The organism is Pseudomonas sp. MCal1 (genome assembly GCF_026341415.1).
In the GTDB taxonomy this organism is placed as follows: domain Bacteria; phylum Pseudomonadota; class Gammaproteobacteria; order Pseudomonadales; family Pseudomonadaceae; genus Aquipseudomonas.
On the sequence record NZ_JAKUMP010000018.1, the window covers coordinates 1 to 55527 of the forward strand.

The 55527-nt window shown below is 61.6% G+C and carries 54 protein-coding genes; 34 read left to right on the top strand and 20 right to left on the bottom strand.

The window, feature by feature from the left end; genetic code table 11:
• Positions 1 to 135: 135 nt before the first annotated feature.
• Positions 136 to 1611 (bottom strand): inorganic phosphate transporter, encoded by a 1476-nt coding sequence (locus MKZ87_RS25570; RefSeq protein ID WP_085697448.1) that lies wholly within the window; start codon positions 1609 to 1611, stop codon positions 136 to 138.
• Positions 1612 to 1987: 376 nt separating this feature from the next.
• Positions 1988 to 2188, bottom strand: coding sequence for a hypothetical protein (locus tag MKZ87_RS25575; RefSeq protein ID WP_007957826.1), 201 nt, complete (start codon positions 2186 to 2188; stop codon positions 1988 to 1990).
• Between the two features lie 46 nt (positions 2189 to 2234).
• Here MKZ87_RS25575 and MKZ87_RS25580 point away from each other — a divergent pair, with 46 nt between their 5' ends.
• The 12 genes from MKZ87_RS25580 (at position 2235) to pcaC (ending at position 13868) form a co-directional block, all read left to right on the top strand.
• Entirely contained in the window at positions 2235 to 2402 is a 168-nt protein-coding gene (locus MKZ87_RS25580; protein WP_170929711.1) for a hypothetical protein, read from the top strand.
• A gap of 434 nt (positions 2403 to 2836) precedes the next feature.
• Positions 2837 to 3679: a pca regulon transcriptional regulator PcaR gene (gene pcaR / locus MKZ87_RS25585; protein ID WP_007917109.1), complete on the top strand. Its 843-nt coding sequence runs from the start codon at positions 2837 to 2839 to the stop codon at positions 3677 to 3679.
• 294 nt (positions 3680 to 3973) lie between these two features.
• Positions 3974 to 5320, top strand: a complete 1347-nt coding sequence (locus MKZ87_RS25590) for an MFS transporter (RefSeq protein WP_085697449.1) — start codon at positions 3974 to 3976, stop codon at positions 5318 to 5320.
• Positions 5321 to 5602: 282 nt separating this feature from the next.
• A complete protein-coding gene (locus tag MKZ87_RS25595) occupies positions 5603 to 6460 on the top strand; it encodes a CoA transferase subunit A (protein ID WP_003222404.1) in 858 nt (285 codons plus the stop codon).
• The gene (locus MKZ87_RS25600) at positions 6460 to 7239 is read left to right on the top strand and encodes a CoA-transferase subunit beta (RefSeq protein WP_227234666.1); all 780 of its coding nucleotides are present in this window, start codon (positions 6460 to 6462) and stop codon (positions 7237 to 7239) included. The genes MKZ87_RS25595 and MKZ87_RS25600 overlap by 1 nt, the downstream gene beginning before the upstream one ends.
• The gene (pcaF, locus tag MKZ87_RS25605; RefSeq protein ID WP_227234668.1) at positions 7236 to 8441 is read left to right on the top strand and encodes a 3-oxoadipyl-CoA thiolase; all 1206 of its coding nucleotides are present in this window, start codon (positions 7236 to 7238) and stop codon (positions 8439 to 8441) included. The genes MKZ87_RS25600 and pcaF overlap by 4 nt, the downstream gene beginning before the upstream one ends.
• A gap of 36 nt (positions 8442 to 8477) precedes the next feature.
• On the top strand, positions 8478 to 9182 hold the full coding sequence (gene pcaH, locus MKZ87_RS25610; RefSeq protein ID WP_227234670.1) for a protocatechuate 3,4-dioxygenase subunit beta: 705 nt from the start codon (positions 8478 to 8480) through the stop codon (positions 9180 to 9182).
• A gap of 1 nt (position 9183) precedes the next feature.
• Positions 9184 to 9750, top strand: coding sequence for a protocatechuate 3,4-dioxygenase subunit alpha (gene pcaG, locus MKZ87_RS25615; RefSeq protein WP_227234672.1), 567 nt, complete (start codon positions 9184 to 9186; stop codon positions 9748 to 9750).
• A gap of 203 nt (positions 9751 to 9953) precedes the next feature.
• Positions 9954 to 11249, top strand: coding sequence for an MFS family transporter (locus tag MKZ87_RS25620; protein ID WP_227234674.1), 1296 nt, complete (start codon positions 9954 to 9956; stop codon positions 11247 to 11249).
• A gap of 47 nt (positions 11250 to 11296) precedes the next feature.
• On the top strand, positions 11297 to 12661 hold the full coding sequence (locus tag MKZ87_RS25625; protein ID WP_085697478.1) for a 3-carboxy-cis,cis-muconate cycloisomerase: 1365 nt from the start codon (positions 11297 to 11299) through the stop codon (positions 12659 to 12661).
• Positions 12662 to 12673: 12 nt separating this feature from the next.
• On the top strand, positions 12674 to 13465 hold the full coding sequence (gene pcaD, locus MKZ87_RS25630; protein ID WP_085697455.1) for a 3-oxoadipate enol-lactonase: 792 nt from the start codon (positions 12674 to 12676) through the stop codon (positions 13463 to 13465).
• A 10-nt stretch (positions 13466 to 13475) separates the two neighbouring features.
• On the top strand, positions 13476 to 13868 hold the full coding sequence (gene pcaC, locus MKZ87_RS25635; RefSeq protein ID WP_011332825.1) for a 4-carboxymuconolactone decarboxylase: 393 nt from the start codon (positions 13476 to 13478) through the stop codon (positions 13866 to 13868).
• A 51-nt stretch (positions 13869 to 13919) separates the two neighbouring features.
• Here pcaC and MKZ87_RS25640 read toward each other — a convergent pair whose 3' ends face one another.
• Together MKZ87_RS25640 and MKZ87_RS25645 are read right to left on the bottom strand one after the other, a co-directional pair.
• A complete protein-coding gene (locus MKZ87_RS25640) occupies positions 13920 to 14735 on the bottom strand; it encodes a methyltransferase domain-containing protein (protein WP_085697456.1) in 816 nt (271 codons plus the stop codon).
• 168 nt (positions 14736 to 14903) lie between these two features.
• Positions 14904 to 16163: an OprD family porin gene (locus tag MKZ87_RS25645; protein ID WP_227234678.1), complete on the bottom strand. Its 1260-nt coding sequence runs from the start codon at positions 16161 to 16163 to the stop codon at positions 14904 to 14906.
• Between the two features lie 392 nt (positions 16164 to 16555).
• Here MKZ87_RS25645 and MKZ87_RS25650 point away from each other — a divergent pair, with 392 nt between their 5' ends.
• Complete coding sequence (locus tag MKZ87_RS25650; protein WP_139832571.1) at positions 16556 to 16984, top strand: hypothetical protein; 429 nt, start codon at positions 16556 to 16558, stop codon at positions 16982 to 16984.
• Between the two features lie 57 nt (positions 16985 to 17041).
• Here the strand turns inward: MKZ87_RS25650 and emhC are convergent, their stop codons facing one another.
• Genes emhC through emhA form a run of 3 tightly spaced genes read right to left on the bottom strand, consistent with a single transcriptional unit; the run spans position 17042 to position 22806 of the window.
• Positions 17042 to 18502, bottom strand: a complete 1461-nt coding sequence (gene emhC / locus MKZ87_RS25655; RefSeq protein WP_227234679.1) for an efflux RND transporter outer membrane subunit EmhC — start codon at positions 18500 to 18502, stop codon at positions 17042 to 17044.
• Positions 18499 to 21648 carry an efflux RND transporter permease subunit EmhB gene (gene emhB, locus MKZ87_RS25660; protein WP_227234681.1) on the bottom strand — a complete coding sequence of 1050 codons (3150 nt, stop codon included), beginning with the start codon at positions 21646 to 21648 and terminating at the stop codon, positions 18499 to 18501. The genes emhC and emhB overlap by 4 nt, the downstream gene beginning before the upstream one ends.
• A gap of 3 nt (positions 21649 to 21651) precedes the next feature.
• Positions 21652 to 22806, bottom strand: a complete 1155-nt coding sequence (gene emhA, locus MKZ87_RS25665; RefSeq protein WP_227234683.1) for an efflux RND transporter periplasmic adaptor subunit EmhA — start codon at positions 22804 to 22806, stop codon at positions 21652 to 21654.
• A 266-nt stretch (positions 22807 to 23072) separates the two neighbouring features.
• Between emhA and emhR the strand changes: the two genes are divergently transcribed.
• A complete protein-coding gene (emhR, locus tag MKZ87_RS25670) occupies positions 23073 to 23705 on the top strand; it encodes an efflux system transcriptional repressor EmhR (RefSeq protein ID WP_085697460.1) in 633 nt (210 codons plus the stop codon).
• 248 nt (positions 23706 to 23953) lie between these two features.
• On the opposite strand, the gene MKZ87_RS25675 is transcribed toward emhR, so the two are convergent.
• Genes MKZ87_RS25675 through MKZ87_RS25685 form a run of 3 tightly spaced genes read right to left on the bottom strand, consistent with a single transcriptional unit; the run spans position 23954 to position 26535 of the window.
• Positions 23954 to 25003 (bottom strand): alkene reductase, encoded by a 1050-nt coding sequence (locus MKZ87_RS25675; RefSeq protein ID WP_234204619.1) that lies wholly within the window; start codon positions 25001 to 25003, stop codon positions 23954 to 23956.
• Between the two features lie 32 nt (positions 25004 to 25035).
• Complete coding sequence (locus MKZ87_RS25680; protein WP_085697462.1) at positions 25036 to 26199, bottom strand: MFS transporter; 1164 nt, start codon at positions 26197 to 26199, stop codon at positions 25036 to 25038.
• Between the two features lie 33 nt (positions 26200 to 26232).
• Positions 26233 to 26535 carry an ArsR/SmtB family transcription factor gene (locus MKZ87_RS25685; protein ID WP_065257584.1) on the bottom strand — a complete coding sequence of 101 codons (303 nt, stop codon included), beginning with the start codon at positions 26533 to 26535 and terminating at the stop codon, positions 26233 to 26235.
• Positions 26536 to 26706: 171 nt separating this feature from the next.
• Between MKZ87_RS25685 and MKZ87_RS25690 the strand changes: the two genes are divergently transcribed.
• Entirely contained in the window at positions 26707 to 27279 is a 573-nt protein-coding gene (locus MKZ87_RS25690) for an ACP phosphodiesterase (RefSeq protein ID WP_085697463.1), read from the top strand.
• 14 nt (positions 27280 to 27293) lie between these two features.
• Here the strand turns inward: MKZ87_RS25690 and MKZ87_RS25695 are convergent, their stop codons facing one another.
• Together MKZ87_RS25695 and olsB are read right to left on the bottom strand one after the other, a co-directional pair.
• The gene (locus MKZ87_RS25695) at positions 27294 to 28088 is read right to left on the bottom strand and encodes a lysophospholipid acyltransferase family protein (protein WP_234204622.1); all 795 of its coding nucleotides are present in this window, start codon (positions 28086 to 28088) and stop codon (positions 27294 to 27296) included.
• Complete coding sequence (gene olsB, locus MKZ87_RS25700) at positions 28088 to 28843, bottom strand: L-ornithine N(alpha)-acyltransferase (protein ID WP_085697465.1); 756 nt, start codon at positions 28841 to 28843, stop codon at positions 28088 to 28090. Before olsB ends, MKZ87_RS25695 begins: the two co-directional genes overlap by 1 nt.
• Before the next feature lie 153 nt (positions 28844 to 28996).
• Between olsB and MKZ87_RS25705 the strand changes: the two genes are divergently transcribed.
• The 5 genes from MKZ87_RS25705 (at position 28997) to MKZ87_RS25725 (ending at position 33265) form a co-directional block, all read left to right on the top strand.
• A complete protein-coding gene (locus MKZ87_RS25705) occupies positions 28997 to 29875 on the top strand; it encodes an acyl-CoA dehydrogenase family protein (protein ID WP_234204624.1) in 879 nt (292 codons plus the stop codon).
• 180 nt (positions 29876 to 30055) lie between these two features.
• The gene (locus MKZ87_RS25710) at positions 30056 to 31135 is read left to right on the top strand and encodes a serine hydrolase domain-containing protein (RefSeq protein WP_234204626.1); all 1080 of its coding nucleotides are present in this window, start codon (positions 30056 to 30058) and stop codon (positions 31133 to 31135) included.
• Positions 31132 to 31434, top strand: a complete 303-nt coding sequence (locus MKZ87_RS25715) for an amidase (protein WP_234204628.1) — start codon at positions 31132 to 31134, stop codon at positions 31432 to 31434. The genes MKZ87_RS25710 and MKZ87_RS25715 overlap by 4 nt, the downstream gene beginning before the upstream one ends.
• Before the next feature lie 81 nt (positions 31435 to 31515).
• A complete protein-coding gene (locus tag MKZ87_RS25720) occupies positions 31516 to 32106 on the top strand; it encodes a YceI family protein (RefSeq protein WP_227234692.1) in 591 nt (196 codons plus the stop codon).
• Position 32107: 1 nt separating this feature from the next.
• Entirely contained in the window at positions 32108 to 33265 is a 1158-nt protein-coding gene (locus tag MKZ87_RS25725) for a phospholipase D-like domain-containing protein (protein ID WP_085697470.1), read from the top strand.
• Positions 33266 to 33399: 134 nt separating this feature from the next.
• Here MKZ87_RS25725 and bglX read toward each other — a convergent pair whose 3' ends face one another.
• Positions 33400 to 35691, bottom strand: coding sequence for a beta-glucosidase BglX (gene bglX, locus MKZ87_RS25730; protein WP_085697471.1), 2292 nt, complete (start codon positions 35689 to 35691; stop codon positions 33400 to 33402).
• A gap of 260 nt (positions 35692 to 35951) precedes the next feature.
• Between bglX and MKZ87_RS25735 the strand changes: the two genes are divergently transcribed.
• The 4 genes from MKZ87_RS25735 (at position 35952) to MKZ87_RS25750 (ending at position 39298) form a co-directional block, all read left to right on the top strand.
• Positions 35952 to 36560, top strand: a complete 609-nt coding sequence (locus MKZ87_RS25735; RefSeq protein ID WP_085702668.1) for a LemA family protein — start codon at positions 35952 to 35954, stop codon at positions 36558 to 36560.
• Between the two features lie 13 nt (positions 36561 to 36573).
• Entirely contained in the window at positions 36574 to 37329 is a 756-nt protein-coding gene (locus tag MKZ87_RS25740; protein ID WP_266202129.1) for a TPM domain-containing protein, read from the top strand.
• Between the two features lie 28 nt (positions 37330 to 37357).
• On the top strand, positions 37358 to 37975 hold the full coding sequence (locus MKZ87_RS25745) for a TPM domain-containing protein (protein ID WP_085700545.1): 618 nt from the start codon (positions 37358 to 37360) through the stop codon (positions 37973 to 37975).
• Between the two features lie 90 nt (positions 37976 to 38065).
• On the top strand, positions 38066 to 39298 hold the full coding sequence (locus MKZ87_RS25750) for a class I SAM-dependent methyltransferase (RefSeq protein ID WP_227234697.1): 1233 nt from the start codon (positions 38066 to 38068) through the stop codon (positions 39296 to 39298).
• Here MKZ87_RS25750 and MKZ87_RS25755 read toward each other — a convergent pair.
• A complete protein-coding gene (locus tag MKZ87_RS25755; protein ID WP_266202130.1) occupies positions 39288 to 40202 on the bottom strand; it encodes a DMT family transporter in 915 nt (304 codons plus the stop codon). The two genes, MKZ87_RS25750 and MKZ87_RS25755, sit on opposite strands and share 11 nt — an antisense overlap.
• 169 nt (positions 40203 to 40371) lie before the next feature.
• On the opposite strand from MKZ87_RS25755, the gene MKZ87_RS25760 reads away from it, so the two are divergent.
• The gene (locus MKZ87_RS25760) at positions 40372 to 40953 is read left to right on the top strand and encodes a DJ-1/PfpI family protein (RefSeq protein ID WP_007957909.1); all 582 of its coding nucleotides are present in this window, start codon (positions 40372 to 40374) and stop codon (positions 40951 to 40953) included.
• A gap of 22 nt (positions 40954 to 40975) precedes the next feature.
• Positions 40976 to 41320, top strand: coding sequence for a YegP family protein (locus MKZ87_RS25765; protein WP_234204637.1), 345 nt, complete (start codon positions 40976 to 40978; stop codon positions 41318 to 41320).
• 57 nt (positions 41321 to 41377) lie between these two features.
• Here MKZ87_RS25765 and MKZ87_RS25770 read toward each other — a convergent pair whose 3' ends face one another.
• A complete protein-coding gene (locus tag MKZ87_RS25770; RefSeq protein ID WP_266202131.1) occupies positions 41378 to 42259 on the bottom strand; it encodes a dihydrodipicolinate synthase family protein in 882 nt (293 codons plus the stop codon).
• A gap of 26 nt (positions 42260 to 42285) precedes the next feature.
• Entirely contained in the window at positions 42286 to 43068 is a 783-nt protein-coding gene (locus MKZ87_RS25775; protein ID WP_227234703.1) for an aldolase, read from the bottom strand.
• Positions 43069 to 43176: 108 nt separating this feature from the next.
• Here MKZ87_RS25775 and MKZ87_RS25780 point away from each other — a divergent pair, with 108 nt between their 5' ends.
• Positions 43177 to 43719, top strand: coding sequence for a helix-turn-helix domain-containing protein (locus tag MKZ87_RS25780; RefSeq protein WP_085700550.1), 543 nt, complete (start codon positions 43177 to 43179; stop codon positions 43717 to 43719).
• Here MKZ87_RS25780 and MKZ87_RS25785 read toward each other — a convergent pair whose 3' ends face one another.
• A complete protein-coding gene (locus MKZ87_RS25785; protein WP_234204641.1) occupies positions 43720 to 44739 on the bottom strand; it encodes a DUF4917 family protein in 1020 nt (339 codons plus the stop codon).
• A 155-nt stretch (positions 44740 to 44894) separates the two neighbouring features.
• Here MKZ87_RS25785 and yiaY point away from each other — a divergent pair, with 155 nt between their 5' ends.
• Positions 44895 to 46043, top strand: a complete 1149-nt coding sequence (gene yiaY, locus MKZ87_RS25790; RefSeq protein WP_266202132.1) for an L-threonine dehydrogenase — start codon at positions 44895 to 44897, stop codon at positions 46041 to 46043.
• Here yiaY and MKZ87_RS25795 read toward each other — a convergent pair.
• Together MKZ87_RS25795 and MKZ87_RS25800 are read right to left on the bottom strand one after the other, a co-directional pair.
• Positions 46040 to 47206: an MFS transporter gene (locus tag MKZ87_RS25795; RefSeq protein WP_266202133.1), complete on the bottom strand. Its 1167-nt coding sequence runs from the start codon at positions 47204 to 47206 to the stop codon at positions 46040 to 46042. The two genes, yiaY and MKZ87_RS25795, sit on opposite strands and share 4 nt — an antisense overlap.
• A gap of 17 nt (positions 47207 to 47223) precedes the next feature.
• Positions 47224 to 48459: an aminotransferase class I/II-fold pyridoxal phosphate-dependent enzyme gene (locus tag MKZ87_RS25800; protein ID WP_266202134.1), complete on the bottom strand. Its 1236-nt coding sequence runs from the start codon at positions 48457 to 48459 to the stop codon at positions 47224 to 47226.
• A gap of 232 nt (positions 48460 to 48691) precedes the next feature.
• Between MKZ87_RS25800 and MKZ87_RS25805 the strand changes: the two genes are divergently transcribed.
• From MKZ87_RS25805 to MKZ87_RS25820, 4 genes are all read left to right on the top strand, one after another.
• Positions 48692 to 49600: a LysR family transcriptional regulator gene (locus MKZ87_RS25805; protein ID WP_085700555.1), complete on the top strand. Its 909-nt coding sequence runs from the start codon at positions 48692 to 48694 to the stop codon at positions 49598 to 49600.
• Positions 49601 to 49703: 103 nt separating this feature from the next.
• Positions 49704 to 50897, top strand: coding sequence for a CaiB/BaiF CoA transferase family protein (locus tag MKZ87_RS25810; RefSeq protein ID WP_085700556.1), 1194 nt, complete (start codon positions 49704 to 49706; stop codon positions 50895 to 50897).
• Entirely contained in the window at positions 50894 to 51820 is a 927-nt protein-coding gene (locus tag MKZ87_RS25815; protein ID WP_266202135.1) for a hydroxymethylglutaryl-CoA lyase, read from the top strand. The genes MKZ87_RS25810 and MKZ87_RS25815 overlap by 4 nt, the downstream gene beginning before the upstream one ends.
• Before the next feature lie 81 nt (positions 51821 to 51901).
• Positions 51902 to 53233, top strand: a complete 1332-nt coding sequence (locus MKZ87_RS25820; protein ID WP_085700558.1) for an MFS transporter — start codon at positions 51902 to 51904, stop codon at positions 53231 to 53233.
• A gap of 34 nt (positions 53234 to 53267) precedes the next feature.
• Here the strand turns inward: MKZ87_RS25820 and MKZ87_RS25825 are convergent, their stop codons facing one another.
• Positions 53268 to 53756 (bottom strand): DMT family transporter, encoded by a 489-nt coding sequence (locus MKZ87_RS25825; protein ID WP_085700559.1) that lies wholly within the window; start codon positions 53754 to 53756, stop codon positions 53268 to 53270.
• A 78-nt stretch (positions 53757 to 53834) separates the two neighbouring features.
• Here MKZ87_RS25825 and MKZ87_RS25830 point away from each other — a divergent pair, with 78 nt between their 5' ends.
• Together MKZ87_RS25830 and MKZ87_RS25835 are read left to right on the top strand one after the other, a co-directional pair.
• On the top strand, positions 53835 to 54746 hold the full coding sequence (locus tag MKZ87_RS25830) for a LysR family transcriptional regulator (RefSeq protein ID WP_234204648.1): 912 nt from the start codon (positions 53835 to 53837) through the stop codon (positions 54744 to 54746).
• 20 nt (positions 54747 to 54766) lie between these two features.
• Positions 54767 to 55501, top strand: coding sequence for a hypothetical protein (locus MKZ87_RS25835; protein WP_085703838.1), 735 nt, complete (start codon positions 54767 to 54769; stop codon positions 55499 to 55501).
• The last annotated feature ends 26 nt before the right edge of the window (positions 55502 to 55527 follow it).

The window sequence follows — 55527 nt, forward strand, 5'->3', positions numbered from 1 at the left end:
ACTGCGCCTTTTTCCTGTATTCATTACTCCCTCCTGAGAATGGGTCAGAAGGTGTAAACCTTATTCAGGACGAGACAGAAGCAATAAAAAAGGCGTGATCCTTGCGAATCACGCCTTTTTCATTACAGCTGTCTATCAGCTACCCAGCGCTTTCGACGCCAGCCAGAACAGGCCGGCCGACAGGGCGACGGTGGCCGGCAGGGTCAGGACCCAGGCCAGCAGGATGGTTTTCACCGTGCCGCCTTGCAGGCCGCTTTTGTTGGCGACCATGGTGCCGGCCACGCCCGAGGAAAGGACGTGGGTGGTGGAAACCGGCAGGCTGAAGATGTTGGCCAGGCCGATCAGGCTGGCGGTGGTGATCTGGGCCGACATGCCTTGCGAGTAGGTCATGCCTTGCTTGCCGATCTTCTCGCCGATGGTCAGTACCACGCGTTTCCAGCCGACCATGGTGCCCAGGCCCAAGGCCAGGGCGACCGCCAGAATCACCCAGAACGGGGCGTATTCGGTGGTGGTGGTCAGGTCTTTGCGCAGCTTGTCCAGGTCGGATTTCTCACGCGGGGCCAGGCCTGGCAGTTTGCTGACCTTCTTCGCAGTGTCGTCCAGGCAGAGCAGGTAACGACGCACTTCGATGCGGCTTTCCGAGGACAGCGAGTGGTAGTCCGCTACACCTTTAAGGGTGTCGAGCAGGGCGGCGATGGTCGGTTCGGTCTGTTGCGGGTTGCAACGGAATTTCTCCGGCAGGTCGCCTTCCACGCTTTTGCCCAGCGCCAGGAACTCGCCCAGGGTGTCGGCGTTGCGCTTGTAGAACTGGCTCAGATGCAGGGTCGCGTCACGAGTACGCTCGATCTGGTAGGTGGTGCTGTTCAGGTCGAGGACGAACTGCGCAGGCACGATACCGATCAGTACCAGCATGATCAGGCCGATACCTTTCTGACCGTCGTTGGAACCGTGCACGAAGCTTACGGCCATGGCCGAGATCACCAGGACCAGACGGTTCCAGAACGGCGGGTGCTTCTTGTCGTCGATCTTGCGGCGCTGTTCCGGCGTCTTGTGCATCTTCGACAGCGGGCGCCACCATTTCAGGCCGATCAGCACCAGCGCGGCGATGAGGAAGCCCGCCATCGGCGAGAACACCAGCGAGGCGCCGATATCGATCGCTTTCTGCCAGTTGACGCCGTCGGCCAGTGGAATTTCGTTGATCAGGGCGTTGGCCAGGCCGACACCGAGGATCGAACCGATCAGCGTGTGCGAACTGGAGGCCGGGATACCGAAGTACCAGGTGCCCAGGTTCCAGGCGATCGCGGCGGCGAGCAGCGAGAACACCATTGCCAGACCATGGCCGGTGTTTACGTTGATCAACAGTTCTACGGGCAGCAGGTGCACGATGGCATACGCCACGCCAACGCCGCCCAGCAATACGCCGAGGAAGTTGAACACGCCCGAGAAGAACACCGCCAGGTGAGGCGGCATCGCTTTGGTGTAGATAACAGTGGCTACCGCGTTAGCGGTGTCATGAAATCCATTGATGAACTCGAAGGCGAGGACAAATGTCAGGGCGAGCAGGAGGCTCACAAGCACCCAGGCATCCAGTCCGCTGAATAAATCGATCATGAAGGTTTTCTGACCCGGTCATAAGGGGGCGCGATTATGCCAGAAAAGACTGGAAATCGATCCCCTACCTGCTCATCGGTTACCGACTTCGCCAAATTATTTTGTATCAAGGTGCATTACCCCAGTTTTCTGCAGGGTTTTGCAAGCCATTGATTCAATTGATAAAAATGCGAGGCGTAGGCGAATTGGCCGGTTGTCGGGAGGAGGCTGAAACTTGTATGAAATATCTGAGAAACGCGTCTGACACACTCCAGACCTGCGCAATACAGGGGGAATTGGCCGCTGCCCGCGGGTAGCGGGCGCGCAAGGCATCGTCAGTCCACCGTGCTTGTAACCCGGTGAGTACGCTTACCCTCGAAAGATGCAAAGAACGGTTTCAAGGCTCTTCGGCTTTGAGTTCCTCTTCCATTTTTTTCAGTTCTTGCTGGAAGACCTGATCCTGAACGGTAGGGCGTTTACGCCAGGCTTTGCGTTCCGGTTCGGGCTGGGCGGCGTAGGTGGTGACTTCCCCGCCGTAAACTTCCTTGTAACGTTGTTCCTGGCGCTCAAGTTCCGCGCGCAGTTCGTCTTTCGTCACAGTGCTACCTGTATGAGTTGAGATAAATATCCGGTGAACGCACTGCATGAAGCATTTAACCGGTTCGTCGACCAACGCTTGCCTGGACAGGCAGCGGTGTTATCGGGAAGACGGCCGGGACTTCCATGTTGCAGGCGGCTACGGCACCAGATTAAAACTGACGCAGCATCAGTTTCCTGTTTCAGCGAGCGCGCTGGCGGTGCATGAGCAATGAGCAATGAGCATCAGGCGCTGGCCGGGGCTGGCGGCGATGGACATCGCGCCAGCGGGTGGCACCGTCGGCAAATAAAAAGCGCGGTGTCACTGAGGTGCATTATAGCGGCCGATTCGGGATTGACTATCTTTGCCAAGTTAAAAACGTTTGCGCATGTGTGATTGTTTTGTGACGTGCAACTTCCGGCAATAGTTGCATCTTTGTTGCGCAGTGTTTGATTTCTGGCGCCATTTAGTCGGACAACTAAGGCTCGTTAACTATGCAGGCGTTCCAGGTTCAAAACTGCTCGGAGCAGCCCGCCGGAGGAGGTCAGGGCGATTGCGATTATCGGTCGACGGTTCGATAATCGCCCGATGTTGGCGGTCTGTCGCTTGTGTATCTGCCGGCGAGCCGCTTGTATAGCCGTTGATCCGAACAAGAAAAAAAGGAACCACATGAACGATCAAATGCGCAATTCCTTCACCTCGGTAGCGCCGCCGATCGTCGCTTCGCCGGCCAAGCGTATCCAGGCCCTGACCGGCGATCCGGATTTCATGACCTCACTGGCCCGTGGCCTGGCGGTGGTGCAGGCGTTTCAGGAGCGCAAGCGCCACCTGACCATCGCCCAGATCAGCCACCGCACGGAAATTCCCCGCGCCGCCGTGCGCCGTTGCCTGCACACACTGATCAAACTCGGCTACGCCACCACCGACGGGCGCACTTATTCACTTCTGCCCAAAGTGCTGACCCTCGGACACGCCTATCTGTCCTCGACACCGCTGGCGGTCTCGGCCCAGCCGTACCTTGATCGCATGAGCGAGCAACTGCACGAAGCCTGCAACATGGCCACACTGGAGGGCGACGACATCCTCTACATCGCCCGTTCGGCAACCACTCAGCGTCTGATTTCGGTTGACCTCTCGGTGGGCGGGCGTTTGCCGGCGTATTGCACGTCCATGGGACGGATTCTGCTGGCAGCGCTGGACGACACCTCGCTGCGCGAATACCTCGACCACGCCGAACTGGTGGCCAAGACCAGCCGCACGATTCACACCCCCGACGCCTTGCTCGAATGTTTGCAGGAAGTCCGGCAGCAGGGCTGGTGCATCGTCGATCAGGAACTGGAGCAAGGCCTGCGTTCGATTGCCGTGCCGGTCTACGATGCTTCCGGCCAGGTGGTGGCCGCGCTCAATGTCAGCACCCACGCCGGTCGCGTCAGCCGCACCGAACTTGAGCAGCGCTTTCTGCCCGGCCTGTTGAGCGCCAGTCGTGACCTCAGTGCGCAGTTGTTCGCCTGATGAACCTGTTCGATAAACGCACAGAGTTGCGTTTATCGAATTGACGCTAAAACCCTCGGATCATTAATGTCGCGGCAGCGTCATCCGGCGCGAATGTGAATGAGCTCGCCGGATTGTCGACTCCCATAATAATGACAAGAGGCAACTTCCCATGCGCACGTTCCCCGACTGTCGCCGCTCCTGTTCCTGTTGCCGGCATTAGCGCAACGCCCGATTTCTTCCTTATATAGTTGTGACCGTGCCGCTCTCTGGCCGGCCGCCGTTCGACTGCGTTTTTTGCGTGGAATAAAAATAATGAACCAGCCTCAGTCCGCTGTAGGTCACTGCCTCGATGTGCAGTCCTTCATCAATGCCCAACCGATCTCGCGCTATCAGTGGCGCGTCGTGATCCTGTGTTTCCTGATTGTGTTCCTCGATGGCCTCGACACCGCGGCCATGGGTTTTATTGCTCCGGCGCTTTCCCAGGACTGGGGCATCGACCGCGCCAGCCTCGGCCCGGTGATGAGCGCCGCGCTGATCGGCATGGTCTTCGGTGCGCTGGGCTCCGGTCCGCTGGCTGACCGCTTCGGGCGAAAAGTCGTACTGGTCGGCGCGGTTTTTCTGTTCGGTGGTTTCAGCCTGGCCTCGGCCTACGCGACCAACGTCGATCAGTTGCTGGTGCTGCGCTTCCTCACCGGTCTGGGGCTGGGGGCCGGCATGCCGAACGCTACCACGCTGCTGTCGGAATACACCCCGGAGCGCAAGAAGTCGTTGCTGGTGACCAGCATGTTCTGCGGCTTCAACCTCGGCATGGCCGGCGGCGGATTTATTTCGGCCAAGCTGATCCCGGCATTTGGCTGGCACAGTCTATTGCTGATCGGCGGGATTCTGCCTCTGATCCTCGCTGTGGTGTTGCTGCTCTGGTTGCCGGAATCGGCGCGTTATCTGGTAGTGCGCAATCGCGGCACCGACAAGGTACGCAAGACTCTCGCACCCATTGATCCTGCCACCGTCGCTCAGGCCGCGAGTTTCAGTGTGCCGGAACAGAAAACCGTCAAAGCACGCAACGTGTTCGCGGTGATTTTCTCCGGCACCTACAGCGTCGGTACGTTGCTGCTGTGGCTGACCTACTTCATGGGTCTGGTGATCGTTTATCTGTTGACCAGTTGGCTGCCGACCCTGATGCGCGACAGCGGTGCGAGCATGGAGCAGGCAGCGTTCATCGGCGCGCTGTTCCAGTTCGGCGGGGTGTTGAGCGCGGTCGGCGTAGGCTGGGCGATGGACCGGTTCAATCCGCACAAGGTCATCGGCATTTTCTACCTGCTGGCCGGGGTGTTTGCCTACGCGGTGGGGCAGAGTCTGGGCAACATCACGTTGCTGGCGACGCTGGTGCTGGTGGCGGGCATGTGCGTCAACGGCGCGCAATCGGCGATGCCCTCACTGGCGGCGCGGTTTTATCCGACTCAGGGACGCGCGACCGGTGTCTCGTGGATGCTCGGGATCGGCCGCTTCGGCGCGATTCTCGGGGCGTGGATGGGCGCCACCCTGTTGGGCCTGGGCTGGAATTTCGAGCAAGTGCTGACAGCGCTGGTGATTCCGGCGGGCCTGGCTACGGCAGCGGTCGTGATCAAGGGCCTGGTCAGTCACGCGGACGCGACTTGAGTTTCATTGCAGGATCGTTCCCACGTCGAACTGGCCTCAGCGGTGGCTCCACGTTGGGATCCCGAAGGAACGCGGAGCGTCCCGGGCTGCATTCCCACCCAGAGCGTGGGAACGATCAGTGACGGAAAGATAGGTTGATAACAATCTGTTCGATAAACGAACACTCAGTCGATTATCGGATTGTTTGGCGAAAATCAGCGGCTTAATCTTCAGTGACTCCGGCGCAGAACCTCGCGCCTTTTTATTCACTGGCGATTCATTACAAAAACGGGAGCCCGCTCCATGGCTGAGATCCTTTCGCTGCACGACGCGGTGAAGCAATTCGTCAACGACGGCGACACCGTTGCGCTCGAAGGCTTCACTCACCTGATCCCTACGGCGGCGGGTCATGAAATCATTCGTCAGGGCAAGAAAGATCTGACCCTGGTGCGGATGACGCCTGACCTGATCTACGACCAACTGATCGGCGCCGGCTGTGCACGCAAGCTGATCTTCTCCTGGGGCGGCAACCCTGGCGTAGGTTCGCTGCACCGTCTGCGCGACGCGGTCGAGAAACAATGGCCGCACGCCCTGGAAATCGAAGAGCACAGCCACGCCGACCTGGCCAACGCCTACGTCGCCGGCGCCTCCGGCCTACCGTTCGCAGTGCTGCGGGCCTACGCCGGTTCCGACCTGCCGAAGGTCAACCCGCTGATCAAATCCGTGACTTGCCCGTTCACCGGCGAAGTGCTGGCGGCGGTGCCGTCGGTGCGTCCGGACGTGACCGTGATCCACGCCCAGAAGGCCGACCGTCAGGGCAACGTGCTGCTGTGGGGCATTCTCGGTGTGCAGAAAGAAGCCGCACTGGCCGCCAAGCGTTGCATCGTCACCGTCGAAGAAATCGTCGACAACCTCAACGCGCCGATGAACGCCTGCGTGCTGCCGACCTGGGCCTTGAGCGCGGTCTGTCATGTACCCGGTGGCGCACATCCGTCCTACGCCCACGGTTACACCGAGCGTGACAACCGTTTCTATCAGGCGTGGGATCCGATCGCCCGCGACCGTGAGACGTTTACTGCGTGGATCAACGAATACATCCATGGCTGCGCTGATTTCAGCGAGTTCCAGGCCAAGTTGGCCGCTGCTTCGGAGGCCAAGTAATGACTTACACCACCAATGAAATGATGACCGTCGCCGCGGCCCGTCGCCTGAAGAACGGCTCGGTGTGCTTCGTCGGCATCGGCCTGCCGTCGAAAGCCGCCAACCTGGCGCGCCTGACCTCGTCGCCGGACGTGGTGCTGATCTACGAATCCGGCCCGATCGGCGCCAAACCCAGCGTATTGCCACTGTCGATCGGTGACGGCGAACTGGCGGAAACTGCTGACACTGTCGTGCCCACCGGAGAGATTTTTCGCTACTGGCTGCAGGGCGGGCGCATCGACGTCGGTTTCCTCGGCGCAGCGCAGGTCGACCGTTTCGGCAACATCAACACCACCGTGGTCGGCGACTATCACCAGCCGAAAGTGCGCTTGCCGGGTGCCGGCGGTGCGCCGGAGATCGCCGGCTCCGCGAAAAGCGTGCTGATCATCCTTAAACAGTCGGCGCGCTCGTTTGTCGACAAGCTCGATTTCATTACCTCGGTCGGCCATGGCGAGGGCGGCGATTCGCGCAAACGTCTGGGCCTGCTGGGCGCCGGGCCGGTCGGGATCATCACCGACCTGTGCATCATGGAGCCGGAAGAGGGCACCAACGAGTTCGTGGTCACCGCGCTGCACCCGGGCGTGACCCGTGAGCAAGTGGTCGCCGCTACCGGTTGGGCCATTCGTTTTGCCGACAGCGTGGCCACCACTACTGAACCGACCGAAGTCGAGCTGACCGCCCTGCGCGATCTCGAAGCCCGTACCGCAGCGGCCCACGGCCAAGCACCGGGAGAAGCATGATGCGCGACGTTTATATCTGCGATGCGATTCGTACGCCCATCGGTCGTTTCGGTGGCGGTCTGGCGGCGGTTCGCGCTGACGACCTGGCCGCCGTGCCGATCAAGGCCCTGATGGAGCGCAATCCGTCGGTGGACTGGAGCGCCATCGACGAAGTATTCCTCGGCTGCGCCAACCAGGCGGGCGAAGACAACCGCAACGTCGCGCGCATGGCGCTGCTGCTGGCCGGTCTGCCGGAAAGTGTGCCGGGCGTCACCCTCAACCGTCTTTGCGCGTCGGGCATGGACGCCATTGGCACGGCGTTCCGCGCCATCGCCAGTGGCGAAATGCAGCTGGCGATTGCCGGCGGCGTCGAGTCGATGTCCCGCGCGCCGTTCGTGATGGGCAAGGCTGATGCGGCGTTCTCGCGCAACTTGAAGCTGGAAGACACCACCATCGGCTGGCGTTTCATCAACCCGTTGATGAAGGCCCAGTACGGCGTGGATGCGATGCCGCAGACCGCCGACAACGTCGCCGACGATTACGAAATTTCCCGCGAGGACCAGGACGCTTTCGCGCTGCGCAGCCAGCAACGTACTGCCGCTGCCCAGGCTGCCGGCTACTTCGCCGAGGAAATCGTCGAAGTGCGGATCGCCCACAAGAAGGGCGAAACCGTGGTCAGCCAGGACGAACACCCTCGCGCCGACACCACGCTTGAAGCGTTGAGCAAACTCAAACCGGTCAACGGCCCGGACAAGACGGTCACCGCCGGCAACGCTTCGGGCGTGAATGACGGTGCCGCCGCGCTGATTCTGGCTTCGGCCGAGGCGGTGAAAAAACACGGCCTGACCGCTCGCGCCAAAGTGCTGGGCATGGCCAGCGCCGGGGTCGCTCCACGGGTGATGGGCATCGGCCCGGTGCCGGCGGTGCGCAAGCTCACCGAGCGTCTCGGCGTGGCGGTCAGCGACTTCGATGTGATCGAACTCAACGAAGCTTTTGCCAGCCAGGGTCTGGCGGTGCTGCGCGAACTGGGGCTGGCGGACGACGCGGCCCAGGTCAACCCGAACGGCGGCGCGATTGCCTTGGGTCATCCGTTGGGCATGAGCGGCGCGCGTCTGGTGCTGACCGCGCTGCATCAGCTGGAAAAGACCGGTGGCAAGAAAGGTCTGGCGACCATGTGCGTCGGTGTCGGCCAGGGTCTGGCCCTGGCCATCGAATGCGTCTGACGCAAGCCGTGACGAAAAAGAACAGAGGAAAGCGAAATGACTGACAAGCCTGGTTACCGCCGCCCGCAGGAAGGCACCCAGCCGCCGTACCTGCATCCGACCTATCAATCCACCAATCTGCGCTCGCCGTCCAAGCCGTTGGTGTTTCTGCCGCATTCGCTGTCGGAAATCACCGGCCCGACCATCGGTGCCGAGCGTGTGGCCGACACTGACAACGATCTGACCGCCCAGCATCCAGGTGAGCCATTGGGCGAGCGGATCATCATTCACGGGCGTGTGCTCGACGAAGACGGTCTGCCGGTGCCGGGAATTCTGGTGGAGATCTGGCAGGCCAACGCCGCCGGTCGTTACAACCACGCCCGCGACCTGCACGACGCACCGCTGGACCCGAACTTCACCGGCACCGGCCGCACCGTGACCGATGCCGACGGCTGGTATCAATTCCAGACCATCAAGCCCGGCGCTTATCCATGGGGCAATCACCACAACGCCTGGCGCCCGGCGCACGTACATTTTTCGCTGTTCGGGCCGAGCATTCTGACGCGCCTGGTCACGCAGATGTATTTCCCGGGCGATCCGCTGCTGGCGTACGACCCGATCTACAACTGCGTGCCGGACACCTCGGCCAAGGAACGCCTGATCGCCGCTTTCGATCTGGAAAAAACCATTCCGTCCTACGCCCTCGCTTATCGCTGGGACATCGTGCTGCGCGGCCGCGAAGCCACGCCGATGGAGAAATGAGATGACCCTGACTGCGACCACGTCCCACACCGTCGGGCCGTATTACCACATCGGCCTGACCTGGCTGAACCGTGAGCACCTCGCCAATGAACTGACCCTCGGCCAGCGCGTGGCGATCAGCGGGCAAGTGGTGGACGGCAACGGCGATGTCGTCAACGACGCCATGCTCGAAGTCTGGCAGGCCAACGCCGCCGGCAAATACGATCACCCGGATGACGAGCAGGCCAAACCGCTCGACCCGAATTTCGAAGGCTTCGGCCGGGTGCCGGTGGATGCCGAAGGGCGCTTCCGTTTCACCACGATCAAGCCGGGCACGGTCGAAGGCCTGAAGGGCACGACCCAGGCGCCGCACCTGGTGGTGCTGGTGTTCGCGCGCGGCCTGGTGAAGCACTTGCTGACACGGATTTATTTCGAAGGCGATCCGGCGAACGTCAATGACCCGCTGCTCGAATGCGTACCGGCCGAGCGCCGCGCCACGTTGCTGGCGAAGCCGGATGCAGCGGGTGTTTATCAGTGGAATGTGATCCTGCAGGGCACTGATGCGGAAACCGTGTTCTTCGATTATTGAACCGGATACTGATCGTTCCCACGCTCTGCGTGGGAATGCATACCGTGACGCTCCGCGTCACAGTGGACGCAGAGCGTCCATGGCGGCATTCCCACGCGGAGCGTGGGAACGATCAGAGATCGGGTCTGGTTGGTGATCCAATGTGGAACGGGACTGTTGCGAAGTGTGTCTAGACTCTCACTGTCCCTATCGAGTGAAAAACAATGACAACCCTCACCTCCCATTACACCGGTGAAGAGCGCAGCAAGCGCATCTTTGCCATTGTCGGCGCGTCGTCCGGCAACCTCGTCGAATGGTTCGACTTCTACGTCTACGCCTTCTGCGCGATCTATTTCGCCCCGGCGTTCTTCCCCTCCGACAACCCCACGGTGCAACTGGTAAACACGGCAGGCGTATTCGCCGCCGGGTTCCTGATGCGACCGATCGGCGGCTGGATATTCGGTCGGGTGGCCGACAAGCACGGGCGCAAGAACTCGATGCTGATCTCGATCCTGATGATGTGCTTCGGCTCGTTGCTGATCGCCTGTCTGCCAACTTACAAGGACATCGGCGTCTGGGCGCCGTTGCTGCTGCTGTTCGCGCGTCTGCTGCAAGGCCTGTCGGTGGGCGGTGAGTACGGCACCACGGCGACCTATATGAGCGAAGTCGCGCTCAAGGGCCAGCGCGGTTTCTTTGCCTCGTTCCAGTACGTGACCCTGATCGGCGGGCAACTGCTGGCGGTGCTGCTGGTGGTGATCCTGCAACAGTTCCTGTCCGAAGAGGAATTGCGTGCCTACGGCTGGCGGATTCCGTTCGTGGTCGGGGCGGTGGCGGCGCTTATTTCGTTGTTCCTGCGACGCACGCTGAAAGAAACCACCAACAAGGAAACGCGTGAGCACAAGGACGCCGGCAGCATCAGTGCGCTGTTGCGCGACCACAAGGCTGCGTTCATCACCGTGCTCGGTTACACCGCCGGCGGCTCGCTGATTTTCTACACCTTCACCACGTATATGCAGAAATACCTGGTGAACACCGCCGGCATGCACGCCAAGACCGCCAGCTTCATCATGACCGGCGCGCTCTTCTTATATATGTGCATGCAGCCGCTGTTCGGCATGCTCGCCGACAAGATCGGCCGGCGTAACTCGATGCTCTGGTTCGGTGCCCTTGGTACGCTGTTCACCGTGCCGATCCTGCTGAGCCTGAAAAGCGTCAGCAGCCCGTTCCTGGCTTTTGTGCTGATCACCGTGGCGCTGGCGATCGTCAGTTTCTACACCTCTATCAGCGGCCTGGTTAAAGCCGAAATGTTCCCGCCGGAAGTCCGCGCCCTCGGCGTCGGCCTGGCGTATGCGGTGGCCAACGCGATCTTCGGCGGTTCGGCAGAATACGTCGCCCTGAGCCTCAAGGCTGGAGGGATGGAAAACGCGTTCTACTGGTATGTCACGATCATGATGGCCGTGGCGTTCCTGTTCAGCCTGCGCCTGCCCAAAGAAGCGAAGTATTTGCACCACGACCTTTAAAACCGATGCGCGCGGGCCACATCGGCCCGCGCCGGCAAGGACTGTTTATGACTCAGCGACCGGGCAATCAATTGTTCGATGCCTACTTTACTGCCCGCGATATGCGCGACGTGTTCTGTGATCAGGGCCGGGTGCAGGCGATGCTCGACTTCGAAGCGGCGCTGGCCCGCGCCGAAGCGCGGGTCGGGTTGATTCCGGCGAGTGTTGTGGCGTCGATCGAAAACGCCTGCCGCGCCGGGTTGTTTGATTTTGCAGCGTTGGGCGAGGCGATTGCCACGGCCGGCAATTCGGCGATTCCGCTGGTCAAGGCGTTGGGCAAACAGATCGCCGCAACCGATGCCGAAGCCGAGCGCTACGTGCATCTGGGCGCTACCAGCCAGGATGTGATGGATTCCGGGCTGGTGCTGCAATTGCGTCAGGCGCTGGAGTTGATTGAAGGGGAGCTGGCGCAACTGGCCGACTCCCTCGCCAGTCAGGCGCAGCGCCACGCCGCGATACCGCTGGCCGGGCGCACCTGGCTGCAACATGCGACGCCGGTGACGCTCGGCATGAAGATCGCCGGCTGGCTCGGCGCCGTGACCCGCAGCCGGCAGCGTCTGCGCGAACTCAAGCCACGGTTGCTGGTGCTGCAATTTGGCGGCGCGTCCGGCACCCTCGCCGCGCTCGGCGAGCAGGCGTTGCCGATTGCCCGGGCGCTGGCCGAAGAACTGCAACTGACTTTGCCGGAACAGCCTTGGCATACCCAGCGTGATCGCATCGTCGAATTTGGCGCTGTGCTTGGGCTGATTGCCGGCAGCCTCGGCAAATTCGGCCGCGACATCAGCCTGTTGATGCAGACCGAAGCGGCGGAAGTGTTCGAACCCTCGGCGCCGGGCAAGGGCGGTTCCTCGACCATGCCGCACAAACGCAATCCGGTGGGCGCGGCGGTGTTGATCGGCGCGGCGACGCGGGTGCCGGGGCTGGTGTCGACGCTGTTCAGCGCCATGCCTCAGGAGCACGAACGCAGCCTTGGCCTGTGGCACGCCGAATGGGAAACCCTGCCGGAAATCTGCTGCCTGGTGTCCGGCGCGCTGAAACAGGCCCGGCTGCTGGCCGACGGTCTGGAAGTCGATGCCGCGCGCATGGCCCGTAATCTGGAACTGACCCAAGGCCTGGTGCTGGCCGAAGCGGTGAGCATTGTGCTCGCGCAACGGGTCGGCCGCGATACCGCGCATCATCTGCTCGAGCAATGCTGCAAACGGGCGGTGGCCGAACAGCGGCAACTGCGGGCGGTACTCGGTGACGAACCGCAGGTAACCGCCGAACTGAGTGCTACCGAACTGGATCATCTGCTCGATCCCGCCCACTACCTTGGTCAGGCGCAGGTCTGGGTCGAGCGGGCAGTGGCCGAACACAACGCATTGTCTGATTGAAAGGAGAGGGCTGTGGCTTTCGTTCAACTCGCCGATGGCGAACTGCATTACACATTGGAAGGCCCGGTCGATGCGCCGGTGCTGGTGCTGTCGAACTCGCTGGGCACCGACCTGCACATGTGGGACGTGCAGATGCCGGCCTTCACCGAACATTTTCGCGTGCTGCGTTTTGATACGCGCGGGCACGGCCAGTCGCTGGTGACTCCGGGCCCTTACAGCATCGAGCAACTGGGCCGCGACGTGCTGGCGCTGCTGGATGCGCTGCATATCGAACGCGCGCATTTCTGCGGTCTGTCGATGGGCGGCCTGATCGGCCAGTGGCTGGGGATCAACGCCGGCCAACGTCTGAACAAACTGATCGTGTGCAACACTGCGGCGAAAATCGGCGACCCGTCGGTGTGGAATCCGCGCATCGAAACCGTGCTGCGCGACGGCCCGGCGGCGATGGTCGCGCTGCGTGATGCGTCGATTGCCCGCTGGTTTACTCCGGATTTTTCCGCCGCCCATCCGGCGGCGGCCAAGCAGATCACCGACATGCTGGCCGCGACCCATCCTGAAGGTTATGCCGCCAACTGCGCGGCGGTGCGCGATGCGGATTTCCGTGAGCAGTTGTCGTCGATCACGACGCCGCTGCTGGTGATCGCCGGTACCGAAGATGCAGTGACGCCACCGTCCGGCGGGCATTTCATTCAGGAGCACGTGCGCGGTGCCGAGTACGCCGAGTTTTATGCGGCGCACCTTTCCAACGTTCAGGCCGGCGACGCGTTCAGCGACCGTGTGCTGACCTTTTTGCTGGCCGATTGAGGGGATTCCCGTGGACGAGAAACAACGTTACGACGACGGCATGCAAGTGCGCCGCGCGGTGCTCGGCGACGCTCATGTCGATCGCAGCCTGACCACGCTGACCGAGTTCAACTCGGAATTCCAGGAGATGATCACCCGTCACGCCTGGGGCGATATCTGGACTCGCCCGGGCCTGCCGCGTCACACCCGCAGCCTGATCACCATCGCCATGCTGATCGGCATGAACCGCGAAGGTGAACTCAAGTTGCACTTGCGGGCGGCGGCCAACAATGGCGTGAGTCGCGGCGAGATCAAGGAAGTGATCATGCAGAGCGCGATCTACTGCGGGATTCCGGCGGCGAATGCGACGTTTCATCTGGCCGAGTCGGTTTGGGATGAGCTGGGCACCGAATCACGCGAGTAATCGTTGAATTCAAAGGATCGCAGCCAGTTGAAGACTGCGATCCTTCGAACCTCACACCTTGGCGACAATGAAAATCCGCTTGAACGCAAACAACGTATGGCCGTTTTCCTCCTGCGGATAATGCGCATGCACCCGCATCAGGTAGTGATAAATGAAGCGCGCCTGTTCCTCTGACGTCAGCCCCAGCATCACCGGTCGCAGCGCCGACACCTTCACCCAGTCATATACCGGCGACTTGCCGTCGACCACCTGCAACTGCTCGGTTTCCCAGATATCCAGCGACCGGGTCAGTGGCGCAAGCAAACGGTAGTAATCCTCCAGCGACAATAACGGCCGGGCCGCCATGCGCTCGCGCAGTTGTGGGCTGCCCAACGGTTTGCCACCGGGGCCGGCATCGTCGAGGGTGTCGAGCATCAGCCGGTACCACAGCGCATCGCGCCAGTCCGGCATGTGCGCGGCCAGACAACCGCCAGGGTTGAGGTGGCGGAGCAATCCCGGCAACAGCATTCGATGGTCATCGATGAAGTGCAGCACGGCTGCGGCGAACAACAGGTCGGCCGGCTTGCGGGGTTTCCAGCGTTGCAGGTCGGCGTGTTGCCAGCGCGCCTTGATCGGCAGGCAACGGGCGACCTGAAGCATGTCCTGCGAACTGTCGATGCCTTTGAGGTTTGCCAGCGGCCAGCGATCTGCCAGAACCTTCGTGGCAATCCCGGTCCCGCAACCGAGGTCATAAATGCGTTGAGGATTGTCCAGGTCGACACGACCGAGCAACTCATCGACCGGTTGTTGCCTGAGACGGGAAAACTGCTGGTACGCCTTGGCATCCCAGTCCTTGTCGACGGGAGCCGGTTTGAGTCGGGTGATCATGAGGTGGTCCTCCGGTGATCAGCAGGGTCTTCCGATGACAACCTGGCCAAGTCTTGAGGACCTACATCAACAGATAACGGAAGCGAAGAGGGTGGAGCACCTGAGTCCTTCAGGTTTTTCCACTCTAGATGATGGCTGGTGCAACGCCAGCCATTCGGACAGGCGGCCTTAGAGCAGGCTGATCGGATAGCTGACGATCAGACGGTTTTCGTCGAACTCGTTGTTGCTGAAGTCACGACGCATGGTCGAGTTGCGCCATCTGACGTTCAGGTTCTTGAGCGCGCCGCTTTGTACGGTGTAGCCCAGTTCCGATTCGCGACCCCATTCCTTGCCGTCGGTGATGGTCCCGGTGTGCACGTTGTCGCCGCTGATGTAGCGGTTCATCAGGGTCAGGCCGGGCACGCCGAGGGCGGCGAAGTTGTAATCGTGGCGCAGTTGCCAGGAACGTTCCTGCGCGTTGTCGTAGCTTGCGTTGTAGCTGTCGTTGGCCAGAGTGCCGCCGCTGGTGCCGTTGACGCGCATCCAGGCGCTGTCGCCGGTGAGCTTTTGCAGGCCGACGTAGAAGGTGTTGCCGCCGTATCGCGCCGAGAACATGCCCGACCAGGTCTTGTTGTCGAGTTCGCCGGCACGGGCACTGCCGTCGTCCTTGCCGTAGAAGAAACCGAGGTTGGCGCCCAGGGTCCAGTCGCCGACCGGCTGGCTGTGAATCAGGTTGACGTATTGCTGGCTGTAGATGTCCTTGAGCTCGGCGTTCCACAGGCCGATCTGGGTGCGCTTGTCGTTGAACACGTATTCGCCGCCCTGGAAGTTGAAGCGATCGGAGGTGAAAGCGGCTTTGCCGGTCATCGACATGTCGCTCATGCTGCTGTCGTCACGGGGGCTGTTGGCGCGGAACTGACCGCCGTAAAGGGTCAAGCCGTCGATTTCCTTCGAGGTGACCTGGCCGCCGCGAAAGGTCTGCGGCAGGGAGCGACCGTCGTCCGAACGCAGGATCGGCAGCACCGGCATCCACTCGCCGACCTTCACTTCGGTCTGCGACAGCTTTGCCTTGAACGCGACGTTGGTGCGGCCGAAGTTGTCCGCGGGGCGCCCGTCACGATCGAGCGGCAACAGTTGCGTGCCGCCCGTGCCTTTGCCGCCATCGAGCTTCACCGAGTACAACCCCAGCACATCCATGCCGAACCCGACGGTGCCCTGGGTGAAGCCGGACTTGGCGTCGAGGATGAAGTTCTGCGTCCACTCTTCAGCCTTGCCCTGAGCCTTGGTCGGGTTGGTGAAGTTACGGTTGATGTAGAAGTTGCGCAGGTTCAGGTTGACCTTGGCCCCTTCGATGAAACCGGCATCTTCAGCCGCGGCGGGCAGCGCGACGCCGGCCAGGGCGAGGGCGATCAGGCCGGGAAGTGCGTAGGGCGCAGGGGACGTTGTCATGTTCTCGGGTCTCTCTTGTTTTTTGGGCGAACGGGGACGCTGCGGCCGTTTCTGAGGCGCAGGAATTCAATGGAATCAGGGGGCGAGCGGCGGCGATCAGCCGGATGGAGCAGGGCGCGGGAGCATGGTGTCGAACCTGTTGTTATTGGTTTTGTAGGGCAAATGGTGCGGGGAATTAACTGGAGGGTTCAATTGGCAAAAGCGGGTTTTGGGCGATTATCGAACGCAAGATAGATGACTGACATTTAGAATATTTCGATCTAAATATTAAATCCAACCATCTTTAATTGTTGCTGGACCTGTCAGATATGACAGTTGTTCTGATTGCGGATTTTCCCTAACGTTATTGTGCAAGGTAAATATGAAATTCAATTTTTTATGGGACGAATGATATGAATAGTTCAAAGCAGCCTGTTGGTTCAATGACGGTGCAACATCATATAGGTGGTCAGGTGGTAACACTTCATACCACTTCTTTTAGGTTTTTCCCTAAAGGGGAAAAATTTGCTTTGCTCGCTTATTTTGGAAACGATGGTGAAGAAGCACCAGTTTTGCAACTGAAGTGCAGTAGTAAATTAACTACTGGAACGTATCCCATCGAAATAAAAGAAAGTGAGTCGACGGTATCCGCAACCTGGGGAGTGGGAACGCTGGAGGGACTCTTCGGCGTTCGTGGTACAGGTGAAATTGAATTGAAAAAATTTTCATCTTCATTAACAGCTAACTTGATTGAAGGTTCTTTGTCGTTCCGAATTAAAGAGAGTGGAGTACCAGAGGAGCAAAAGGTGGTAGTCGAAGAGTTTAAAGTAGAGGAAAAATGATTATTGAAGTTTTGTCGCTGCAATAAAAAGCCCACTGTTTAGTGGGCTTTTTTTGAGTCAGAACAACTTCATCTTCGGCGCTTCTTCTTTCAGCGGCTCGTTCTGCGCGGTCTGCGCATTCCAGCCACCGCCCAGTGCCTTGTACAGGTTGACCGCACTGGTCAGCTGCGCGAGGCGGTCGGTGATCAGGGCTTGTTGGGCACTGAACAGCTGACGCTGGGCATCGAGGAAGGTCAGGTTGCTGTCGACGCCGATGCGATAGCGACGCTCGGCCAGACGGTAGTAGTCCTGGTTGGCAGCGACGAAATCACGCTGGGCCTGCAACTGCTCGGTGTAGGTCTGGCGCGCGGCCAGGCCATCGGCGACTTCCTGGAAGGCCGTTTGAATGGACTTCTCGTAGTTCGCCACGCCAATGTCCTTCTGGATCTTGGCGTAGTCGAGGCTGGCGCGCAGGCTGCCGGCGTTGAAGATCGGCAGGTTGATCTGCGGCTGGAACAGCCACGTACCCGAACCGCCCTTGAACAGGCCGGACAGGTCCGGGCTCAGGCTGCCCGCGTTGGCGGTCAGGCTGATGCTCGGGAAGAACGCTGCGCGGGCCGCGCCGATGTTGGCGTTGGCCGCCTTCAGGTTGTATTCGGCCTGAAGGATGTCCGGACGACGTTGCAGCAGATCCGACGGCAGGCCGGCCGGCACGTCGGCCAGCAGGTCATCCGACAGCGGTTTGGCCGCTTGCAGGTTGGCCGGCACACCGGTGCCGAGTAGCAGGGTCAGGCTGTTTTCGTCCTGGGCGACCTGGCGGGTATAACGCGCCAGTTGAGCCCGGGCGTTCTCGACCGAAGTGCGCGACTGTGCCAGGTCCAGCGCCGAAGCCACACCGACTTCATTGCTGCGGCTGGTCAGCTTGTAGCTTTCCTCGAAGGCACCGAGGGTGTCCTGAGTCAGCTTGAGCAGTTCCTTGTCGGCCTGCCAGGTCAGGTAGGCATTGGCCACGCTGGCCACCAGACTGATCTGGGTGCTGCGGCGCGCTTCTTCGGTGGCGAAGTATTGTTGCAGCGCTTGTTCACTCAGGCTGCGAACCCGACCAAACAGGTCGAGTTCGTAGGCGCTGATGCCGACGGTAGCGGAGTAGGAACTGTTGATGTTCGCTTCACCGGTCTGCGACGCACGGGCCGGAACCCGCTGACGGCTGCCGCTGGCATTGGCCGACACGGCCGGGAACAGATCGGCACGCTGGATGCGGTATTGAGCCGCGTAGGCGTCGATGTTCAGCGCCGCGACACGCAGGTCGCGGTTGTTTTCCAGGGCGACCTGGATCAGCTGCTGCAGGGCAGGGTCATGGAAAAACTGCTTCCAGCCCTGTTCGGCAGCGGCCTGCGCCGGTGCCTCGGCCGGCGAGTACGCCGGGCCCTGCGGGAATTGCGCAGCCACCGGTGCTTCAGGCTGCTGATAATCCGGTATCAGCGAGCAACCGCTCAGCACGAACGCGGCGACTGCGATGGAGAGTAGCGACTTGCTCATTGGCCAGCCTCTTTAGGAGTTTCGATGGTGTCATCCTTGTCGGCGTTTTTGCGCTGACCCATGGACGACACAGTGACGAAGAACAGTGGGACCCAGAAGATCGCCAGGATCGTTGCGGTGAGCATACCGCCAATCACGCCGGTACCGATCGCGTGTTGACTGCCCGAGCCTGCGCCGGTGGAGATAGCCAACGGTACAACACCGAGGATGAAGGCCAGCGACGTCATGATGATCGGTCGCAGACGCATGCGGCAGGCTTCAATGGCCGCATCGCGCAGACTGCGTCCCTGCTCGTGCAGTTCCTTGGCGAATTCGACGATCAGAATGGCGTTTTTAGCCGCCAGACCAATGGTCGTCAACAGACCCACCTGGAAGTACACGTCGTTCGACAGACCGCGAAGGCTGGTGGCCATCAGCGCACCGATGATCCCCAGTGGCACCACGAGCATGACCGCGATCGGAATCGACCAGCTTTCATACAGCGCCGCCAGACACAGGAACACCATCAGCAGCGACAGGGCGTACAGCGCCGGAGCCTGAGAGCCGGACAGTCGCTCTTCGTACGACAGACCGGTCCACGAGATACCCACGCCGGCCGGCAGCTTCTTGGCAATCGCCTCGACTTCGGCCATCGCTTCACCGGTGGAGTAACCCGGCGCCGGAGAACCGAGGATCTCCATCGCTTCCACACCGTTGTAACGCGCCAGTTTCGGCGAACCGTAGATCCACTCGCCCTTGGCGAACGCGGAGAACGGAACCATGGTGCCGGCGCTGTTGCGCACGTACCACTTCTTCAGGTCTTCAGGGCTCATGCGAGCGCCGGCCTGACCCTGCACGTAAACCTTCTTCACACGGCCGCGGTCGATGAAGTCGTTGACGTAGCTACTACCGAAGGAGATCGACAGGGTGCTGTTGATGTCGGACAGGCTCAAGCCCAGGGCACGGGCCTTCTCGTCGTCGATTTCCAGGTGGTATTGCGGCTCGTCGTTCAGACCGTTCGGACGCACCTGGTAGAGCACCTTGCTTTGCGCCGCCATACCGAGGAACTGGTTACGGGCTTCCATCAGTTTTTCGTGACCGATACCGGCGCGGTCCTGCAGGAATACGTCGAAACCGGTGGCGTTACCCAGCTCCAGTACGGCCGGCGGGGCAAAGGCAAACACCATCGCGTCGCGGAAGCTGAAGAAGTGCTGCTGGGCGCGTTGAGCCAGGGCGAACACGCTGTTGCTCGCGTCACGCTCGTGCCATGGCTTGAGCATGATGAACGCCAGACCCGAGCTCTGGCCGCGACCGGCGAAGTTGAAGCCGTTCACGGTGAACACCGAGGCTACCGAGCTGGATTCTTTGTCCAGCAGGTAGGAGCGCATTTCGTCGATCACCACCTGCGTGCGCTCGGCACTGGAACCGGCTGGGGTCTGCACCTGGGCGAACAGTACGCCCTGGTCTTCTTCCGGCAGGAACGCCGTTGGAATGCGGGTGAACAGCCAGATCATGCCGACCACGATCAGCAGGTAGGCCAGCAGGTACGGAGCCTTGCGTTGCAGGATGTTGCCGACACCGCGCTCGTAGCTGCGAACGCTACGGTCGAAGTTGCGGTTGAACCAGCCGAAGAAACCTTTTTTCGGCGTGCCGTGCTCGCCTTTCGGAATCGCCTTGAGCATGGTGGCGCAGAGCGCCGGGGTGAAGATCAGCGCAACCATTACCGACAGGGCCATGGCCGAGACGATGGTGATCGAGAACTGACGGTAGATCACACCGGTGGAACCGCTGAAGAACGCCATCGGCAGCAATACCGCCGACAGTACGAGGGCGATACCGACCAGGGCGCCCTGGATCTGGCCCATGGACTTCTTGGTGGCTTCCTTCGGTGACAGGCCTTCTTCGGCCATCACCCGCTCGACGTTCTCCACCACGACGATGGCGTCGTCCACCAGCAAGCCGATGGCCAATACCATACCGAACATGGTCAGGGTGTTGATGCTGAAACCGGCGGCCGCGAGGATGCCGAACGTACCGAGCAGTACCACCGGCACGGTCATCGTGGTGATGACGGTCGCGCGGAAGTTCTGCAGGAACAGGAACATCACCAGGAACACCAGCACGATCGCTTCGACCAGGGTTTCAACCACGCCCTTGATCGACTCGGTCACCACCGGGGTGGTGTCGTACGGGAACACGACTTCCATGCCTTGCGGGAAGAACGGCTTGAGGTCGTCAATCGTCTTGCGCAGGGCTTTTGCGGTGTCGAGGGCGTTGGCACCGTTGGCCAGTTTTACCGCCAGACCGGAGGCCGGTTTGCCGTTGAACTGCGCCGCGATACTGGAGTTTTCACCACCCAGACCGACATCGGCGACGTCACCGATACGGACTTGCGAGCCATCCTGGTTGACCTTCAGCAGAATCGCCTTGAACTGCTCGGCGGTCTGCAGACGGGTCTTGCCGATGATCGTGGCGTTCAGTTGCTGGCCTGGCAGCGCCGGCAGACCGCCGAGCTGACCGGAGGAAATCTGAACGTTCTGCGCCGAGATCGCGGCACTGACATCGGCCGGGGTCAGGTTGTAGTTGTTCAGTTTGGCCGGGTCGAGCCAGATGCGCATCGCGTACTGGGCACCGAAGACCTGGAAGTCACCGACACCGGCGGTCCGGGAAATCGGGTCCTGCATGTTCGACACGATGTAGTTGGACAGGTCGTCCTTGGTCATGCTGCCGTCACGCGACACCACGCCGATCACCAGCAGGAAGTTCTTCACTGCCTTGGTCACGCGGATACCCTGTTGCTGCACTTCCTGCGGCAGCAGCGGGGTGGCCAGGTTCAGCTTGTTCTGGACCTGAACCTGCGCGGTGTCGGAGTTGGTGCCTTGCTCGAAGGTCGCGGTGATGGTCATGCTGCCGTCGGAGTTACTTTCCGAGGACACATAACGCAGGTTGTCGATACCGTTGAGCTGTTGCTCGATGACCTGCACCACGGTGTCCTGAACCGTCTGTGCCGAAGCACCCGGGTAGGTCACGGAAATCGCAATCGCCGGTGGCGCAATGCTCGGGTACTGGTTGATCGGCAACTTGAGGATCGATAGAGCCCCGACCAGCATGATCACCAGGGCAATTACCCAGGCGAAAATCGGACGGTCGATAAAAAATTTCGACATGAGTTACTCCCCTTTGCCGCCGTAGGCCTTGTCAGCTGCCTTGGCGGGTGCCGGGTTCTTGGCTACGTTGGTCGCTTCGGTCGGGTTGACCTGAACACCTGGACGCACGAATTGCAGCCCTTCGGTGATCAGGCGATCGCCGGCTTTCAGGCCGTCTTCGATCAGCCACTGGCTGCCGACGGTACGGCTGGCCTTGAGCTGACGCAGTTCGACCTTGTTGTCCGCACCCACGACCAGCGCGGTCGGGGTGCCCTTGAGGTCACGGGTCACGCCTTGTTGCGGCGCCAGAATGGCCGCAGCGTTGACGCCGGCCTGCAACTGGGCGCGAACGAACATGCCCGGCAACAGGGTGTGATCCGGATTCGGGAACACGGCGCGCAGCGTCACGGAGCCAGTGGTCGGGTCGACCGACACTTCGGAGAATTCCAGCTTACCGTCGAGCTTGTACTGGCTGCCGTCTTCCAGTGTCAGCTTGACCGCGGCGGCATTGTCGCCGGCCTTCTGCAGGCGGCCACTTTCCAGTTCGCGACGCAGTTCCAGCAACTCGACCGAGGACTGGGTGACGTCGACATAGATCGGGTCCAGTTGCTGGATCACGGCCATCGCGTCGGTCTGGCCGCTGCTGACCAGCGCGCCCTCGGTCACCGAAGAGCGGCCAATACGACCGGAGATCGGCGCGTAGACCTTGGTGTAGCGCACGTTGATCTGTGCGCTCTGCAACGACGCTTCCGATTGCAGGCGGTTGGCCACGGCGGTGTCGTATTCCTGACGGCTGACCGCCTGCTCGTCGACCAGTTGCTTGTAGCGGTCGGAGATCGACTTGGTCGAGCGCAGGTTGGCTTCGGCGCTTTTCAGGGTCGCTTCATAGACCGACGGATCGATCTGATACAGCTGCTGGCCGGCTTTGACATCGCCGCCTTCCTTGAACAGACGCTTGAGAATGATGCCGTTGACCTGCGGACGAACTTCGGCGATGCGGAACGCACTGGTGCGGCCCGGCAGTTCGGAAGTCAGGGTAAAGGCTTGTGGTTGCAGGGTGACGACGCCGACCTGAGGAGGTGGTGCGGCGGGAGCCGCCTCTTCCTTTTTACATCCGCTGAGCAGCGATGCCAGGGCGACGGCAGTGACCAGAGCGGTAACAGCTGGCTTGAATTGCATGAAGATCCTCGGGTCAGGCGCGCGAAAAGCGCACAAGAAGTGTGGAAGGGTAAAAAAGGGTTACCGGGTGGATAAGTAGCTTGCTAATGAATATACTTACGTTCATGGTTGTTTGTAAACACCTTGGCTGCGTACCCAACCGGTTACAAAAGTCGTGGCAAGGTCTGAAATTGTAGGCCGGGGAGTCGATCCGCGAGAGATTCACCCCTTTTTATTCAGCGGATATTCAGCCATCCCTGAAACATCCTGTTTGAGGTTTTACTGCCATGGTTCGTCGCACCAAAGAGGAAGCTCAGGAAACGCGAAGCCAGATTCTGGAAGCCGCCGAGAAAGCTTTCTATGAAAGGGGCGTGGCCCGTACGACGCTGTCCGACATTGCGAGCCTTGCGGGTGTAACGCGCGGCGCCATCTACTGGCACTTCAGCAACAAGGCCGATCTGTTGCAGGCGATGCTCGATACGCTGAAGGAACCGCTGGATGAACTGGCAAAGGCCAGCGAAAGCGAGGACGAACCCGATCCGCTGGGCTGCATGCGCAAGTTGCTGATTCATTTGTTTCATCAAATTGCGCTGGACCCAAAAACCCGGCGCATCAACGAAATTCTGTTTCATAAGTGCGAGTTCACCGATGAAATGTGCGATCTGCGCCAGCAGCGCCGGACCGCCAGCCTCGATTGCAATGTGCGGATCGCGCTGACATTGAGTAATGCGGTCAATCGTGGGCAGCTGCCGGCAGACCTCGACACTGCCCGGGCAGCCATCAGCATTCACGCCTATATCGACGGCCTTCTCTATGGATGGCTCCTGGCGCCGGACAGCTTCGAACTCTACGCCGAGGCCGAGCGCTGGGTCGATACCGGGCTGGACATGCTGCGCCTGAGCCCCAGCCTGCGCAAATGAAACAAAATTCGTTATTGGATCAGTTTGTGTCAATGAAGGATGCGGATGAAGGTCCGTGTTCACTCGCCCCGCTGCAATGGGATGCTTTTATATACCTCTGCGGCGCGGGTTGATATGTAGCGAGCTACGTATTTTGTAGGGATTTTGTGTCGAGCCTGTGAACGAATGTGAACGGCCGCCCACCCAGCGACCAATAAAAAGCCCCCGACTCTCGCGAGTCGGGGGCTTTTGCGTTTCTGCGGTATGGCTTACAGAGTCGGGTAGTCGAGGTAACCGACCGCACCTTTGCCGTAGAACGTTTCCGGGTGCGGTTCGTTCAGCGGCGCGTCGGCCTTCAGGCGAGCCGGCAAGTCCGGGTTGGCAATGAACGGGATACCGAATGCCACAGCGTCAGCCTTGCCCGCTGCCAGCCAGGCGTTGGCGCTTTCCTTGGTGAAACGTTCGTTGGCGATGTATGCGCCGCCGAAGGCTTCTTTCAGTTGTGGGCCGAGGCTGTCGGCGCCTTCTTTCTCGCGGGAGCAGATGAAGGCAATGCCACGCTTGCCCAGTTCGCGAGCGACGTAGGTGAAGGTTTCGGCCAGGTTGTCGTCGCCCATGTCATGGGAGTCGGCGCGCGGAGCCAGGTGCACGCCGACACGGCCGGCGCCCCAGACTTCGATTGCCGCGTCAGTCACTTCCAGCAGCAGGCGGGCACGGTTTTCCAGGGAGCCGCCGTATTGGTCGGTGCGTTGGTTGGTGCTGCTTTGCAGGAACTGGTCGAGCAGGTAGCCGTTGGCGCCGTGGATTTCCACACCGTCGAAACCGGCCGCCTTGGCGTTTTCCGAGCCGACGCGGTAGGCGTCGACGATGTCGGCGATTTCAGCGGTTTCCAGCGCACGAGGGGTTGGGTAGTCGGCCAGCGGGCGAACCAGGCTGACGTGGCCTTTTGGCTGGATTGCGCTCGGTGCAACCGGCGCTTCGCCGTTCAGGTACGACGGGTGGGAAATCCGGCCGACGTGCCACAGTTGCAGGACGATCTTGCCGCCGGCTGCGTGAACGGCCTTGGTCACGTTGGTCCAGCCGCGCACCTGGTCGTTGGACCAGATGCCCGGGGTGTCCGGGTAGCCGACACCCATCGGGGTCACCGAGGTGGCTTCGCTGATGATCAGGCCGGCCGAAGCGCGTTGTACGTAGTACTCGGCCATCAGCGCGTTGGGTACGCGGCCTTCGTCGGCGCGGCAGCGGGTCAGCGGCGCCATGATGATGCGGTTGGACAGCTCGAGGTCGCCCAGTTTGATCGGATCGAAAATCGTTGCCATGAGATACAACCCTCGTGAGGTAAGTGAGTGAATCAGTTAGCGGTGGCCAGTTCGGGATTGCCGTTCTGGCGGAATGTGATCAGGGTCACCAGCAGCGCGAGGACCGCCAGCGCCGCTGCGGCGAGAGGCACGCTGGTCAGGCCGTAGCCGTGGGCGATGACGCTGCCGCCGACCCAGGCGCCGAGGGCGTTGCCGACGTTGAAGGCGCCGATGTTCAGGGTCGACACCAGGTTCGGTGCGGCCTGGCCGTAGGTCACGACGTTCACTTGCAGGGCCGGCACGGCGGCGAAGCACGCGGTGGCCCAGAGGAACAGAGTGATCTCGGTCGGGATCAGCGCGATGCTGGTCCAGGTCAGTACCGTGGAGGTCACGGCCATCGCGATGAACACGCCGATCAGCGTCGCGGCCAGGCCCCTGTCGGCCAGTTTGCCGCCGATGATGTTGCCGACGGTCAGGCCCAGGCCGATGAGCATCAGGGTCCAGGTCACGCCACGGGGCGAGACGCCGGTGACATCGCCCAGCAGCGGTGCGACGTAAGTGAACAGGGTGAATACCGAGGCGGCAAACAGCGCGGTCATGCTCAGCGACAGCCAGATACCGGCGCCTTTGAGCGCGGCCAGTTCGGCGCGCATGTCGAGTTTTTCTTCGTCACGCTTGGCGGGCAGGAAGCGGATCAGGCCGATCAGCGCGATCACACCGATCACGGTCACTGCCCAGAAGGTCGAGCGCCAGCCGGCTTCCTGACCGAGGGCGGTGCCCAGCGGTACGCCCAGCACGTTGGCCAGGGTCAGGCCGGTGAACATCAGGGCCACGGCCGAGGCGCGTTTGTTCGGAGCGACCAGGTTGGCCGCGACCACCGAACCGATGCCGAAGAACGCACCGTGGCAGAGAGCGGTAACCACTCGGGCGAACATCAGCACGTTGTAGTCACTGGCGATCGCGCAAAGCAGGTTGCCGATAATGAAGATGCCCATCAACGCCACCAGTGCAGCCTTGCGCGGCAGTCGTGCAGTGGCCATTGCCATGAACGGTGCACCGATGGCCACGCCCAGAGCGTAACCGGTCACCAGCCAGCCGGCGCCGGGGATCGACACACCGAGGTCGGCCGCCACATCAGGCAGCAGGCCCATGATGACGAACTCGGTGGTGCCGATGGCGAAGGCGCTCAAGGCGAGTATGAATAGTGAGAGGGGCATCGTTTGTTCCTTTTGGCTGGCTGACGTTAAGGGTCAGAGCTCTTTGCTGAGGGTGCTGAGGAACGCCTGGATCACGTCCTCGTTGCGTTTGAAAAAGTGCCACTGGCCGGCTTTCTGACTGCTGATCAGCCCGGCCCGTTGCAGGGTGGCCAGGTGGGCGGAAACGGTCGATTGCGACAGGCCGCAGCGTTGATCGATCTGCCCGGCACAGATGCCGTACTCGTGGTTGTGGATCTGTTCCGGAAACTCGGCTTTCGGGTCTTTCAGCCAGTTGAGGATGTCTCGCCGTACTGGGTGTGCCAGGGCTTTTATTATTTCGTCGAGGTCAATGTTCATGGCTGGGTGCTCAAGATGTGTGTAGCGCTATATCGCGATGGGGCGAACTTTAAATCGGTACTTCGCGATATACCAATATGAATTTGATCTGATGACCGCATAAATCGGTATATCGGGTTATAACGATATGTGAGGTGTAAACAAACGCGGGCGCGGTGCTAAGCTGCGCCCATGAACTATCTCGCACATTTACACCTCGGTGGCCAGCGTCCCGGTCAACTGCTTGGCAGTCTGTATGGCGATTTCGTCAAAGGGCGGCTGCAAGGGCAGTTCGACCCGGAGATCGAAGCGGCGATTGCCCTGCATCGGCAGATCGACGTGTTCACCGATCGCCACCCGCTGGTGGATGTCTCACTGGCGCGGTTCTCCAGGACCCGCCGTCGTTACGCGGGCATCGTCCTCGACGTGTTTTTCGACCATTGCCTGGCCCGGGACTGGACGCTGTACGCCGACCGCCCGCTCGCCCAGTTCACCTCCGACGTTTACCGTGTGCTGTCCAGCGAGCGGCAGTTGCCCGAGCGCCTGGCGAAGATCGTCCCGCACATGGTGGCCAATGACTGGTTGGGTTCGTATCAGCAATTCGAAGTGCTGGAACAAGTGTTGCGCGGGATCTCCCGGCGCCTGACCCGACCTGAAGAACTGGCGGGGGCGATGGAAGACTTGCGTCAGTTGTATGAACCGTTGAGCGAAGACTTTCGTTTGTTCTACCCACAGCTGCAGGACTTTGCCGGCCGGCAGCTGTAGGCGGAAGTCGCCGATCAGGCCGCGATCAGATCGCGGGCGTGTTGCGCTTCGACCGGTTTGAGTACATCGCCGAACAAGGCTTTCTGCACCGCCTGCTGTGCCTCGAACGCCAGCGCCGCGCGCTCCCGGCCCTGGCAGGCAATCGGCTTGAGCAGGTGAATCTCGACATCGCCGCAGTCGTTGCTGAACAGACGCATCAGGTGCGACAGCAGATCATCGTCACCAATGAACGGCGCCAGCGAATCGATCTTGCCCTCGCGCAGATAACGGATCGCCACCGGTTGCAGCTTCACCTCGGAATCAATCGCCGCCGACAGCAGGCGACCATGAAAGGTGCGCAGCGAACGGCCATCGGTGGTGGTGCCTTCCGGGAACATCAGCAACGGATGATCGGTTTGCAGGTGACGGGTCATCTGCTTGCGGATCAACTGGCTGTCGCCCGCACCGCGACGGATGAACAGGCTGCCGGCCTTCGCCGCCAGCCAGCCGGCCACCGGCCAGGTGCGCACTTCGGCCTTGGACAGAAACGACAGCGGCGTGAGCATGCCGAGCAGCGGAATGTCAGTCCACGACACATGGTTGCTGACCCACAGCATCGGCTGTTTCGGCAGCTCGCCGTGAACGGTCACACGAAAGGGCAGGGCATTGCTCAGGCGCGCCATGAAAAAACGCGACCAGCGCTGCCGACGTTCCATCGAGTGGGCCAGCCCCAGGCGTTCGAAAACGCCGAAGACACTGGCCATGCTCAGGCCCAGCGTCACCACCAGCAGCACTCGCGCGATCCGCGCGTACACCCGCAGCCGGCTCATCACACGGCCGCCTTGAAGTGTTTGGCGTAACGCGGGCAGAGTTCGTCGCGCTTGAGCAGGATGAACACGTCGGCGACCTGGAAGTCCTCGTCCCAGCACGGCTCGCCGCAGATCTTCGCGCCCAGGCGCATGTAGGCCTTGAGCAGCGGTGGCATTTCGGCGATCACGTTCGATGGAATGTCGAGGCTCGGCAGCGGATTCTTCGGCTCGGCGCGCAGGTGTTCGGTGCACAGGTAGCGCTCGCGCAGGCGCTGCATGATCGCGTGGGCCTGCACGCCGCCGTCCTGCATCGGGATGCTCGCGCAACCCATCAGATAGCTGTAGCCGCCCTGATTCAGGACTTCGGCCAGTTCGCCCCACAGCACGGCGATGGTGCCGCCGTTGCGGTAGGCCGGGTCGACGCAGGTGCGACCGATTTCCAGGATCGGGCCTTGCAGGCCGGCGAGGCCGTGCAGGCTGAATTCTTCTTCGCTGTAGAACTTGCCCAGGCTGCTGGCGGCAGCGTGATCGAGCAAACGGGTGGTTGCCACCAGACGGCCGGTGTTCAGGTCACGCACGCCGATGTGGCTACAGTGAACATCATAGTCATCCATGTCCAGACCCAGCTCCGCGCCGTTCAGCTTGGCGTTGAACTCGCCGCTGAACACGTTGAAGCGCAAGGCCTGGGCTTGCTGCAAGGCCTCGGCGCCGATCAGGCGTTCGGCTTGCAGGCGGCGTTCATTGCCGGTGTCGCTGATGCGGGCGATCTGAGTCATATGAATCTCCGTACGGGCCTTGAACCCGTCATGGGTTGCAGCCGATCGACTTTCTTTATGCAGCCGTGTTGTGCAAAGTCAGGCTATGTAGCCCCGGTGTCATCGCCATGAATGTTTGGTGATGCTTATATGACAGCCCACAAGGAGCCTCTGATGACCTGGTCGATCCTGCTTGAATGCCGCGAACGCCTGCCCGCCGATGCCGATCTGGCGGAGGGCTTCGCCACGTTGCTGCAGCAACTGGGCAGCGTGACGCCGTTCGAACTGGCGGTGGCAGGCGGGCGGCGGATGGCGACGCCGGGGCTGGCTTTTCTGGTGGGCTATCAGGCGGCGTTGCGGATGCTCTGGCCAAGCGCGCCACCAAGCCTCGGTGCGTTGTGTGCGACTGAACAGCGCAGCCTGCGCCCGGCGGACATGCAGACCCGGCTCACGGACCTGCGCCTCACCGGGCAGAAGGATTTCGTCACCGCCGGCGATGCGGCGGACTGGCTGCTGATCGCCGCACGCAGTGAGCAACCCGGCGAATCACCGCGCCTGAGCCTGGCGGTGGTCTATCCCGGTGAGCCTGGTGTGCGGGTGGAAAAACTCCCGCCCCTGCCGCTGATGCCGGACATCAGCCATGGCCGACTGCATCTCGATGAGGCGTTGTGCGAGCTGCTCGCCGGGGACGGTTGGGATGCCTACGTCAAACCGTTCCGCACCCTTGAAGATATCTATGTGCTCAGCGCGATGACCGCCTGGTTGTACGGCGTCGGTCAGGACAGCGGCTGGCCACAGCCGTTGCAATTGCGCTTGCTGGCGCTGTTGGCCGGGTGTGCGGAAGTCAGTCGGCAGCCACCGAACAATCCCGCCGGGCATGTGTTGCTTGGTGGCTTGTTTGCGCAGTTTGACGGGCTCAAAGCGGAAGTCGATCAGGCCCTGAGTGACGGCAATCCCGAGTGGGCGGCGATGTGGCAGCGCGATCAATCGGTCATGCAACTGGCGGCGGGCGCGCGGGCCAAACGCCTGGCCAAGGCGTTGGCGGTGGACTGACCGGCCTCATCGCTGGCAAGCCAGCTCCCACACAGTCGCTGGTGTGCAGGCTATCAATGGCAATCCTCTACCCCTGTGGGAGCTGGCTTGCCAGCGATGGCGGTTTCATGGGCGGCCAAATTCTCAAATCTGTCATCAACCCTGACTACCCTCAGCAGGTTCTCCCCAAGAGCCCTCACCATGTTCAAAGGCCTGTCCCTGTTTCTGCTGTTGATCAGCTTCACGGTTCAGGCCGAACAATGGCCGGGCAAGCAGTGGCCGACCGGCCCGAAACTCAACGGCCAGGCCGTCGAGGCATTGGAGGCTTACGCCTTTGCCGCCCGCGATGACAACACCCGAAAAGGCATCCGCACCGACGCTTTGCTGGTGATCCGTGACGGCCAGCTCATCTACGAACGCTACGCCGCCGCGACCACCACCGACACCCCGCACCTGACCTGGTCGATCAGCAAAAGCCTGATGGCCACGGTGCTCGGCGTGGCGTACGGCGAAGGCCTGTTCAAGCTCGAGGACTCGGCCGCAACGTTCTACCCGGCGCTGGAAAAACACCCGGCCATCACCCTCAAGGATCTGCTGCACTGGGCCTCCGGCATCGACTGGCAGGAAGACTACGAATACGCCCCGCTGAAATCCTCGGTGGTGGCGATGCTTTACACCCGTGGCCACCGCGACATGGCCGCCTTCACCGCCGATCACGACCGCTACGCTCCACCGGGTCAGGCGTTCCGTTATTCCAGCGGTGACAGCAATCTGTTGGCCGCCGCACTGAAAACCATCGTCGGCCCACAGCGTTATCCGGACTATCCGTGGACAGCACTTTTCGATCCCCTGGGCATCCGCAATGCCACCTGGGAAACCGACGCGACGGGCACCTTCGTCGCCTCTTCCTACGCTTATATGACGGCCCGGGATCTGGCGCGAATCGGCCTGTTGATGGAGCGTGACGGACGCTGGAACGACCGGCAGTTGCTGTCCAGGGATTGGGTCGCCTTCAACCGCCAACCCTTCGCCGGCTACAAGGCTCATCAGGACGAAGCCGTGCCCGGCGGCCAATGGTGGCTCAATCGCCCGGCGGATGGCGCGCCTTCTCCGTGGCCCGACGCACCGCCCGACACCTTTGCCGCCCTCGGCCATTGGGGCCAGGCGTTGTACGTGATTCCCAGCGAAAAACTGGTGATCGTGCGCTACGCCGACGACCGCGACGGCAGCTATCGCCACAACGAATTGCTCAAGCGCGTGCTCGGGGCGGTGCGGCCATGAAACTGTTCAGACGACTCCTGCTGGTGCTGTTGGTCGTGCTGCTGGGCTGGGGCTGGCACGAGCGCGAAAACCTGTGGGCTTTCCCGGACATCATCAGCGCCTACACCGCCAAGGAATATTGTTCGTGCCGCTACGTGATGAACAACGACGCCGAATATTGCCGGGGCTACGTCAAGCAGTGGTTGCCCGCTGAGCTGACCGATAACGCTGCACAAAAACTCATCAGTGCCAGCGGCATGGGCCGTAGCAACAGCGCCCAATGGCAGGGCGAGCGTCAGGGCTGTCGTCTCAATCCCTGATCAGCAAAATGAACTGCCGGTTTGCAACCCGGCTCCAGGCAGTTAAGGTTCGTGCAGGTTTATCGGCCCCACGAGTCTTCAATGTTCAACCGTTCTCTGCACAACGCCTTCGCCGGCCTGCTGCTGGGCGCTGCTGCGCTGCCGGCCCAGGCCAACTGGTATCTGGACGGCGAGTCGTCGCGGCTGTCGTTCGTCAGCACGAAAAACGCCAATATTTCTGAAGTGCAGCGCTTTCTGGTGCTGCACGGCAAGGTCGATCCCGATGGCCGCGCCGTGGTCGAAGTCGAACTGGATTCGATCAACAGCGGCATCCCGCTGCGCGACGAGCGCATGCGCAAGGAACTGTTCCAGATCGAGCAATTCCCCGAAGCGACCATCAGCACCCGGATCGACCTGCGCCCGATCAACGATCTGGCCCCTGGCGCGCAGCTTGAATTGCGCCTGCCGCTGACCGTCAATCTGCATGGCAAACAGCGCGAATATCCCGCCGAATTGCTTGCCACGCGCCTCGATGACCGACGCTTTCAAGTGGTGACCCTGGAACCGCTGGTGATCAGCGCCGAGGATTTCGATCTGCTGCCGGGCCTGGAAAGCCTGCGCAACATGGCCGGCCTGTCGGCCATCAGTCTGTCGGTGCCGGTGGGTGCGGTGCTGATTTTCACGGCGCGCTGACATGCGCGGCGCGGTATTTCCGTGGCGTGATGGCAACCGCTTCGAGCTGTTGATCGACGGTCCGCAATTCTTCCCGCGCATGCTCGACGAGATCGCCCGCGCCCGCGAGCAGATCGAACTGGAGCTGTATCTGGTGGAGGCCGGCGCCTGTGCCGAAACCATCGTGCAGGCGCTGGTGCTGGCGGCAGAGCGGGGCGTGCGGGTGCGTTGCCTGTTCGACGATTACGGCAGCCTCGCGTTCACCCTCACGTTGCGTCGGCGGCTGACCGGTGCCGGGGTCGAACTGCGTTTTTACAATCGGCTGAACTGGCGGCGCTGGGTCGGCAATTTCTATCGCGACCATCGCAAGCTGTTGCTGGTCGACCAGCGTCTGGCGGTGGTCGGTGGCACCGGGGTCACCGATGAGTTCTGGACGCCGGGCCACGACACCAGCGAGTGGCACGAGGTCATGGTGGAAATCACCGGCCCGCTGGTGCTCGACTGGCAATTGCTGTTCGACCGCCAATGGATTGCCAACCGCCACCGTCGGGCCTGGAGGCCCAATGCGCATTTCGGCCTGCCACGGCTGCCCCGCGTGCCGGACACGGGCGAGGGCATGGGCCGTGTGGCCTACGCCGACGCCCGTCAGCATCGGGACATTCTGCAATCGCTGTTCCGCGCGCTGAACAGCGGCCAGCAGCGGATCTGGCTGGCCACGCCGTATTTTCTGCCGACCTGGAAAATCCGCCGTTCCCTGCGCAAGGCCGCCGCCCGTGGTCTCGACGTGCGCCTGCTGCTGACCGGGCCGCGCACCGATCACCCGTCGGTGCGCTACGCGGGGCATCGCTACTATCCGCGCCTGCTCAAGGCCGGGGTGAAAATCTACGAATACCAGCCGTGTTTCCTGCATTTGAAAATGGTGCTGGTGGACGATTGGGTGAGCATCGGTTCGTGCAATTTCGATCACTGGAATCTGCGCTTCAACCTTGAAGCGAACCTGGAAGCGCTGGATCCGTCATTGACGGCAGCGGTGGTGGCGAGTTTCGAGAAGGACTTCGGCCTGAGTCAGCAGGTGAGTCTGGAGGAATGGCAGCGCCGACCGTTGTGGCGGCGGGTGAAGCAGCGGATCTGGGGCTGGGTGGATCGGGTGGTGGTCAATCTGCTCGATAGACGCGGCTAAGTGCAGTTTTCAGATTTGATCGTTCCCACGCTCCGCGTGGGAATGCCTCAATGGACGCTCTGCGTCCGCTTTGGGACGCGGAGCGTCCCGGGCTGCATTCCCACGCGGAGCGTGGGAACGATCGGGGCGCGGGATTACAGCAACTCAAAGCTCTGTTGCGTCACGTCCTGTGAATCCAGACCGATCTGCACGTTGAACTTGCCAGGCTCGGCTGCGTACTTGAGCTGGGCGTTGTAGAACTTCAGGTCATCTTCGGTGATGGTGAAGTGCACGACCTTCTGCTCGCCGGCCTTGAGCATGATCTTCTGAAAGTTCTTCAGCTCCTTGACCGGACGGATCATCGAACCGGTGACGTCCTGGATGTACAGCTGCACCACGGTTTCGCCATCGCGCTTGCCGGTGTTCTTGACCATGACACTGGCGTCGAGCTTGCCGGTAGCGTTCAGGGTGGTCGAGGACAGCGCCATGTCACTCAGGCTGAAGCTGGTGTAGCTCAGGCCGTAACCGAACGGAAAGAGGGGCCCGGTGGTGTCATCGAAATACTGCGAGGTGTAGTTGCCCGGTTTGCCCGGCGTGAACGGCCGGCCAATGCTCAGGTGGTTGTAGTAGGTCGGGATCTGGCCCACGGAACGCGGGAAGGTCACCGGCAGCTTGCCCGACGGGTTGTAGTCGCCGAACAGCACGTCAGCGATGGCGTTGCCCCCCTCGGTGCCGCTGAACCAGGTTTCCAGAATCGCGTCGGCCTGTTCTTTCTCTTCAAGAATCGTCAGCGGACGGCCGTTCATCAGCACCAGCACCAACGGCTTGCCGGTCGCTTTCAGGGCACGGATCAGCTCGCGCTGGTTTTCCGGGATGTTCAGGTCGGTACGGCTCGACGATTCGTGGGACATGCCACGGGACTCACCCACGGCGGCAACCACAATGTCGGCGTCCCTGGCAGCTTTCACCGCTTCGTCGATCAGCACGTTGGCCGGACGCGGGTCATCGACCACTTCCGGGGCATCGAAGTTGAGGAAGTTCAGGTAGTCGACGATCTTCTTGTCACTGGTGATGTTGGCACCGCGGGCGTAGATCAGGTTCGCCTTGTCGCCGATCACATTGCTCATGCCGTCGAACAGGGTCACCGACTGCGCCGGACGACCGGCGGCTGCCCAGCTGCCCATCATGTCGATCGGGGCCTTGGCCAGCGGGCCGACCAGCGCGATTTTGGCGGTTTTCTTCAGCGGCAGGGTTTCGTTCTGGTTCTTCAGCAGCACCAGGCTGCGACGCGCCACTTCGCGGGCGTCGGCGCGGTGCAGGCGGCTTTCGGCGTAGGTGTCGGCCGGGTCGTCTTCAGCCTTGCCGATACGCAGGTACGGGTCCTTGAACAGGCCCATGTCGTACTTGGCGGCGAGGACTTCACGCACTGCGTTGTCGATGTCTTTCTGTTCGATCTCGCCGGACTTGAGCAGTCCCGGCAGCTCTTTGCCGTACAGGGTGTCATTCATGCTCATGTCGATGCCGGCCTTGATTGCCAGCTTCGCCGCTTCACGCCCGTCGCGGGCCACGCCGTGCTTGATCAGTTCGAAGATCGCGCCGTGGTCGCTGACCGCCAGGCCCTTGAAGCCCCATTCCTTGCGCAGCAGGTCATTCATCAGCCAGGTATTGGCGGTGGCCGGGATGCCGTTGATCGAGTTCAACGCCACCATCACGCCGCCGGCGCCGGCATCAATCGCGGCGCGGTACGGTGGCAGATAGTCCTGGTACATCTTCACCGGGCTCATGTCGACGGTGTTGTAGTCGCGACCGCCCTCGACCGCGCCGTACAGGGCGAAGTGCTTGACGCTGGCCATGATGCTGTCGGCCGCGCTCGGGGCCTCGCCCTGATAGGCCTTGACCATGACTTTGGCGATACGCGAAGTCAGGTACGTGTCTTCACCGAAACCTTCTGAGCTGCGGCCCCAGCGCGGGTCGCGGGAGATGTCGACCATCGGCGCGAAGGTGATGTCGAGGCTGTCGGCGGCGGCCTCTTTGGCGGCAACGCGCCCGGACTGGCCGATGGCGTCCATGTCCCAGCTCGATGCCAGGGCCAGCGGAATCGGGAAAATCGTACGGTGACCGTGGATCACGTCGTACGCGAAAAACATCGGAATCTTCAGGCGGCTGCGCATGGCAGCGTCCTGCATCGGACGGTTTTCCGGGCGGGTGATCGAGTTGAACGTACCGCCGATGTTGCCCGCCGCGATCTCTTTGCGGATCAGCTCGCGGGGCATTTCCGGGCCGATGCTGATCAGGCGCAACTGGCCGATCTTCTCGTCGAGGGTCATTTGCTTCATCAGGTTGCTGATGAACGCGTCCTTGTTTTCCAGGGGTACCGGGGTCGTGGCGGCCAGTACTTGATGACTGGCCAGGCTGACGAACAGGCCCAGCAAACACAGCTTCTTCATGAATAGTTTTCTCAAGGGCCTAAACGGCGTTGCAATGCCGGCCAGCCAAAATTTAGGGAGCGACTATTGTTGTTCGGGTGCTGATTCAGAAAACGACAGCCGAATGTACGTCGAAAGTGTCGGCGACGTGATCGCGCAGGGCCTCTTTTTAGCCCATCGGCCCGCTGCAATCCAGTGGCGCGGGCGATTATGCCGCAACCGTCGGCTGAGAATGTTTCGCGATTCATTATTCATGAACTGTGCAAGGGAGCACCCGTCCGATGAATGTCAGTCCTGTCTACCGCTCGCGATTGAAGGTCGCCACCCTGCTGGTGCTGGCCACATTGTTGACCGCCTGCGGCATCAACAACATCCCGACCCTCGATGAGCAGGCCAAGGCCGCCTGGGGCCAGGTGCAGAACCAGTATCAGCGCCGTGCCGACCTGATCCCCAATCTGGTGGAAACCGTGAAGGGGTACGCCAAGCACGAAGAGGAAACCCTGACGGCAGTCATCGAGGCCCGGGCCAAGGCGACGTCGATCCAGGTCGATGCCAGCACGCTCGACAACCCGGAAAAGCTCAAGCAGTTCGATCAGGCCCAGAATCAACTGACCGGCGCCTTGAGCCGGTTGATGGTGGTGTCCGAGCGTTATCCGGACCTGAAAGCCAACCAGAACTTCCTCGCCCTGCAATCGCAACTTGAGGGCACGGAAAACCGTATCGCCGTTGCGCGCCGGGATTTCATTCTGGCGGTGCAGAAGTACAACACCGAGATCCGCACCTTCCCGGGTCGCCTTTGGCACAGCGTGATGTACAGCAACCTGCCGATCCGCGAGACCTTCGAAGCCACCAGCCCCGGCGCGGACAAGGCCCCGGAAGTGAAGTTCTGAGCCGGGGATGCCCATGCGTGTGTTGAAGATGGGCCTGGTGCTGATGCTGTGGCTGTTCGCCGTCAGCGCCCGGGCCGAGTTGACCTTTCCGGCACTGACCGGGCGGGTGGTGGACGACGCGCAGATGATCGAACCGTCGGTGCGCGCGCAACTGAGCCAGCAGTTGCAGGCCCACGAACAGGTGACCGGCGAGCAACTGGTGGTGGTGACCTTGCCGAACCTGCAAGGCGCGACCATCGAGAACTACGGCGTCGAACTCGGCCGGCACTGGGGCATCGGCCAGAAGGACAAGAACAACGGCGCGCTGTTGATCGTCGCCCGGGACGAGCGCAAGTTACGCATCGAAGTCGGCTACGGGCTGGAGGACCGGCTGACCGATGCCCAGAGCTCGGTGATCATTCATCAGGTGATCACGCCGTCGTTCAAGGCCGGTAACTTCAGTAAAGGCATCAGTGACGGCGTGGCGGCGATGCTGGTGGTGCTGGGCGGCAATCCACTGGACGAACCTTCCACGGTGTATGAGTCGGCCGGCGATCCTGCGGATGATTTCGTCTCGCGGCACCCGGCGTTGTTCGTATTTCTGGTGATGTTGTTCATCCTGACTGTTTTTGTCTGCCAGATGCTCGGTATCCTTCCCGCCGGCCGGGGCGGCTCCGGAGGAGGGGGCGGCTTTGGTGGCGGAGGTTTTGGCGGCGGCGGTGGTGGTGGCGGGGGCTTCAGCGGCGGCGGTGGCAGTTTCGGCGGGGGCGGGTCCTCCGGCGGCTGGTGATAACAATAATGAGCAGGCACTTCACGACATGGCATTACTGACTGAACACGAACAACGCAAGGTCGCCGAGGCCATCGCCCGGGTCGAGCGCGACACCGACGCCGAACTGGTGACGGTGCTCGCGGCCCGTGCCGACGACTACGCGTACATCCCGCTGCTCTGGGCCAGCCTGCTGGCGCTGATTGTGCCGGGGATCGTGCATTACCTGACCGGCTGGCTGACGATGCACAGCCTGTTGCTGGTGCAGTGGGGCATTTTCATCGTGCTGTGCCTGTTGTTTCGCTTGCCGACAATCACCACACATCTGGTGCCACGCCGTGTCCGGCACTGGCGCGCGTCGAACCTGGCGCGGCGGCAGTTTCTCGAACAGAACCTGCACCACACGGTGGGCAGCACCGGCATGCTGATTTTTGTCTGCGAGGCGGAGCGGTATGTGGAGATCCTGGTGGATGAAGGGATTTCCAGAAAACTGGACAACAAAAGCTGGGATTCGATTGTCGCGGCGTTTACCGAACAGGTCCGGCAAGGGCAGACGTTGCAGGGGTTTGTTACCTGTATCGAGGCGTGCGGGGAATTGCTCAAGGTGCATGTGCCGGTGACGCAGGTTCGCAATGAATTGCCCAATCGGCTGGTGGTGCTGGGGTAAACCGTTCGGGAAATTAGCCGTGCCCTTGAGCGCCATCCCCCCTAAACTAGCGGCCATTCCCGATTTGCCCGTCCGAGGCCGCTTTTTCCCATGTCCGTTACCGCTCCCTCCGCATCTGCCAAACCGGCGCCCGATCATCACGCCCGGTTCATCGAGCTGCTGCAAACCAGCCTCGAACAGAACGGCTTTATCAAACTGGTCCTGGCCAGGTACGTCGGCGAAGAAGCGGATCTGCAGCGGATCATCATCAAACCGGTGACGGTCAAGGCGCAGCCGTGCCTGTCGTTCGTTTATCGCTACAAGACCCGCGACATCACCAAGAACCTGCCGCTGGACGAAGCGGTGGCGACGATTGCCGGGCTGCTGCCAACGGCGTTCAAGAATGCGCATTTACTGACGCTGACTGACGAAGCCCAGCTCGAATACAGCAAAAAGGGCAAGAGCTCGCTGTTCATGAGCAAACCCCAGCAATTGCGCGAAGTGCCGTCCGCCGGGCATAACCGCGAGAAAAACCGCTTCCTCGATCTGAACCGGCCGTTCCTCAAGGATCTGGGCGTGACCAATACGCAGCACGAGCTGATCCCGGCGATGTCGCGCAAATGGAAGCAGATCAACAAGTTCATCGAAGTCTTCAGCCATGCGCTGACCTCGTCGCCGCTGGCCCTGGACAAACCGGTGCGGGTGGCGGATTTCGGTTCGGGCAAGGGTTACCTGACGTTCGCCATTCACGACTACCTGCGCAACACCCTGAAGGCCGAGGGCGAAGTCACCGGCGTGGAGCTGCGTGAAGAAATGGTCAATCTGTGCAACACCGCCGCCGCGAAGCTGGAACACCCGGGGCTGGTGTTCAAATGCGGCGATGTGCGCAGCGTGGCGCCGAGCGAACTGGACGTGATGATCGCCCTGCATGCCTGCGACATCGCCACCGACTACGCGATCCACACCGGCATTCGTTCCGGCGCCTCGATCATCATGTGCTCGCCGTGCTGCCACAAACAGATCCGCTTGCAGATCCAGAGCCCGGCGTTGCTCAAGCCGATGCTGCAATACGGTCTGCACCTGGGCCAACAGGCGGAAATGGTCACAGACAGCTTGCGTGCGCTGTTCCTCGAAGCCTGCGGTTACGAGACCAAGGTGTTCGAGTTCATCTCCCTGGACCACACCAACAAGAACAAGATGATTCTGGCGGTCAAGCGCGCCGAGCCGGTGGACCCGACTCAGCTGCTGGTGAAGATTCAGGAGTTGAAGGCGTTCTACCAGATCAGCGAGCACTGCCTCGAAACCCTGCTGCTCGCTGACGGCCTGCTGAAGCTCAAGGCTTGAGCTGAACCCCGGCGGGTAACGTGCCCGGTTGAGCCGGGCGCACCGCGGTCTTGCGCCCGAGCATCACCGTCGCGATCACCCCGCAGGCGAACAGCCAGGTGATCGGCTCCACGTGTTCGCCAAAGAACAGCGCGGAAAACGCGATAGTGAAGAAGATCTGCAACAACTGGATCTGACTGACCCGGGCAATGCCACCCATGGCCAGCCCGGCGTACCAGGCGAAGAACCCCAGGAACTGCGAAAACAGTGCGACGTAACCGAACGCCCACCAGGTTTTCGCCGACACCGCGCCCTGATGCTGCAACGCCAGGTACAGCACCGGGCCGATCAGCAACGGTGTCGACAGCACCAGCGCCCAGCAGATCACCTGCCAGCCGCCCATCTCCCGGGCCAGCCGCCCGCCCTCGGCGTATCCCAGACCGCCCACCGCAATCGCACCGAGCATCAATAAGTCTCCGGCCTGAATGCTGCCGGCGCCGGTGTACAACGCATAACCCAGCACCAGCGCACTGCCCAGCGCGGCGCAGGCCCAGAAGGCTTTCGACGGTCGTTCATGGGACAGCCACGCCGCGTAAAGCGCCACGCACAGCGGCTGCAAGCCGTTGACCAGCGCGCCGTGGGACGCCGGCAAGGTCTGCATGGCCCATGCCGACAGCACCGGGAAACCGAGAATCACCCCGGCGATCACCAGGCTCAGGCCTTTGACCTGCTTCCAGGTCGGCCCCTTCTCCCGTCGCCACAACAACAGCGCCGCAGCAGGAATCGCCGCGAACAACGCGCGGCCCAGGCCGTTGAGCAGCGGGTGCAGTTCCTGCACCACGATGCGGGTGAAGGGCAGGGTAAGGCTGAAAATCACCACGCCGAGCAGGCCGAGGGCCATGCCGGTGTTTTCGCGCGAAGACATGAGGGCAAACCGATTCAAAGGTGGCAGGGAGGTGCTTTCATCTAGCCACAATCCACGGCAATCGGGCTGTTACAGCTGAGCGCAGAGTTATCCATACAGTTTGCGAACGCCATCGCGGTCCTTGGACTACTGTGAATATTCCTGTGCATTCACCAGAGGAGTCCTGCCCATGGCCGCGAAAAAGATTCTGATGCTGGTCGGCGATTACGTCGAAGACTACGAAGTGATGGTGCCGTTCCAGGCCCTGCAAATGGTCGGTCACACCGTCCACGCGGTGTGCCCGGACAAGGCCGCCGGCAAGACCGTGCGCACCGCGATTCATGACTTCGAAGGCGATCAGACCTACAGCGAGAAGCCCGGTCACCAGTTCGCCCTGAACTTCGATTTCGCCAAGGTCGACGCCAAGGACTACGACGCGTTGCTGGTGCCCGGTGGTCGTGCGCCGGAATACCTGCGGCTGAATGAAAAGGTCCTGGAACTGGTGCGGGCCTTCGACAAGGCCGGCAAACCGATTGCCGCTGTCTGTCACGGCGCGCAACTGCTGGCGGCGGCGGGGATTCTCGAAGGGCGGGAGTGCAGCGCCTACCCGGCCTGTGCCCCGGAAGTGCGGTTGGCCGGCGGCACCTACATCGACATCCCGGTCACGGACGGCCACGTCCAGGGCAACCTGGCGACCGCGCCCGCCTGGCCGGCGCATCCGAAATGGCTGGCGGGTTTCCTCGGGCTGCTTGGAACCAAAATCACCCTGTGACCCATCGATAAGGAGAAACACCATGTCCGGATGGTATGAGTTGAGCAAAAGCAGCAACGGCCAGTACAAGTTCGTACTGAAAGCGGCGAATGCCGAAACCATTCTGACCAGCGAGCTGTACACCAGCCGCACGGCCGCCGAAAGCGGCATCGCCTCGGTGCAGGCCAACAGCCCGTTGGACGAGCGTTACGAGAGGAAGTCGACAAAGGACGGCCATCCCTACTTCAACCTCAAGGCGGCCAATCACCAGATCATCGGCAGCAGCGAATCCTATTCATCGGACGCGGCGTGCGCCAAAGGCATCGCCAGCGTCAAGGCCAACGGGCCGACGAAGGTGATCAAGGACAAAACCCTGCCGGTGCTTTGAATCCAGCACAAAACCCTGTGGGAGCCTGGCTCCCACAGGTGGGTGTGCGGCTCGAAATCAGCTCAGGCTTTTGAGAATGGCTTGCAACTGATGACACCCGGCCTCGCTCAGCGGGAACACCGGCAAACGCGGATCGCCGACTTCCAGATCGGTCAGGCGCAGACCGGCCTTGATCGTCGCTGGCAAGCCACCCTTGAGGATGAAGTCCAGCAGCGGCAACTGGCGGTAGAACAACTCACGCGCCTTGCCCAGATCCCCCGCCAGCGTGGCTTCGTACAAATCCAGGTTGAGCTGCGCAATCAGGTTCGGTGCCGCCGTGCACCAGCCGCTGGCCCCGGCGACGAAGGCTTCCAGCGCCAGCGGGTTGCAGCCGTTGTAGAACGGCACCCGGCCTTCGCCGAGCAGTTGCAGCTTGTGCATGCGCTGGATGTCGCCGGTGCTCTCCTTGACCATGGTCACGTTTTCCACGCCATTGACGATGCGCAGGATCAGCTCCACCGACATGTCGGTGCCGCTGGTGGCCGGGTTGTTGTAGAGCATGATCGGCACGCCGATGCTGTCGCCGATGGCGCGGTAGTGGGCCAGGATTTCCGCTTCGCCGAGCTTCCAGTAAGAGGTCGGCAGCACCATCACCACGTCGGCGCCGTGGGCTTCGGCGAAACGTGCGCGGCGCACCGCTTTGGCGGTGGTCAGGTCGGACACGCTGACCACGGTCGGCACGCGTTTGGCCACGTGCGTGATGCTGAACTCGGCGACCTGATCCCACTCCGCATCGCTCAGGTAGGCGCCTTCGCCGGTGCTGCCCAGCGGCGCGATGGCGTGGACGCCACCAGCAATCAGACGATCAATTGAGCGGCCGAGGGCCGGCAGGTCGACGCCTTCGCCGTTGGCGCCGAACGGGGTGATGGTGTAGCCGATGATGCCGTGAATGTTGGACATGGGAGTGCTCCGCAAGGATGAGGTGTTCAGTTCAGGCAATCGGCGTGCTGACGCAGGTTCTGCCGGGCGTAGTAGTTGAAGGCTGCGGCGTGGCGTTTGGGTTTCGAGACCCAGTCATGCGCCTCGCGACCCAGCTCGGGGATGATCGGCTTGATCGTCCCGGCGGCCATCGCCAGCAGTTGCAGTTTGGCGGCGCGCTCGATCAATTGGGCGATGACACAGGCTTCCTCGATGGTCGTGCCGGTGGACAGCTGACCGTGATGGGAAAGCAGGATCGCCCGCTTGTCACCCAGCGCCCCGGCAATCAATTCGCCTTCTTCGTTGCCCACCGGCACGCCCGGCCAGCCTTCAAGGAACGCACAATCTTCGTACAGCGGGCACAGGTCCATGTGGGAAATCTGCAGCGGCACTTCCAGCATCGACAGCGCGGCAATGTGCGTCGGGTGAGTGTGGATGATGCAATTCACGTCCGGCCGGGCGCGGTACACCCAGCTGTGGAAACGGTTGGCCGGGTTAGCCATACCGTGGCCTTCGAGCACTTCCAGGTCTTCGTTGACCAGCAGCAGATTGCTTGCGGTGATTTCATCGAAACCCAGGCCCAGTTGCTGCGTGTAGTAAGTGCCTGGCAGCGGGCCACGGGCGGTGATCTGCCCGGCGAGGCCCGAATCGTGGCCGTTCTCGAACAGGATCCGGCAGGTCAGGGCCAGCTTTTGCCGGTCTGTCCACGTATTATCCGCCAGGCTTTTTTGCATCTGGGTCAGCGCTTGCTTGACCAGTTCGTCTTTGGGTAGTGCTAATGTCTTCGCCATATCCGTGTCCTGTGGTGGTTGCCATGGATGACACTTAAGAGGCTATATGACACTTTGTGTCATTGGCAAGGACAAATCGTCTTTCCTTTGCTGGAATAATCGCTTCGCATGTCTATCCGTTTGAAATTATTGAGAAAAAAACTCGGCGTAACCCTTGAGGCACTGGCCGAGAAATCCGGCATGACCAAGAGTTACCTGTCGAAGGTCGAGCGCGGCTTGAACACGCCGTCGATTGCCGCCGCGCTGAAACTGGCCAAGGCGCTGAACGTGAAAGTCGAGGAATTGTTCTCCGAAGACAACGTCAGCCTCGACAGCTACAGCCTGGTGCGCAGCCACGAACGCCAGTCGCTGGCGGCCAACGACCACAGCCCAGGTTATGCGGTGCTGGCCCATCAGGTCAGCGAGCGCAGCCTGCTGCCGTTCATCATTTACCCGCCGAGCGAATTCACCGACAAAACCTTCAAGGAACACTTGGGCGAGGAGTTTCTGTTCGTCCACGAAGGCCAGGTCGAAGTCGACTTCGTGAACGAAAGGGTTGTACTGGAGCGGGGCGATGCGCTGCACTTCAATGCACAGAAACCCCATCGCATCCGCTCGGTGGGCGAGGTGCAGGCGCAGTTGCTGGTGGTGGTGCACAGCAGCGAGGAATGATCAGTCCTCGACCGGCACTGACAGCTTCGGGTTGCCCAGGGCATGGGACTTCGAATCAAAGAACCGCAGTTCCACGCCGGTTCCGTCGAACACCTTCGCGTAATGCCGTTTCTGGTGCTGGATGAACGCCGCGCTGCGCGGGTAGATCGAGATCGCCACGGTCTTCGGTTTCGCCAGACGCAGGGCGCGCACAAGGTGGCTGTCCTGTTCGCCGAGGGCATGGCCGAAGATGCACAGGCTGTCGCCGTGACCGAGTAACTGGTCGTAGCAGAACGACAGGTAATCGGAACTGCGGATGGTCTTGAGCTTGTCGGCGCTCGGCCCTTCGTTGACGAACAGTGGCACGTCGTCGAGCGTCTTGAGCGTGTTGTTGATCGCGAAATTGCCGAGCAGCGTGCCCTCGGTGGCGGTCAGCTTGCGGGCGGTGCCGTCCTGGTTGCGCACCAGGTGCAGGCCGCCGTGCAGGTACAGCAGGCGCGGTTTTTCAGTGTGGCTGGCGCACAGATCGAAACTCGCATCGGGGCCGTTGAACAGGTCGTCGATCGCCTCGCCCTGATGTTGCAGGGCCCAATAATTGAGCAAGTCGTAATTGGTGGTGAACACCGTGCGATAACTTGCCAGTTCACTGTTCAGCGTCGCCAGGGTCGAGGCTTCGATCAGCCGCCACGGGATGTGTACCGCGTGCACGGTATTGATCAGCGCTTCCTTGATCGCGTAGTAGCGGTTGCGCGGCGCGGCCGAGCTGACGGCCAGCGCCTTGTTGACCCGGCTGGTGGTTTTCAGCGCGCCGAGTACCTGCTCGAAACTGCGCGTCTGCATCGCGTCGAACACGCTCAGTTCCGACGGGCTCAACGGTTTTTCTTCCACCGTGCGGGCGTTTTCGAACAGCGAGTCGTAGCCGAAGTCGTCCCACACCGCGCGACTGGCGCCATTGCCCAGCAGCAGACCGCTGAAGTCGGTGGTGGCGCGCAACGCGTTCCAGTCTTCGAGGGTGGCGTCGACATCCAGAAAATCAGTCATTGCAGGGCACGTCTCAAAACAAAGGGGCAGATGGACGGCGACTTTATCACGAGCGGGCATTGAGCCAGATCAACATCCGCCGTGACCGATCAGTCGATCCTGTGTGCACCCGCCGGATCGCAGAAGTCGATTTGGTCCCTGTCAGGAGACGCGCCATGAGCAGCACCTTTTTCATTCCAGCAGTCAACATCATGGGCAGCGGCTGCCTCGACGAAGCCATGCTTGCGATCCGCAATTACGGTTTTCGCAAGGCGCTGATCGTCACCGACGCCGGGCTGGCCAAGGCCGGCGTGGCGACGATGATCGCCGAGAAACTGGCGATGCAGGACATCGATTCAGTGATTTTCGACGGCGCCAAACCCAACCCGAGCATCGCCAACGTCGAGGCGGGGCTGGCGCTGCTCAAGAACAGCCGCTGCGATTTCGTGGTGTCGCTGGGCGGCGGCTCGCCCCACGACTGCGCCAAGGGCATCGCGTTGTGCGCGACCAACGGCGGGCAGATCCGCGACTACGAAGGCGTCGATCAATCGACCAAGCCGCAACTGCCGCTGATCGCCATCAACACCACCGCCGGCACCGCCAGCGAGATGACCCGGTTCTGCATCATCACCGACGAAACCCGTCACGTGAAAATGGCCATCGTCGACCGCAACGTCACGCCGCTGCTGTCGGTCAACGACCCGGCGCTGATGGTCGCCATGCCGAAAGGCCTGACCGCCGCCACCGGCATGGACGCGCTGACCCATGCGATCGAAGCCTACGTCTCCACCGCTGCCAACCCGATCACCGATGCCTGCGCACTGAAGGCCATGACCTTGATCAGTAACAACCTGCGCCTGGCCGTGCGTGACGGCAGCGATCTGGCCGCGCGGGAAAACATGGCCTACGCGCAGTTCCTCGCGGGCATGGCGTTCAACAATGCCTCGCTCGGCTATGTGCACGCGATGGCGCACCAGTTGGGCGGTTTCTACGATCTGCCTCACGGCGTGTGCAACGCGGTGTTGTTGCCGCATGTGCAGACGTTCAACGCGCTGGTCTGTGCCGATCGCCTCACCGACGTAGCCCACGCCATGGGGGCCGACATTCGTGGTTTCAGTCCGGAGGAGGGTGCAAAAGCCGCGATTGATGCGATCCGTTGCCTGGCCAGAGACGTCGAGATACCCGGCGGCCTGCGCGATCTGGGCGCCAAGTGCACCGACATTCCGGTACTCGCCGCCAACGCCCTGAAAGACGCCTGCGGCTTCACCAACCCGCGGGAGGCGGATCAGCGGCAGATCGAGGAGATTTTCCGCAGCGCGTTTTAAGCAGACTGACGATCGGGCGTGAACCTCGTGCAGAGCGCCGCGCCCGCCGCCAGAAAGCAACACAGCAGCGACAGCGGCCACGCGTGTGGACCGGCCAGCAGGCTGGCCACCGCGCCGATCAGTGCGGCCATCAACTGGTGGATGAAACCGCTCAGGGCCATCGCGTAAGCGCCGGCAATCGGCGCTCCATCGTTGGCCCGCGAGAGGCTGATCGGATAGTTCAGCGACTGGCCGAACACGGCGACGCAGTAAGGCAACCAAAGCAGCCAGGCAACGGCGCTGGCCAGCAGGCTGCCAGCCAGCATTACCCCGCCTCCGGCCATCACCAGGCCCACACCCAACGCCATCAACCGATGCTGACCGGTACGCAGCACAAAGCGATTGACCGCCAGCGCCCCCAGAAAATACGCCGCACTGATCGGCCAGCCCAGCAACCCGTAGTCGGTCGTCGACCAACCGAACGGGCCTTGCAGAATCAACGGCGCAGCGCTGTTGAACGCGATGATCACGCCATAACCCAGACCACCCGCGAGCGCCGGCAGAATAAACGCCCGGTGGGTCAGAATCCTTCCGTAGACCGCCCAGGGCGACGCGGTTGCGGGTGCTTCGACAAGTTCCGGAAAGCTCAGGCGCGAGACAATCGCAGCCATCAACAGGCTGACCGCACCCAGCAGATAGAAAATCGCCTGCCAGCCCAGCGTCACCTGAGTCAGCGAGCCGGCGTATTGCCCGATCCCGAGCGCGACAACGAACGAAATCGAAATCCACGACAACGCCTTCGCCAGCAGATCGCCCCGGAAACTGTCACGGATCAGCACCCGCGCCATCACTGAAATGCCGCTGGCGCCGATCCCCTGAAGCAGTCGCAACAGCAGGAACGACTCCAGCGTCGAACCCAGCGGCAACGCCAGGTTCGCCAGCCCGTAAATCCCCAGCGCCGCCAACAGCACCGGTTTACGGCCGATGCGCTGCGCCAGACTGCCCCAGAGCAGCATCGGCAGCGCCATGCCGATCAGGTACAGCGACAAGCCCCAGGCCACCTGCGTTGCATCGACGTGCAAGTGCCCGGCGATCTGTGGCAACGCCGGCAGGTAAATGCTCATGCCCAGTTGGGCGAGGAACACGGTGGAGCAGGTGATGAGCAGGATGAGTCCGGGATTCATGAGTCGTCCGTGAAGGTTCAGCGGTCGCGATGGCCGCCGTGAGTCAGTAACAGTCCGGTGATCAAATCACAGAACTGGTGGATCAGGGTCGATTCCATGTCGGCGCGCAGGGTCACGCGGATCGCGGCTTTACCTTGCGCCACCGCCGGGAAAAACACCGCGCTGGTGAAAAAGCCGTGTTCGGCCAGTTCAATGGCAATTCGAGTGGCCAGGGCAGCCTCGCCGCAGTTGATCAAACGGATGGCCATGGGGCTGCCGTGCTGTTCGGTGCTCACCAAACTGTCGAACAGGCGAATATTGCTCTGGAGCCGAATCTGCAACGCACGCAGCTCTGCACTGCGATGCAGCTGAATTGAGGCAAGGCCCGCACCGATGGCCGCGCGATTGAGGCTTTGCGACCCGTTGCTCGGCCCGCCGTAACGCTGAATCAGTTTCCTCTGCCGCTCATTGCCGAGCATCACCAGGCCGCCGCTGGCCCCGAACGATTTGGCCAGTGACGAGACGATCAGGCAGTCCTCCTCCAGCGTCGGCATTCTTGGCCGTACAAGACCGGCGCCGTTGCTACCCACCGCCGACAACGCGTGGGAGTCATCGAGATAAAGAAACAGGCCGTAACGCTCTTTCAGGTACAGCAGGCCGTCCAGATTGGCCACGCCGCCCATGCTGTAGGCACCGTCGGCGATATAGGCGACCGTTGTGTGGCGCTGGCACACCGATTCGAGAAAATCCATGTCGTTGTGGGGGCAGGTCAATACCTGGGTTTCGTCGGCGCAACTGGCCTTCAGGTGATTCATCGAATAGTGAGCCAGACGATCGAACACCATCACCGGTGGACGGCCCTGGGTAAACACACCACTGGCCAGCAGCGGCAGGATTCCGGCACTGGCGGCGCTGCAGGACAGAGTGCTCAGACACACGGCGCCAAACAATTGCGACAGCTCGCTTTCGTATCGGTCGAGCAGCGCCAGTTTGCAGCGGTTTTTCGAATTGGCTACGCGCAGTGTGCCGGTTTCCCGTAACGCCGCGATGGCACCTTCGAGCAGGGCGGGGTGGTGATCGAGACCCAGATAGGACGTGGTGCAGAAATGATGGAACTGGCGCCCGTGTTGATCGAGCAACTGGTTGCAGCCTTTGACCTCAACATTGAGGGCGGCGACTTTTCCGGCTTCGGCGGCTTCCCAGTCGTGGTCGGCCAGCGCGATGACTTTGCGATAGTTGGTGAAGGTGTTGGCGGATTCCGGCGAGTGATTCATAGGCAGCTCTCCTTGAGCATGGCAATCCATGGGGTGTTTCAATTTGTGTGTGTTGCCAGACTTTACAGAGGGCGATGCGGGGTCAGAATCGGCTGTATCCGATAGCCTTGAGCGTTGTTTGAGTTTTTTTTGTAGGGGAATGTAACCCTTGGTTGTAGGGCAATTGACTGCCTGCATCGAGAGCAACGCGATTATCCTGCCGGGGTCCGCGAACCCTGTTAACGAGTGCCTCATGTTGCAGAAAAACCTGACCCGCCGCCTCGACCTGATCACCCTGCAACTGTTCGTCGCCGTGCACGAGGAAGGCACGCTGACCCGTGCCGCGTCCCGCGAGGCGATTGCCGTGTCGGCGGCGAGCAAGCGCTTGATGGAGCTGGAGGAAGCGCTGGGGATCAGCCTGTTCGTGCGTCAGGCGAAAGGCATGACCCTGACCCCGGCCGGCGAAACCCTGTTGCACCACGCCCGGCGGATGTTGTTCAACGTCGAGAAAATGGGCCTGGAACTGGGCGAGCACAGCCACGGTGTACGCGGCTATGTACGAATGCTGGCGAACCTGTCGGCGATCATTGAATTTCTCCCCGAGGACCTGCGTGACTTCGCCGCGCAACACCCGCAGGTCAAGACCGACCTCGAAGAACGGCCCAGTGCCGGAGTGATTCAGGGTGTGCTCGATGGCGTGGCGGATCTGGGTATCTGCTCCAGCGACAGTGATATCAAAGGCCTGCACAGCGTGTGCTATCGCCGGGACAAACTGGTGGTGGTGATGTTGCCCGAGCATCCGCTGGCAGTGCGTGAATCCATGGCGTTCAGCGAAACCCTCGACAGCGATTACGTCGGCTTGCATGCCGCCAGTTCGATCAACATGCGCACCCACGCCGCCGCGCGGCAGGCCGGCAAGGTGCTGCGCATACGCATTCATGTGCCGGGTTTCGACGCGGTGTGCCGGATGGTGCAGGCCAACATGGGCATCGGCATCCTGCCGCAGCGGGCGTATGAATTATTTGGTCGGGCGCTGGGGTTGCAAGCGGTGCCGCTGACCGATGGCTGGTCGGATCGCGACCTTATCGTGGTGGTGCGTGACGAGGCCGGGTTGTCGCCCGTGAGCCGGATCCTGTTCGAGCATTTGCGCGCAGCCGGCTGAGCGTTCGCGTTTGGCGAACGCCCGTTGCCGAGTGACGGCTGGATTGCAGTCATGACGTTCCTCTAGCCTTGGCCGCAATTCCAAGAACAAGAGGTACCCCGCGATGACTGCCCCTCTGAGTGCGATCAAAGTGATCGAAATCGGCACCCTGATTGCTGCGCCGTTTGCCGCGCGCATGCTCGCCGAATTCGGCGCCGAGGTGATCAAGATCGAAGCCATGGGTCAGGGCGACCCGCTGCGCAAATGGCGCAAGCTGCACGAAGGAACGTCGCTGTGGTGGTACCTGCAATCGCGCAACAAGAAATCCCTGGCGCTCAATCTGAAATCCGGCGAAGGCATCGAACTGGTCAAGCAACTGGCCCGTGATGCCGATGTGATCATCGAAAACCTGCGCCCCGGCGCCCTGGAAAAACTCGGTCTGGGTTGGGACGTGCTGCACGCGCTCAATCCCGACCTGACCCTGGTGCGCATTTCCGGCTACGGCCAGACCGGCCCTTACCGCGACCGCCCCGGCTTCGGTGCGATCGGCGAGGCCATGGGCGGCATTCGCTACACCACCGGTACCCCCGGTTCGCCACCGGCGCGAGTCGGTGTCAGCCTCGGCGATTCGCTGGCTTCGCTGCACGCGGTGATCGGCGCGCTGATGTCGCTGCTGCGGGTCAAGACCGGGCAGGGCGGCGGGCAGATTGTCGACGTGTCACTGGCCGAAAGCGTGTTCAACGTCATGGAAAGCCTGGTGCCGGAATACGACATGCTCGGCCATGTCCGCGAACGCAGCGGCGGCGCGTTGCCGGGCATCGCACCCTCCAACACCTACCTCACGGCCGATGGCGCCTACGTGGTGATCGCCGGTAACAGCGATCCGATCTACAAGCGCCTGATGCAGGTGATCGGTCGGGATGATCTGGCCGACGCCGAAGAGTTCGCCCACAACGACGGCCGCGCCGCGAAGAGCGGTCTGCTCGACGCCGCCATTACCCACTGGACCAGCAGCCTGCCGATCAATGATGTACTGGCGGCACTGGAAGCCGCCGAAGTGCCGGCCGGCCGCATCTACTCGGTGGCCGATATTGTTGCCGATCCGCACTATCAGGCCCGGGACATGTTGCTCGACGCCGAACTGCCCGGCGGGGCGAGCGTGAAGATGCCGGGCATCGTGCCCAAGCTTTCGGAAACCCCCGGCGGGGTGAACTGGTCGGGCCCCGGCCTTGGTCAGCACACCGACGGCATTCTCGCAGGCCTCGGTCTGACCGCCTCGGACATCGAACGCCTGAAAAGCCAGGGGGTGGTGCAATGATCAGCGATTACTCGCAGACCCTGATCGTCCAGGAAGTCTCGCCCCGGGACGGCCTGCAAATCGAACCGACCTGGGTCGAAACCGAAGACAAGATCGCCCTGATCGATCAGCTGTCACAGGCAGGATTCAGCCGCATCGAGGCCGGCTCGTTCGTCTCGCCGAAAGCGATCCCGGCCCTGCGTGATGGCGAGCAGGTGTTCAAGGGCATTGAGCGTCAGCCGGGGGTGATTTACGTCGCGCTGATTCCCAACCTCAAGGGCGCGCAACGGGCGCTGGAGTCCGGCGCCGATGAACTGAACCTGGTGATGTCCGCCAGCCAGACCCACAACCTGGCGAACATGCGCATGCGTTGCGAAGCTTCGCTGGCGGCGTTCGGCGAAATCGTGAGTTTCGCCAGCGGCTCGGGCGTGCGGCTCAACGGCAGTGTCGCGACGACCTTCGGTTGCCCGTTCGAAGGCGCGATCGACGAAGACCGTGTATTGCAAATTGTCGAGGCCTATCAGGCGCTCGGCATTCAGGGCATCACCCTGGCCGACACCACCGGCATGGCCAATCCGCGACAGGTCGATCGACTGGTGCGACGGGTATTGCAGCGCGTTTCGGCGGCGGACCTGACCCTGCATTTCCACAACACCCGAGGCCTGGGTCTGTGCAATGGACTGGCGGCTTACGAAGCAGGTGCCCGGCGTTTCGACGCGGCGTTGGGCGGGCTCGGCGGCTGTCCGTTTGCGCCGGGTGCATCGGGCAATATTTGCACCGAAGACCTGGTGAACCTCTGCGATGAAGTCGGCATTCCCACCGGCATCGATCTGCCGCTGCTGCTGAAACTGTCCCGTGGTTTGCCCGCGCTGCTGGGCCACGAAGTGCCGGGGCAACTGGCCAAGGCCGGACGCAATTGCGATCTGCACCCGATCCCCACCTGATTTCACACGCTCACCGACTCACCCGAACCAGACAACAACAACAATCGGACGCCCACCGGCAGTCCGCCTGGAGAAAAAACTATGAGCCTCAATGTTATGGAGGCGGGCGCGAGCCCGTCCGTCGATCACGACGCCGAAAAAGCCCTGGTCAGCAAAGTCGCCTGGCGCCTGATGCCGTTGATCATGGTCTGCTACCTGTTCGCCTTCTTCGACCGCATCAACATCAGCTTCGCCAAGTTTCAGTTGCAGGCCGACCTGAGCCTGAGTGACACCGCCTACGGTCTCGGTGCCGGTCTGTTCGTGGTCGGTTACGTGCTGTTCGAAGTGCCGAGCAACATGATGCTGTACAAGGTCGGCGCGCGGCGCTGGATCGCCCGGATCATGATGTCCTGGGGCGTGGCGACGGCGCTGATGGTTTTCGTCACCAGCGAATGGCAGTTCTACGTGCTGCGCTTTCTGATCGGGGCGATGGAGGCCGGTTTCGCCCCCGGCGTGCTGTATTACCTGACGCTGTGGTTCCCGCAGCACTTCCGTGGCCGCATCACTTCGATGCTGTTCCTGGCCTCGGCGTTTGCCGGACTGGTCGGCGCGCCGTTCTCCGGACTGGTGCTGGAACACCTCGACGGCGTGCTGCAAATGCGCGGCTGGCACTGGTTGTTCCTGCTCGGCGGCGTGCCGTGCGTCGGTCTGGGTTTTCTGGTGCTGACCTTGCTCAAGGACCGCATCGAGGACGCTCACTGGCTGACCCCGGATGAGAAAAAACTGTTGGCCAGCCGCATCGCCCATCACGAACCGCACAAGAGTGGCGGTTCGTTGCTGGCGGCGCTGAAGATTCCGGGTTTCCTGACCTTGGGGCTGATCTACTTCCTGATCCAGGTCGCGTCCTACGGCCTGAATTTCTGGGCTCCGCAACTGATCCGCAGTGCCGGCACCGAAAGCCCGGTGATGATCGGTCTGCTGACCTCGATTCCGTACGTTTGCGGTGCGATCAGCATGGTGGTGATCGGTCGTCTGTCAGATGCCACGGGGGAGCGGCGCAAGTTTGTCGCGGGGCTGGTGGTTGTCGGCGCCATCGGCTTCTTCAGTGCGGGGATTTTCGCCAGCCACACCACGTTCCTGATCGTCGCCCTTGGATTGCTGGGCGCCGGGATCATCGCGTCGATTCCGAGTTTCTGGACCCTGCCACCGAAGTTGCTGGCCGGCGCTGGAGCCGGTGCGGCGGGCGGGATTGCGGTGATCAACACCCTGGGGCAGTTCGGCGGCATCGTCAGCCCGGTAATGGTCGGCCGGATCAGGGATCTGACCGGCAGCACCACACCGGCGTTGTATGTCATCGGCGTGGCGGCGCTGATCGCGGCGGCGTTGCTGTTGTGGGGCTTGCCGCAGAAGCTGCGCACGCTGGACAAGTACTGAGATCACGGGCTGGTCGTTCTTGTAACGCGAACGATCAGCTCGCCGCTGACAGGGACCTGGCAGCCGAGTCACCAAACTGAATCAGCACCACTCCAGCCATCAACAACACCGCGCCGAACAGGCGCGGCAAGGTCAGATGTTTCTCCACCAATCCGAACAGGCCAAAGTGATCCAGCACGATTGACGTGATCATTTGCCCGGCCAGGGCCAGCGCCAGAAATCCCGACGCCCCCAACTTTGGCAGCAACACCACCGCCAATGCGACAAAGCACACCCCGAACGCGCCACCGGTCCACATCCAAAACGGCAGCTTGCTGGCGAGGGCCAGCGACGGCAACGGCAGGCGCAGCGCGACAATCACCGGCAACAACACCAGCACGCTCACCACAAGCGAGGTGAGCGTTGCCCACAGCGGATGCCCCAACCCCCGCGCCAGATTGATGTTGATCGCACTCTGAAACGGCACCACCGCACCGGCGAATACCGCCAATAACAGCAATCCGACCCACTGCATCGTCCCCATGACCGTTCTCCTGCAAGGTTTTGCTGGACTCTAGGGTATTCGTCGCGCAGATTTAAATTCTGTTTTGGTATCCGGAACATGCATCGAATGAATGATCTGCGCCGCATCGATCTCAACCTGCTGGTGATTCTGGACGCGTTGCTGAGCGAGCAGCATGTGACCCGCGCTGCCGAGCGTCTGCACCTGAGTCAACCGGCGGTCAGCCACGCGTTGGCGCGCTTGCGCGACTTGCTCGGTGATCCATTGCTGGTGCGTGCCGGTTCGGGGCTGGTGCCCACTGCGCGAGCGCTGGAGCTGGCGGCACCGCTGGCAGAAACCCTGGCTCAGGTGCAATCGCTGCTGGCGCCGAATACCTTTGATCCGGCCAGCGCCCGTCGGACCTTTCGCCTTGCGATGTCGGACTACGGCGCGGCGATCATCCTGCCCGGACTGATTCGCACCTTGCGCGCGGAAGCGCCGGGCATCGATCTGCAAATCCGTCACGCCAGCCGCGAAGGCATGGTCGAAGGTCTGCTCAACGGCGACATAGATCTCGCTGCCGGTGTACTCCCTGAGTTGCCCGGTGAACTGCGTAGCACGCCGTTGTTCGAGGAACGCTACGTCTGCCTTCTGGATCGCCATAGCCTTCCCGCCGGAGGTGTTCTCGACCTGCCAACCTATCTCTCCCGTCCCCATGTCCTGCTGGAAATGCGCGGCAGCGGCACCCCGGAAATCGAACGCACCCTGACCGCCCTGCGCGAACGCCGCCGCGTCGCCATCAGCCTGCCGCACTGGAGCGTCGCGCCGCAGTTCATCAGCGGCACGGACCTGATCCTGACCGTGGCCTCGCGGGCGTTGAATGAGGTGCATGACGACTCACTGATCGTCGTGCCGCCACCGTTTGAAATCGCGCCGTTCACGTTTGTCTCGGCGTGGCACAAACGGCGCGGCGGGGATCAGGCGTTGAACTGGTTGAATCGGCGGATTGAGCAGGGGATAGTGCGCGGCTGAAAAATATCAAGGAGCGGGGCGTGACAGTGAAGTCTGGGGTAACGGTGGGGCTGGCGCTGTGTGGGGCGTTGATCGCGGGGCAGGTGTTAGCTGAGTGTGTGCCTGCGCCGGTGACGGGCGCGCGGGATTTTTCAGTGTGTAGGGCGTGGCCCGCTTATCCCGGCTTGACCCTGAATGCGGTTTCGAAATTTGCACCCGATCCGGTGTATGGCAAGGACAATGACGTCGGCAGTTATGACCTTGGGTTGTCGGTAACTACAGATGAATTCAAAACGATTGCCACCTATCACTTGCCCTCTGCATTCATGTCCGATGCGATCGCATTGGAAAGCGTGGAGTTCGATACGGCGCGTTACAAGCTCACTCCCGAGCTTCGGGCTTTTGGCGTTCGTGTGAGATTCAAGGGCTCTTCCCGCGTCAATCCCATGGATCAAGTCCTGTTGTCGCTCTATGTGAAGGAGGGCGACAAGTTGCGTCCGGTGCTGGATCGACTGGTGATGTATGACTACGGTGGCGAGTGGGATGGTGGTTGTGCGGGGGAGCGTTATTACACGGATCGTACTATCGAAATCGGTAAAACCAGTTCGCACGGTTACGCCGACCTGATTGTTAAATCAGTCACTACCGGCCTTGTAGGCGAAGGGCCACCGGACACTTGTGCGTTGAAGACTACGGCCGATAAACCCGTATTGACCACACTTCGGTATGACGGCAAGTCTTACGTCTTGCCTAAAGGTTTCAAAGCCATCGAGTGATACAGAGCCAACGCGACTTATTTCAA

What these genes read in the sequence shown, in the direction of transcription:
- MKZ87_RS25760 (WP_007957909.1), top strand. Translation starts at nt 40,372, where the DNA reads ATGGCCGCGAAAAAGATTCTGATGCTGGTCGGCGATTACGTCGAAGAC.
- MKZ87_RS25725 (WP_085697470.1), top strand. Translation starts at nt 32,108, where the DNA reads ATGCGCGGCGCGGTATTTCCGTGGCGTGATGGCAACCGCTTCGAGCTG.
- bglX (WP_085697471.1), bottom strand. Translation starts at nt 35,691, where the DNA reads ATGAAGAAGCTGTGTTTGCTGGGCCTGTTCGTCAGCCTGGCCAGTCAT.
- MKZ87_RS25825 (WP_085700559.1), bottom strand. Translation starts at nt 53,756, where the DNA reads ATGGGGACGATGCAGTGGGTCGGATTGCTGTTATTGGCGGTATTCGCC.
- MKZ87_RS25595 (WP_003222404.1), top strand. Translation starts at nt 5,603, where the DNA reads ATGGCTGAGATCCTTTCGCTGCACGACGCGGTGAAGCAATTCGTCAAC.
- MKZ87_RS25690 (WP_085697463.1), top strand. Translation starts at nt 26,707, where the DNA reads ATGAACTATCTCGCACATTTACACCTCGGTGGCCAGCGTCCCGGTCAA.
- MKZ87_RS25745 (WP_085700545.1), top strand. Translation starts at nt 37,358, where the DNA reads ATGGCATTACTGACTGAACACGAACAACGCAAGGTCGCCGAGGCCATC.
- MKZ87_RS25695 (WP_234204622.1), bottom strand. Translation starts at nt 28,088, where the DNA reads ATGAGCCGGCTGCGGGTGTACGCGCGGATCGCGCGAGTGCTGCTGGTG.
- MKZ87_RS25715 (WP_234204628.1), top strand. Translation starts at nt 31,132, where the DNA reads ATGAAACTGTTCAGACGACTCCTGCTGGTGCTGTTGGTCGTGCTGCTG.
- MKZ87_RS25720 (WP_227234692.1), top strand. Translation starts at nt 31,516, where the DNA reads ATGTTCAACCGTTCTCTGCACAACGCCTTCGCCGGCCTGCTGCTGGGC.
- emhB (WP_227234681.1), bottom strand. Translation starts at nt 21,648, where the DNA reads ATGTCGAAATTTTTTATCGACCGTCCGATTTTCGCCTGGGTAATTGCC.
- MKZ87_RS25755 (WP_266202130.1), bottom strand. Translation starts at nt 40,202, where the DNA reads ATGTCTTCGCGCGAAAACACCGGCATGGCCCTCGGCCTGCTCGGCGTG.
- MKZ87_RS25645 (WP_227234678.1), bottom strand. Translation starts at nt 16,163, where the DNA reads ATGACAACGTCCCCTGCGCCCTACGCACTTCCCGGCCTGATCGCCCTC.
- emhC (WP_227234679.1), bottom strand. Translation starts at nt 18,502, where the DNA reads ATGAGCAAGTCGCTACTCTCCATCGCAGTCGCCGCGTTCGTGCTGAGC.
- MKZ87_RS25775 (WP_227234703.1), bottom strand. Translation starts at nt 43,068, where the DNA reads ATGGCGAAGACATTAGCACTACCCAAAGACGAACTGGTCAAGCAAGCG.
- MKZ87_RS25590 (WP_085697449.1), top strand. Translation starts at nt 3,974, where the DNA reads ATGAACCAGCCTCAGTCCGCTGTAGGTCACTGCCTCGATGTGCAGTCC.
- MKZ87_RS25780 (WP_085700550.1), top strand. Translation starts at nt 43,177, where the DNA reads ATGTCTATCCGTTTGAAATTATTGAGAAAAAAACTCGGCGTAACCCTT.
- olsB (WP_085697465.1), bottom strand. Translation starts at nt 28,843, where the DNA reads ATGACTCAGATCGCCCGCATCAGCGACACCGGCAATGAACGCCGCCTG.
- MKZ87_RS25600 (WP_227234666.1), top strand. Translation starts at nt 6,460, where the DNA reads ATGACTTACACCACCAATGAAATGATGACCGTCGCCGCGGCCCGTCGC.
- pcaF (WP_227234668.1), top strand. Translation starts at nt 7,236, where the DNA reads ATGATGCGCGACGTTTATATCTGCGATGCGATTCGTACGCCCATCGGT.
- MKZ87_RS25625 (WP_085697478.1), top strand. Translation starts at nt 11,297, where the DNA reads ATGACTCAGCGACCGGGCAATCAATTGTTCGATGCCTACTTTACTGCC.
- MKZ87_RS25680 (WP_085697462.1), bottom strand. Translation starts at nt 26,199, where the DNA reads ATGCCCCTCTCACTATTCATACTCGCCTTGAGCGCCTTCGCCATCGGC.
- MKZ87_RS25580 (WP_170929711.1), top strand. Translation starts at nt 2,235, where the DNA reads ATGAAGCATTTAACCGGTTCGTCGACCAACGCTTGCCTGGACAGGCAG.
- MKZ87_RS25805 (WP_085700555.1), top strand. Translation starts at nt 48,692, where the DNA reads ATGTTGCAGAAAAACCTGACCCGCCGCCTCGACCTGATCACCCTGCAA.
- MKZ87_RS25800 (WP_266202134.1), bottom strand. Translation starts at nt 48,459, where the DNA reads ATGAATCACTCGCCGGAATCCGCCAACACCTTCACCAACTATCGCAAA.
- MKZ87_RS25710 (WP_234204626.1), top strand. Translation starts at nt 30,056, where the DNA reads ATGTTCAAAGGCCTGTCCCTGTTTCTGCTGTTGATCAGCTTCACGGTT.
- MKZ87_RS25740 (WP_266202129.1), top strand. Translation starts at nt 36,574, where the DNA reads ATGCGTGTGTTGAAGATGGGCCTGGTGCTGATGCTGTGGCTGTTCGCC.
- MKZ87_RS25830 (WP_234204648.1), top strand. Translation starts at nt 53,835, where the DNA reads ATGCATCGAATGAATGATCTGCGCCGCATCGATCTCAACCTGCTGGTG.
- MKZ87_RS25815 (WP_266202135.1), top strand. Translation starts at nt 50,894, where the DNA reads ATGATCAGCGATTACTCGCAGACCCTGATCGTCCAGGAAGTCTCGCCC.
- pcaH (WP_227234670.1), top strand. Translation starts at nt 8,478, where the DNA reads ATGACTGACAAGCCTGGTTACCGCCGCCCGCAGGAAGGCACCCAGCCG.
- MKZ87_RS25735 (WP_085702668.1), top strand. Translation starts at nt 35,952, where the DNA reads ATGAATGTCAGTCCTGTCTACCGCTCGCGATTGAAGGTCGCCACCCTG.
- MKZ87_RS25750 (WP_227234697.1), top strand. Translation starts at nt 38,066, where the DNA reads ATGTCCGTTACCGCTCCCTCCGCATCTGCCAAACCGGCGCCCGATCAT.
- emhA (WP_227234683.1), bottom strand. Translation starts at nt 22,806, where the DNA reads ATGCAATTCAAGCCAGCTGTTACCGCTCTGGTCACTGCCGTCGCCCTG.
- MKZ87_RS25770 (WP_266202131.1), bottom strand. Translation starts at nt 42,259, where the DNA reads ATGTCCAACATTCACGGCATCATCGGCTACACCATCACCCCGTTCGGC.
- MKZ87_RS25820 (WP_085700558.1), top strand. Translation starts at nt 51,902, where the DNA reads ATGAGCCTCAATGTTATGGAGGCGGGCGCGAGCCCGTCCGTCGATCAC.
- MKZ87_RS25685 (WP_065257584.1), bottom strand. Translation starts at nt 26,535, where the DNA reads ATGAACATTGACCTCGACGAAATAATAAAAGCCCTGGCACACCCAGTA.
- MKZ87_RS25640 (WP_085697456.1), bottom strand. Translation starts at nt 14,735, where the DNA reads ATGATCACCCGACTCAAACCGGCTCCCGTCGACAAGGACTGGGATGCC.
- MKZ87_RS25785 (WP_234204641.1), bottom strand. Translation starts at nt 44,739, where the DNA reads ATGACTGATTTTCTGGATGTCGACGCCACCCTCGAAGACTGGAACGCG.
- MKZ87_RS25795 (WP_266202133.1), bottom strand. Translation starts at nt 47,206, where the DNA reads ATGAATCCCGGACTCATCCTGCTCATCACCTGCTCCACCGTGTTCCTC.
- MKZ87_RS25705 (WP_234204624.1), top strand. Translation starts at nt 28,997, where the DNA reads ATGACCTGGTCGATCCTGCTTGAATGCCGCGAACGCCTGCCCGCCGAT.
- pcaG (WP_227234672.1), top strand. Translation starts at nt 9,184, where the DNA reads ATGACCCTGACTGCGACCACGTCCCACACCGTCGGGCCGTATTACCAC.
- MKZ87_RS25810 (WP_085700556.1), top strand. Translation starts at nt 49,704, where the DNA reads ATGACTGCCCCTCTGAGTGCGATCAAAGTGATCGAAATCGGCACCCTG.
- MKZ87_RS25620 (WP_227234674.1), top strand. Translation starts at nt 9,954, where the DNA reads ATGACAACCCTCACCTCCCATTACACCGGTGAAGAGCGCAGCAAGCGC.
- MKZ87_RS25765 (WP_234204637.1), top strand. Translation starts at nt 40,976, where the DNA reads ATGTCCGGATGGTATGAGTTGAGCAAAAGCAGCAACGGCCAGTACAAG.
- pcaR (WP_007917109.1), top strand. Translation starts at nt 2,837, where the DNA reads ATGAACGATCAAATGCGCAATTCCTTCACCTCGGTAGCGCCGCCGATC.
- emhR (WP_085697460.1), top strand. Translation starts at nt 23,073, where the DNA reads ATGGTTCGTCGCACCAAAGAGGAAGCTCAGGAAACGCGAAGCCAGATT.
- MKZ87_RS25675 (WP_234204619.1), bottom strand. Translation starts at nt 25,003, where the DNA reads ATGGCAACGATTTTCGATCCGATCAAACTGGGCGACCTCGAGCTGTCC.
- MKZ87_RS25570 (WP_085697448.1), bottom strand. Translation starts at nt 1,611, where the DNA reads ATGATCGATTTATTCAGCGGACTGGATGCCTGGGTGCTTGTGAGCCTC.
- MKZ87_RS25650 (WP_139832571.1), top strand. Translation starts at nt 16,556, where the DNA reads ATGAATAGTTCAAAGCAGCCTGTTGGTTCAATGACGGTGCAACATCAT.
- yiaY (WP_266202132.1), top strand. Translation starts at nt 44,895, where the DNA reads ATGAGCAGCACCTTTTTCATTCCAGCAGTCAACATCATGGGCAGCGGC.